Annotated in this window: 54 protein-coding genes and 1 pseudogene (1 of these 55 running past the window's edge); 23 read left to right on the top strand and 32 right to left on the bottom strand. The window is 62.0% G+C overall.

Annotated elements, in window-relative coordinates; translation table 11 throughout:
- Positions 1-1,559: 1,559 nt before the first annotated feature.
- The 6 genes from AC5RVN_RS15740 to AC5RVN_RS15715 form a co-directional block, all read right to left on the bottom strand.
- Positions 1,560-3,080 (bottom strand): tyrosine-protein kinase domain-containing protein, encoded by a 1,521-nt coding sequence (locus tag AC5RVN_RS15740; RefSeq protein WP_494138551.1) that lies wholly within the window; start codon positions 3,078-3,080, stop codon positions 1,560-1,562.
- A gap of 780 nt (positions 3,081-3,860) precedes the next feature.
- On the bottom strand, positions 3,861-4,928 hold the full coding sequence (locus AC5RVN_RS15735) for an O-antigen ligase family protein (RefSeq protein WP_494138550.1): 1,068 nt from the start codon (positions 4,926-4,928) through the stop codon (positions 3,861-3,863).
- A gap of 169 nt (positions 4,929-5,097) precedes the next feature.
- Positions 5,098-6,156 (bottom strand): glycosyltransferase family 4 protein, encoded by a 1,059-nt coding sequence (locus AC5RVN_RS15730; RefSeq protein ID WP_494138549.1) that lies wholly within the window; start codon positions 6,154-6,156, stop codon positions 5,098-5,100.
- Positions 6,153-7,406 carry an oligosaccharide flippase family protein gene (locus AC5RVN_RS15725; protein ID WP_494138548.1) on the bottom strand — a complete coding sequence of 418 codons (1,254 nt, stop codon included), beginning with the start codon at positions 7,404-7,406 and terminating at the stop codon, positions 6,153-6,155. Before AC5RVN_RS15725 ends, AC5RVN_RS15730 begins: the two co-directional genes overlap by 4 nt.
- A gap of 95 nt (positions 7,407-7,501) precedes the next feature.
- Positions 7,502-8,638, bottom strand: a complete 1,137-nt coding sequence (locus AC5RVN_RS15720) for a glycosyltransferase family 4 protein (protein ID WP_494138547.1) — start codon at positions 8,636-8,638, stop codon at positions 7,502-7,504.
- The gene (locus tag AC5RVN_RS15715) at positions 8,635-9,387 is read right to left on the bottom strand and encodes a WecB/TagA/CpsF family glycosyltransferase (protein WP_494138546.1); all 753 of its coding nucleotides are present in this window, start codon (positions 9,385-9,387) and stop codon (positions 8,635-8,637) included. Before AC5RVN_RS15715 ends, AC5RVN_RS15720 begins: the two co-directional genes overlap by 4 nt.
- A gap of 281 nt (positions 9,388-9,668) precedes the next feature.
- Between AC5RVN_RS15715 and gmd the strand changes: the two genes are divergently transcribed.
- The 6 genes from gmd (at position 9,669) to AC5RVN_RS15685 (ending at position 16,591) form a co-directional block, all read left to right on the top strand.
- Positions 9,669-10,709, top strand: a complete 1,041-nt coding sequence (gene gmd, locus AC5RVN_RS15710; protein WP_494138545.1) for a GDP-mannose 4,6-dehydratase — start codon at positions 9,669-9,671, stop codon at positions 10,707-10,709.
- Entirely contained in the window at positions 10,700-11,686 is a 987-nt protein-coding gene (locus AC5RVN_RS15705) for a GDP-L-fucose synthase family protein (protein WP_494138544.1), read from the top strand. Before gmd ends, AC5RVN_RS15705 begins: the two co-directional genes overlap by 10 nt.
- A 48-nt stretch (positions 11,687-11,734) precedes the next feature.
- Positions 11,735-13,171: a sugar transferase gene (locus AC5RVN_RS15700; RefSeq protein ID WP_494138543.1), complete on the top strand. Its 1,437-nt coding sequence runs from the start codon at positions 11,735-11,737 to the stop codon at positions 13,169-13,171.
- 47 nt (positions 13,172-13,218) lie between these two features.
- On the top strand, positions 13,219-15,087 hold the full coding sequence (locus tag AC5RVN_RS15695) for a DUF4012 domain-containing protein (protein ID WP_494138542.1): 1,869 nt from the start codon (positions 13,219-13,221) through the stop codon (positions 15,085-15,087).
- A gap of 179 nt (positions 15,088-15,266) precedes the next feature.
- Positions 15,267-15,860 carry an LPXTG cell wall anchor domain-containing protein gene (locus AC5RVN_RS15690; RefSeq protein ID WP_494138541.1) on the top strand — a complete coding sequence of 198 codons (594 nt, stop codon included), beginning with the start codon at positions 15,267-15,269 and terminating at the stop codon, positions 15,858-15,860.
- 284 nt (positions 15,861-16,144) lie between these two features.
- Positions 16,145-16,591: a VanZ family protein gene (locus tag AC5RVN_RS15685; protein ID WP_494138540.1), complete on the top strand. Its 447-nt coding sequence runs from the start codon at positions 16,145-16,147 to the stop codon at positions 16,589-16,591.
- Positions 16,592-16,609: 18 nt separating this feature from the next.
- On the opposite strand, the gene galU is transcribed toward AC5RVN_RS15685, so the two are convergent.
- Positions 16,610-17,500, bottom strand: a complete 891-nt coding sequence (galU, locus tag AC5RVN_RS15680; protein ID WP_494138539.1) for a UTP--glucose-1-phosphate uridylyltransferase GalU — start codon at positions 17,498-17,500, stop codon at positions 16,610-16,612.
- Between the two features lie 173 nt (positions 17,501-17,673).
- Between galU and AC5RVN_RS15675 the strand changes: the two genes are divergently transcribed.
- The gene (locus AC5RVN_RS15675; RefSeq protein WP_494138538.1) at positions 17,674-18,000 is read left to right on the top strand and encodes a hypothetical protein; all 327 of its coding nucleotides are present in this window, start codon (positions 17,674-17,676) and stop codon (positions 17,998-18,000) included.
- 3 nt (positions 18,001-18,003) lie between these two features.
- Here AC5RVN_RS15675 and AC5RVN_RS15670 read toward each other — a convergent pair whose 3' ends face one another.
- The 7 genes from AC5RVN_RS15670 to AC5RVN_RS15640 form a co-directional block, all read right to left on the bottom strand.
- Complete coding sequence (locus AC5RVN_RS15670; protein WP_494138537.1) at positions 18,004-18,786, bottom strand: enoyl-CoA hydratase/isomerase family protein; 783 nt, start codon at positions 18,784-18,786, stop codon at positions 18,004-18,006.
- Between the two features lie 102 nt (positions 18,787-18,888).
- Positions 18,889-20,130 (bottom strand): 1,2-phenylacetyl-CoA epoxidase subunit PaaE, encoded by a 1,242-nt coding sequence (gene paaE / locus AC5RVN_RS15665; protein ID WP_494138536.1) that lies wholly within the window; start codon positions 20,128-20,130, stop codon positions 18,889-18,891.
- Between the two features lie 9 nt (positions 20,131-20,139).
- Complete coding sequence (gene paaD / locus AC5RVN_RS15660) at positions 20,140-20,664, bottom strand: 1,2-phenylacetyl-CoA epoxidase subunit PaaD (RefSeq protein ID WP_494138575.1); 525 nt, start codon at positions 20,662-20,664, stop codon at positions 20,140-20,142.
- A gap of 11 nt (positions 20,665-20,675) precedes the next feature.
- The gene (paaC, locus tag AC5RVN_RS15655; protein WP_494138535.1) at positions 20,676-21,614 is read right to left on the bottom strand and encodes a 1,2-phenylacetyl-CoA epoxidase subunit PaaC; all 939 of its coding nucleotides are present in this window, start codon (positions 21,612-21,614) and stop codon (positions 20,676-20,678) included.
- Positions 21,611-22,078: a 1,2-phenylacetyl-CoA epoxidase subunit PaaB gene (gene paaB, locus AC5RVN_RS15650; RefSeq protein WP_494138534.1), complete on the bottom strand. Its 468-nt coding sequence runs from the start codon at positions 22,076-22,078 to the stop codon at positions 21,611-21,613. The genes paaC and paaB overlap by 4 nt, the downstream gene beginning before the upstream one ends.
- Positions 22,075-23,091: a 1,2-phenylacetyl-CoA epoxidase subunit PaaA gene (gene paaA / locus AC5RVN_RS15645; protein ID WP_494138533.1), complete on the bottom strand. Its 1,017-nt coding sequence runs from the start codon at positions 23,089-23,091 to the stop codon at positions 22,075-22,077. Before paaA ends, paaB begins: the two co-directional genes overlap by 4 nt.
- A gap of 199 nt (positions 23,092-23,290) precedes the next feature.
- Complete coding sequence (locus AC5RVN_RS15640; protein ID WP_494138532.1) at positions 23,291-23,707, bottom strand: MmcQ/YjbR family DNA-binding protein; 417 nt, start codon at positions 23,705-23,707, stop codon at positions 23,291-23,293.
- A gap of 412 nt (positions 23,708-24,119) precedes the next feature.
- On the opposite strand from AC5RVN_RS15640, the gene AC5RVN_RS15635 reads away from it, so the two are divergent.
- Together AC5RVN_RS15635 and AC5RVN_RS15630 are read left to right on the top strand one after the other, a co-directional pair.
- Complete coding sequence (locus AC5RVN_RS15635; RefSeq protein WP_494138531.1) at positions 24,120-24,320, top strand: DUF2795 domain-containing protein; 201 nt, start codon at positions 24,120-24,122, stop codon at positions 24,318-24,320.
- A gap of 29 nt (positions 24,321-24,349) precedes the next feature.
- Positions 24,350-24,502: a hypothetical protein gene (locus AC5RVN_RS15630; RefSeq protein WP_494138530.1), complete on the top strand. Its 153-nt coding sequence runs from the start codon at positions 24,350-24,352 to the stop codon at positions 24,500-24,502.
- Positions 24,503-24,548: 46 nt separating this feature from the next.
- On the opposite strand, the gene AC5RVN_RS15625 is transcribed toward AC5RVN_RS15630, so the two are convergent.
- Positions 24,549-25,265 (bottom strand): DUF4386 domain-containing protein, encoded by a 717-nt coding sequence (locus AC5RVN_RS15625; protein ID WP_494138529.1) that lies wholly within the window; start codon positions 25,263-25,265, stop codon positions 24,549-24,551.
- A gap of 115 nt (positions 25,266-25,380) precedes the next feature.
- Between AC5RVN_RS15625 and AC5RVN_RS15620 the strand changes: the two genes are divergently transcribed.
- The gene (locus AC5RVN_RS15620; protein WP_494138528.1) at positions 25,381-26,109 is read left to right on the top strand and encodes a TetR/AcrR family transcriptional regulator; all 729 of its coding nucleotides are present in this window, start codon (positions 25,381-25,383) and stop codon (positions 26,107-26,109) included.
- Positions 26,110-26,170: 61 nt separating this feature from the next.
- Here the strand turns inward: AC5RVN_RS15620 and AC5RVN_RS15615 are convergent, their stop codons facing one another.
- On the bottom strand, positions 26,171-27,493 hold the full coding sequence (locus AC5RVN_RS15615; RefSeq protein ID WP_494138527.1) for a BTAD domain-containing putative transcriptional regulator: 1,323 nt from the start codon (positions 27,491-27,493) through the stop codon (positions 26,171-26,173).
- 426 nt (positions 27,494-27,919) lie between these two features.
- On the opposite strand from AC5RVN_RS15615, the gene AC5RVN_RS15610 reads away from it, so the two are divergent.
- The 5 genes from AC5RVN_RS15610 (at position 27,920) to AC5RVN_RS15590 (ending at position 34,576) form a co-directional block, all read left to right on the top strand.
- The gene (locus AC5RVN_RS15610; RefSeq protein ID WP_494138526.1) at positions 27,920-28,546 is read left to right on the top strand and encodes a hypothetical protein; all 627 of its coding nucleotides are present in this window, start codon (positions 27,920-27,922) and stop codon (positions 28,544-28,546) included.
- A 109-nt stretch (positions 28,547-28,655) separates the two neighbouring features.
- Positions 28,656-31,037, top strand: a complete 2,382-nt coding sequence (locus tag AC5RVN_RS15605; protein WP_494138525.1) for a S26 family signal peptidase — start codon at positions 28,656-28,658, stop codon at positions 31,035-31,037.
- Positions 31,038-31,192: 155 nt separating this feature from the next.
- Positions 31,193-33,343: a copper-translocating P-type ATPase gene (locus tag AC5RVN_RS15600; RefSeq protein WP_494138524.1), complete on the top strand. Its 2,151-nt coding sequence runs from the start codon at positions 31,193-31,195 to the stop codon at positions 33,341-33,343.
- Positions 33,344-33,437: 94 nt separating this feature from the next.
- Positions 33,438-34,085, top strand: a complete 648-nt coding sequence (locus AC5RVN_RS15595) for a DUF305 domain-containing protein (protein ID WP_494138523.1) — start codon at positions 33,438-33,440, stop codon at positions 34,083-34,085.
- A gap of 107 nt (positions 34,086-34,192) precedes the next feature.
- On the top strand, positions 34,193-34,576 hold the full coding sequence (locus AC5RVN_RS15590) for a DUF7793 family protein (protein WP_494138522.1): 384 nt from the start codon (positions 34,193-34,195) through the stop codon (positions 34,574-34,576).
- Between the two features lie 25 nt (positions 34,577-34,601).
- Here AC5RVN_RS15590 and AC5RVN_RS15585 read toward each other — a convergent pair whose 3' ends face one another.
- From AC5RVN_RS15585 to AC5RVN_RS15575, 3 genes are all read right to left on the bottom strand, one after another.
- Positions 34,602-35,537, bottom strand: coding sequence for a CPBP family intramembrane glutamic endopeptidase (locus tag AC5RVN_RS15585; protein ID WP_494138521.1), 936 nt, complete (start codon positions 35,535-35,537; stop codon positions 34,602-34,604).
- Positions 35,538-35,555: 18 nt separating this feature from the next.
- Positions 35,556-36,473 carry a CPBP family intramembrane glutamic endopeptidase gene (locus tag AC5RVN_RS15580; RefSeq protein ID WP_494138520.1) on the bottom strand — a complete coding sequence of 306 codons (918 nt, stop codon included), beginning with the start codon at positions 36,471-36,473 and terminating at the stop codon, positions 35,556-35,558.
- A 212-nt stretch (positions 36,474-36,685) separates the two neighbouring features.
- The gene (locus AC5RVN_RS15575) at positions 36,686-37,474 is read right to left on the bottom strand and encodes a YsnF/AvaK domain-containing protein (protein WP_494138519.1); all 789 of its coding nucleotides are present in this window, start codon (positions 37,472-37,474) and stop codon (positions 36,686-36,688) included.
- A 301-nt stretch (positions 37,475-37,775) separates the two neighbouring features.
- Here AC5RVN_RS15575 and AC5RVN_RS15570 point away from each other — a divergent pair, with 301 nt between their 5' ends.
- From AC5RVN_RS15570 to AC5RVN_RS15560, 3 genes are all read left to right on the top strand, one after another.
- A complete protein-coding gene (locus tag AC5RVN_RS15570) occupies positions 37,776-39,050 on the top strand; it encodes a glycosyl hydrolase (protein WP_494138518.1) in 1,275 nt (424 codons plus the stop codon).
- A gap of 493 nt (positions 39,051-39,543) precedes the next feature.
- Complete coding sequence (locus AC5RVN_RS15565; protein WP_494138517.1) at positions 39,544-40,722, top strand: PP2C family protein-serine/threonine phosphatase; 1,179 nt, start codon at positions 39,544-39,546, stop codon at positions 40,720-40,722.
- 84 nt (positions 40,723-40,806) lie between these two features.
- Positions 40,807-41,109, top strand: coding sequence for a DUF7793 family protein (locus AC5RVN_RS15560; protein WP_494041590.1), 303 nt, complete (start codon positions 40,807-40,809; stop codon positions 41,107-41,109).
- A 298-nt stretch (positions 41,110-41,407) separates the two neighbouring features.
- Here the strand turns inward: AC5RVN_RS15560 and AC5RVN_RS15555 are convergent, their stop codons facing one another.
- Positions 41,408-42,208 (bottom strand): hypothetical protein, encoded by an 801-nt coding sequence (locus tag AC5RVN_RS15555; RefSeq protein WP_494138516.1) that lies wholly within the window; start codon positions 42,206-42,208, stop codon positions 41,408-41,410.
- A gap of 207 nt (positions 42,209-42,415) precedes the next feature.
- Here AC5RVN_RS15555 and AC5RVN_RS15550 point away from each other — a divergent pair, with 207 nt between their 5' ends.
- The 3 genes and pseudogenes from AC5RVN_RS15550 (at position 42,416) to AC5RVN_RS15540 (ending at position 44,312) form a co-directional block, all read left to right on the top strand.
- The gene (locus tag AC5RVN_RS15550; RefSeq protein WP_494138515.1) at positions 42,416-43,024 is read left to right on the top strand and encodes a flavodoxin family protein; all 609 of its coding nucleotides are present in this window, start codon (positions 42,416-42,418) and stop codon (positions 43,022-43,024) included.
- A 170-nt stretch (positions 43,025-43,194) separates the two neighbouring features.
- Positions 43,195-43,476 carry a hypothetical protein gene (locus tag AC5RVN_RS15545; RefSeq protein WP_494041587.1) on the top strand — a complete coding sequence of 94 codons (282 nt, stop codon included), beginning with the start codon at positions 43,195-43,197 and terminating at the stop codon, positions 43,474-43,476.
- Between the two features lie 90 nt (positions 43,477-43,566).
- Positions 43,567-44,312: pseudogene (locus AC5RVN_RS15540) on the top strand (ABC transporter permease).
- 26 nt (positions 44,313-44,338) lie between these two features.
- On the opposite strand, the gene AC5RVN_RS15535 reads toward AC5RVN_RS15540, so the two are convergent.
- From AC5RVN_RS15535 to AC5RVN_RS15515, 5 genes are all read right to left on the bottom strand, one after another.
- Positions 44,339-45,307 (bottom strand): alpha/beta fold hydrolase, encoded by a 969-nt coding sequence (locus tag AC5RVN_RS15535; protein WP_494138514.1) that lies wholly within the window; start codon positions 45,305-45,307, stop codon positions 44,339-44,341.
- A gap of 32 nt (positions 45,308-45,339) precedes the next feature.
- Positions 45,340-46,647 carry an FAD-dependent oxidoreductase gene (locus AC5RVN_RS15530; RefSeq protein WP_494138513.1) on the bottom strand — a complete coding sequence of 436 codons (1,308 nt, stop codon included), beginning with the start codon at positions 46,645-46,647 and terminating at the stop codon, positions 45,340-45,342.
- A gap of 187 nt (positions 46,648-46,834) precedes the next feature.
- The gene (gene trxB, locus AC5RVN_RS15525; RefSeq protein ID WP_494138512.1) at positions 46,835-47,842 is read right to left on the bottom strand and encodes a thioredoxin-disulfide reductase; all 1,008 of its coding nucleotides are present in this window, start codon (positions 47,840-47,842) and stop codon (positions 46,835-46,837) included.
- A gap of 28 nt (positions 47,843-47,870) precedes the next feature.
- Positions 47,871-48,293 carry an arsenate reductase ArsC gene (locus AC5RVN_RS15520; protein ID WP_494138511.1) on the bottom strand — a complete coding sequence of 141 codons (423 nt, stop codon included), beginning with the start codon at positions 48,291-48,293 and terminating at the stop codon, positions 47,871-47,873.
- Between the two features lie 133 nt (positions 48,294-48,426).
- Entirely contained in the window at positions 48,427-49,098 is a 672-nt protein-coding gene (locus AC5RVN_RS15515; protein WP_494138510.1) for an arsenate reductase/protein-tyrosine-phosphatase family protein, read from the bottom strand.
- Positions 49,099-49,144: 46 nt separating this feature from the next.
- Between AC5RVN_RS15515 and AC5RVN_RS15510 the strand changes: the two genes are divergently transcribed.
- Positions 49,145-49,885: an aquaporin gene (locus AC5RVN_RS15510; RefSeq protein ID WP_494138509.1), complete on the top strand. Its 741-nt coding sequence runs from the start codon at positions 49,145-49,147 to the stop codon at positions 49,883-49,885.
- A 70-nt stretch (positions 49,886-49,955) separates the two neighbouring features.
- Positions 49,956-50,297, top strand: coding sequence for a YnfA family protein (locus tag AC5RVN_RS15505; protein ID WP_494041579.1), 342 nt, complete (start codon positions 49,956-49,958; stop codon positions 50,295-50,297).
- On the opposite strand, the gene AC5RVN_RS15500 is transcribed toward AC5RVN_RS15505, so the two are convergent.
- The 7 genes in view from AC5RVN_RS15500 to AC5RVN_RS15470 are tightly spaced (at most 54 nt apart) and all read right to left on the bottom strand, a layout consistent with a single transcriptional unit that may run on beyond the window.
- Positions 50,294-51,472 (bottom strand): carboxylate-amine ligase, encoded by a 1,179-nt coding sequence (locus tag AC5RVN_RS15500; RefSeq protein WP_494138508.1) that lies wholly within the window; start codon positions 51,470-51,472, stop codon positions 50,294-50,296. The genes AC5RVN_RS15505 and AC5RVN_RS15500 overlap by 4 nt on opposite strands.
- Positions 51,453-53,057, bottom strand: coding sequence for a M20/M25/M40 family metallo-hydrolase (locus tag AC5RVN_RS15495; RefSeq protein ID WP_494105270.1), 1,605 nt, complete (start codon positions 53,055-53,057; stop codon positions 51,453-51,455). The genes AC5RVN_RS15500 and AC5RVN_RS15495 overlap by 20 nt, the downstream gene beginning before the upstream one ends.
- Before the next feature lie 3 nt (positions 53,058-53,060).
- A complete protein-coding gene (locus AC5RVN_RS15490) occupies positions 53,061-53,399 on the bottom strand; it encodes a DUF8129 domain-containing protein (protein ID WP_494105271.1) in 339 nt (112 codons plus the stop codon).
- Between the two features lie 54 nt (positions 53,400-53,453).
- Positions 53,454-54,587, bottom strand: coding sequence for a glycosyltransferase (locus AC5RVN_RS15485; protein WP_494138507.1), 1,134 nt, complete (start codon positions 54,585-54,587; stop codon positions 53,454-53,456).
- Positions 54,577-55,896, bottom strand: coding sequence for a family 1 glycosylhydrolase (locus tag AC5RVN_RS15480; RefSeq protein ID WP_494138506.1), 1,320 nt, complete (start codon positions 55,894-55,896; stop codon positions 54,577-54,579). The genes AC5RVN_RS15485 and AC5RVN_RS15480 overlap by 11 nt, the downstream gene beginning before the upstream one ends.
- Positions 55,893-56,207, bottom strand: coding sequence for a DUF6752 domain-containing protein (locus AC5RVN_RS15475; RefSeq protein ID WP_494041573.1), 315 nt, complete (start codon positions 56,205-56,207; stop codon positions 55,893-55,895). Before AC5RVN_RS15475 ends, AC5RVN_RS15480 begins: the two co-directional genes overlap by 4 nt.
- Positions 56,204-56,420 carry the 3' end of a LicD family protein gene (locus AC5RVN_RS15470; RefSeq protein WP_494138505.1) on the bottom strand. The gene runs 1,430 nt beyond the window's last position, so 217 of the gene's 1,647 nt are visible here — the last part of the coding sequence; its start codon lies off the right edge, out of view; its stop codon occupies positions 56,204-56,206. Before AC5RVN_RS15470 ends, AC5RVN_RS15475 begins: the two co-directional genes overlap by 4 nt.

The raw sequence follows: 56,420 nt of genomic DNA, 5'->3' as shown, positions 1-56,420 counted from the left end.
AGCAAAGGTTACCCGATCAAGCCCTCACGCGACCACTAAGCCCGGGACGCAAGGGCAGGTTGAGAGGTCACATGATTTGGTTCTGCTGGTCCTCGTAGTCATTCCATTCGCACTCAAGGCTGCAGTACCTGTACCCCCCCGCGCTACGGAATGTAGCCTCTTCAGCGCGGCAGTAGTCACATCCATTTTGCCTGCGGCATAGTGCAGTAAAGAACTCCCGGAATATCCTCATCACCTATGAATAGGCGGCTCATATCAACTTCGGCACAAAGGACAATCAAGATTTTCGAAGGATCAAAGCCCTATCGAGTCAGCACCATCAGAACCATGGTTACGACGCAACAGTCAACTCTCGTATCGGGTGCAGCAGGGGCAAAGGCGAAAAGGCGCGCGTTCCAATCCCGAGAACCGCTATAGCGCCCATCCACTTCCTTGGGCGGGCGCCCTTTTCTGTTGGCTGTTCCCGTGGCACGAATTGAAGAGCGAACAAAGTTCACCTTTGACGGCAGCACGTACAAGCCGCCAACACAGAGCCGCAGTTGGTCGTTGGTAGCGTCAGCACGTTCGAGTATGGCTCCGAACCCCTGGTCATCGCAAAGGGTCCCCCAGTGGGGCGGGGGGACAGTCCCGATCCACGGGTACGAGACGCACTACACCTAGGAATGGGTGGCCGTCGTCTGGAACGATGACACCTTCCAGCACTTCGATTGCTGGGTGTGAGCGGCAGACGTGCGTCGCCCCGGCGAGGATGAGTGGCAGGGCAACGACGACCCGTTTTGAGCTTACAATTCCATGGGCGATCGATGGGCAAAACACCCCAGCACAACATGATCAAATTCAGTCATAGCGCGACAAGCGGAACCTGCATAAAGCGCCTGTAAACAGCCGTTCTAGCCCGTAATGAGGGGGCAGTAACGGCGTTGGAGTGGATGGGATAACCGATACGCCGGGTTCTGACCTAATCGGCGTCCTTGCCCCGGACGGTCCGCTATGCCGGCACTTCGTCGTTGGTGGTGAAACTGGTTCAGTGTCTTGAAAGCTGAACGGCTCGTAGCCCTGCTGTGATGGATGTTCTCTACGCATTCATCAACTCAGGAGCTACGAGCCCTGATCAAGGCTTCTTCCCCGCGCCCTGATGCTGCCACCGCCATTTCAAACCTGCCCGGCTACCGAGTCACCGGCACCGAGGTCCGTGCCTTTGGCCAGAACATATAATCAGTTGCTCATCAGATTGTCCGCGGACGGCCGAAGCGGCACTTCAGCCATCTTCATGTCAGCGGAGGGCGATTGCGTTGAGACGGGTACGGCGCATTCTACTAAAGGGAGCGAAAATTCGAGATGTCTCCTTTGAAGACTTCGTGTTCGAACTGGTCCGGTTTCGGACAGCCTACTAATCATTCGTGTGTTACCACCGCTACAAACCGGTAGTCGCTTGCCTTTTAGAGCTAGTTTCTGAGAGCGTACAGAGATCACGCCTGAATCCTACGGCTATGCTTTCTAGCGCGAAATCCACTCCAGCAACGGCCAACTGCTCCACTGAGGAAGTGACCAAAGGAGACTTAGGAGCGCCGCTCCGCGGACAGAAATGTTGTGGCCTGACGATCGCCTTCTGCTGACAACTTTCGAACAAAACCTTCGGAGTCTGCTGGCGGTACATGGAACCGAGATGAACGGAGTCTTGGGCCATGCACATTGGGCTCTCCTCCCTGTGATTTGTGCGAGCCTTGCTCTCCTTCACTGCTGTAATAGCCATATGCGTATGCATCTGGCCCCTTGGCAGGTAGCCTGTTTAGTATTACCCCAAGAACGTTCGAGCCGACCATTTCTAGGGCACTCAGGGACTTTTCAAGATCCACGTAACGTAGTTTTTGAGACCCGACGACGATAACGACTCCTCCCACGTGCTGTGAAAGAACGGCGGCATCAGTAACAGGAAGTAGCGGAGGCGCATCAATGACGACTGCATCAAAGGCAAGCTCCAGGCGTTCCACTAACTGCCGCATCTCAGTAGATCCCAGCAGTTCGCTCGGATTCGGAGGGATTTGCCCCGACGTCAAAACAAAAAGATTTTCATTTCCCCAAGGTTGCAACAAGTCGTCGACGTCGGCAAGGCCAACGAGGGCGGTAGTCAGGCCGGCGTTTCGCTCAAGCCCCAAGTACTCGTTGACCATGGGACGCCTGAGGTCAGCATCAATAAGGCACACCGACTGACCAGCTTGGGCTAGTGCAATAGCAAGGTTTGTGGCTGTGGTGCTCTTACCTTCCCCGGGCAATGACGAGGTAACCAAAACCGACCGTGCTTGACCCGAAACGTTGGCGAACTGCAAGTTCGTTCGTATTTGACGAAATGCTTCAGCACGGGGGCTTTGAGGCGCGGTTTGAGTCAGCAGCGGCTTTCGAATAGCGTCCTGGTCAAACTGAATGCCTCCAAGGAGAGGCAAAGTGGTTACCTGCCGTAGGTCTTCTTCGCCTCGAATTCTGTTATCGAGTTTCGTTCTGAGCACAGCGGCAAGAACACCGAAGGCTAGACCGGCCAATAGTCCGACAAGAAGGTTTAGGTTGGTATTAGGGGCAGAAGGAGTTGCGGGCGCGGTGGCCGGTTTGATTATCGAAAGACTCACGGGCGAGTTTCCACCCGTTTTGGGCTTCTCCAAAGTATCTACTGCCTCTACCAAACTGCTGGCGACAGCCTGGGCTATAGCAGCAGCTTGAACTGGGGAGTTGTCGGCTACAGAGATGCCAATAAGCACAGTATTAAGGTCGGTGGTTGCTTCCACTCGCTGTGCGAGCTGGTCAGCAGACACAGGAAGGCCGAGTGCGTCGATGACAGGCTGCAGTACTACCGGCGACTCGACCGTCTTTACGTAGGACTGCACGCGTGCTTGGCTGAAAATATTGCCCTGCTGTAGCTCTTGTACAGAACCCGAATTTTGTATAGCAACAAAAAGTTGCGTGTCCGCCCTATACGTCGGCTTGGTCAGCATCGATAGGGCGCCACCAGCAAGAAGCCCTACAAGGGCCGAAGCCACGACCAAAATCCAATGACGCCGGAGCAGACGCAAGTAGTCGCGCAGGTCCAAGTCGGTCCCCCCTAATTCACTTAGATTCCCGTAGCCCAGAAGCACCTATAAAATCACCCGGCCCACGTTTAGGAACCATTCTACCTTCCCGCTGCCCCCTCATTTGCCGACGACGCCAATCGCGTAACTACAGCCCAAGAGGATGACTCCGGATCTCCAGTGACTGAGCCGCATGTGGTGGTAACACTGGTAGTTCGTAGTCCCTACCGACGATGGGTACGGGTCTCTTTTCCGGGGAATGCCGCGTAACCGGTCAACACAAAGCCCGCGGAGCGACGAATCGTTGAGCTTACGTTGAGCTTTACAGCCTGACGCCTGCGCCAGTTGGGCTTCACTGCCTCTTCCTCCCCCGATGAGCATGTTGCAGTTCTAGCGCTAACGGCAATCGCCCTAAGGCTGAATAATGGCACCAATGGAAAGATAAGTAAAAGTAGTAAAACAAACCTAGCCGTTCCGCTGCAGCAAACTATCCTTTGCAGATGTCACCGCGGCCCAGCCTTTTTAGGTTCGCCCCTAGAGCCACCGGACACGCAAATCAATTCGACTTCAACCTAATCGGACTTGCCGACGCCCACGTTCCACGCTGAATTCGTGCCCAACACTGCCTTAGCTCATCAGCATCCCAAACACCCAGCTCTAATCCCTTGTGTTGGAGCGCGACCAAGCCTGCCAGGAGCTAGGTCGGCTTGGAGTAGCATACTTCGGGTTAGGGAGTGACAAGGGGGCGGCTTGACATTCCAGTTGCTACTACTGGACACCACGACCACTCGAAGCTAGAACTCATGCCTCAGCAGTGGTACTGAGCTCGGCAGCAGCTTTGTTTTGTCGTGCCACACTCGCACCTATAATTACGGCTAAAGGAATCATCAGAAAAACGTAAATGATTACGTTGTCCAGAAAAGAGCTAGCTATTACGAAAGCGAGCGCGAGCATGGCCGCGACGTGCACGCGCATGTCATCCACGTTCTTCGCCTTACGCAGGGCTCTTCCTGCTCCTATCAGAAAAAGGAAAAGGGCGGACACCCAGAGCCCTAGTCCAACCACTCCAAAATCGACGAGCAAACGCAAATAATCGTTATGAGGCTGTGTTATATATCCAAATGCTTGAGAAATTATATATTCCGAACGACCGGCACCAGCCCCAGAAACACGATTGCCGGCATTAATTTCAGCTACCATCACTTGCCAGAGAGCATCTCTGCCAGAAGTTCCGATGTCTACTCCCCCGATCGCGACGCCGTCATTCACCAGAAACCTATCTCGAAGTGGCGGATATTGCGTCATTACTATGAATGCCAACGTCCCCATTACTACGATTCGAGCCATCAATCGAGAAACCAATTTGTCCCCCGCGCATCTAATGCGCGGAACAGCCAGTGCCAACGCTGCGAATACTATATAGGCGCGCGACAAAGAAATAAATATGACGGCCAGGAAGAACAACAGGAAAAGCGTTCTCATCTTGGATTCAGGCATCACAACGCAAGAAATCAAGCCGATTGCTGCGATTGCCGGAAGGGCGCCTGTACCTATGAATCGCTCGCCAACGCTCCATGTGGTAAGTCCAATCACGAGGGTCGGCGCCGTTCCGAGGAAAGCAAAGATCCTGAGTCTCACTAAAAGACGATGTGGCTCGAACCGTCCCGCCACAACAGAACTTAGTAGTACGACGGAAGCAAATGCACCGTAAATCGATAGGTTCTGCAGGCCCTCGCGCGTCAAGCCGCTCAGTACTGATACACCTATAGCCCACACAAGGAACGCCTGAAGAATAACAACAGGGCCACTCATGCCCCGGGCATCGCGACCACGTCCCACGAAAAGGAATGCTGGAACAAAAAAAAGCACGATGACAGCGAACAGGGCTGCAGTGGGCCCTTGTAGCCCAAGCAATCTTAGAGGCTCTGCCAGAAGAATCCAGAGCAACGGGAGTGCTACAGGCCAGGGAATCTTTCCGGTTACCGGTGCCTTGGTTCGGACGAGACTGGATACTGCTGTCTCTGACTGACGTGAGTGATTAGGCAGCATAGCGCTCGATATTTTGCATCAAGCTGTCAAATTGGCGACTCCAAGCTAGTTCTTTTTGCACGTACCTCCGGGCGTTCCTACCCACTTCAGCATTGCCGGTGACGTCAACAATAGCTTTAGCAGCAGAAATATGGTCAGAGAAATCAATAACTGAGGAAGCCGATGCTGCAGATAGCTTACTCGAGAGGTGAATCGAACTACTGACCAAGGACGGAACACCTAAGCCGAGCGCCTCAAGCAGGGCGATTCCTTGACTCTCCCATCTGGAGGGGAAGAGGAAACCAGCAGATTCGGAAAGAAAACGAATTTTTTCCTCGCCAAGCACAGGTCCGCCCACAGACACATAAGCGCCGAGTTTGAGGGATTCAACCATGCGTAGAACCTCACTCTTACCACCCTTGTAGTCCACTCCCCGAAGGCGAAGAGGGAGCCGGAACTCGCGTGGGACGGCGGCGTAAGCAAGAAGCATATTATCGATGCCCTTATGCTGGACGCTATATCTTCCAAACCATGCCAGGTAGTCTCCCCTTCCCTCCCATTTAGCTGACGGAAGGCCAATTCCAGTCGCCACGCTGAAAGTTCTGGCATCGGTGGCAATTTTCTTGACATAAGCGTTCTCTGAGTCGTAGAACGTCTGGACTGCGGCCGCGTCTTTGAGCATTCGACGCTCCATCTGCTGTCTGATGGACACTGGTGGCTTGAGGTTCGACAGTATCGATGGTTCGTACACTCCGTGCGGCACGGCGATATATGGAACACCGACGTATTTAGCCTGGCGTGCGGCCGCAATATTGCTTGTCACCCAACCCTCATGGAGAAACAAAATATCCCCCGAACGCAGACGACTGCTCAATAGGGGGATCTGAAGCTGTCGACCCCGGCCGACATGCGGAACATTTGCACTGGGCAGGGACCACTGCTCCTCGGAGCCGGCGTGTAGAGCTATGCTGTCCACGCCTGCGTCAAGCGCTGCCTTTTGCCACCCTGCTATTGCGTTGGTAACCCCTGAAGGCCTGTAAATGTCGCGGTAATAATGAACGATCCTCAACGGGCTACTCCTTCGCGGCTTGCCTCAGTTGGGCTTACCGAAGTCGATCTCCAAATTAACAATCTGATAATCAGCAGAACCGCGCGTACTGCCTGAGCGACGAGCGCCCCTATGGCTGCGCCCAAAGCACCGCCCCATAGCGCACCAGCACTGATGCCAGCAACCACCATAAGAGCTCCCACCACTTCGATAACTGCCACCGGTCGAGTTAAATTGACGGCTTGGAGCAGAGCACCCAGCGGAAATCCCACTGCCCCGACGAGCGTGCCAACCAAGACTAAGCAAAGCAGCAAACCGGTACCAAAGTAGGCGGGTCCGTAAATCCAAGCCATGACCGGATCGAGCCAGGGCCGCATCCCAGCAAGTCCCACTACGCCGATACACACACCGCAAACCAAGATCAATGCGAACCGCAGCACCCTAGTCATGCCTGCCTTAGCTACGCCAGGAATAATTGCTAATGCAACCGCACTCGCGACCAGATAGACCGGAATGGTTAGCTTCATAGCGGCCGCAAATGCACCGCTAGCTGCCAAGCCCGCAAAGAGGCTCACTAAAAAGACATCGGCATTCCGCACCTGCGAGGCAAGCCAAGCGACACCAAACGCCCTTGATTCCGCAAGTACCACTCTCGAGGGAATGCCCGTCGCCTTCCCGCGCAAGGATTTCGGCAGGCTCAGGTAGGCATGGAGTTGCCCGATCAATCCACCAAGGCAAAGTGAAATAACTAAAGCGACGACCGGGTCACCTTTGTAAAAAAGGGCTGTTGCAAACAGGGAGAGGGGCAGGGTACGGCGAAGAATTATGGACACCGCAGGTGTCAAAGTCCGTTGTTCTGCCGAATGAACGCTGAGGTAAGCCTCAGTGCATTTTTCAAAAGCGATCCAGACGCCGATAAAACTAAGGTAGATCGGGGCATTTGAAGCGTTAGTGGCAACGACAAATGTCGCGGTTAACACCATGGCCAAAACTATCGTGGTGATATTACCAACACGTATCGCACGAATGACTCTTTCGGGGTCGCGATCAAAGGCCCAAGTCCGCACAATATACGCCGTGATACCTAGATCCGCGAGCACGGAGGCGATGGCACCCAATCCCAGAAGGGCATTCGTAAGCCCAAAGAGGGTTTGATCGACCGTTCGTGCTAGCAGCACCAGTAAGATCGCCTGCAAGCAACTACCCAAACCTCGGGCCAGAACTGTCATTACGACCTGGCGGCGCACTATTGCGCCTTCCATAGAAAGCATCTATGGCTAAGTCCTGTTAGCCGTTGCCGCGCCCAAAAACGCTCTAGTAACTGCCCGTTTGGCTTACGACCATTGTTGCTTCTTACAGTTGACACTTAACCCTTTGCTCCAGCCACTGTAGAGTCATATATCTTGGTAATAGACGCAACCCATTGGCTCTCGGTAAAACCTTGGTCGAAGTGCTTACGTGCGTTGCGACTGAAGATTCTTCGGTTGCTGTCTACTGCCACAAGGGCCTGGGGCATGTCGCCCCACTCATCGAATACCTTGCCCACATCGCTCGAAGTAATGTCATCGGCCGCACTATTACCTGTTTTCGCCACAACCGGAATTCCTGCAGCCAACGCCTCGGCGTAAACAGTCGGAAATTGCTCCGCGCAGACACTCGGTATAACAAGACCATGCTTACCCGGTAACAAACCGAGAACTTCCTCACGTGACACAGAGCCATGCCAAGAAATCTGGTTCTTAGCAAGCTTCGCAACTTCCGACGCCAGAGGCCCATCACCATAAATGTCCAGACCTGTGCCACTGGGCCACGAATTTAGCAAGGGTAGGATCCCTTTTTCGTCCGAAAGCCGACCGACGAAAGCCCATCTGCCATCCGACTGTACCGATTCTATAGGGCTAGTCTCCACAAAGTTCGGCACCGTGAAAACTGAAGACGCGGCGAAACCAAAATCAACGTATTGCTTCCGTGAACGTTCCGACAGGAACACGACCGCGTCGCTTCGCGAGAGCAATGCGTCGTTATTGACGCCGCCAGCGTTCTTGATTGCCAAAGGAATGGAAGCGACCCGCGAGCTCCGGTAACAGCCGTGGACAATTGCAGAAAACTGAGTTCCCCTAGGACAATCTGTGCATGTCTGGCCGTCTCTGAATAGCGTTCCCGCAGCACAAACAGGTCTGTAATTATGCACAGTAGCCACGACAGGGCCACGCCATTTCTTCAACCACTTAGACGAGAAATTCGGGAAAAGGTTGTGCACGTGAACCACGTCGGGCGCAAATTTCTGGAGCTCCTCAATGGGACTAATCCCGTTGCCGCTGGCAACGTTCCATGCCGCCCGCAGCGCGTAGTTGCCACTAGTCGACAGGTTATCCGTGTGTACAGCCACAATTGCGACTTCATGTCCCGCACGTCGCAGTGCGTCTACCTGCATTCGCACCACGGTGTTTTCGCCACTAGGAGCCTTGGCGGAGTAAAAGCTGTGGACGATGGCGATCCTCATTTTTGAGTTGCGCCTTTGGCTACCGCACGTACGAATACGAAGTTGCCAATTAGGTAACGTCGCCAGAGCCGGCGAGGTTCAGAGGCAAAGCGGTAGAGCCACTCGAAGCCAAGGTGGCCCACCCACCTTGGCGCCTCCTTCTTAGTTCCCGCAGAGAAGTCGAATGCAGCACCGACCGCGATGGCGTATAAGCCCTTGTCTCGTGCCAGCCGTCGAGCTTCCAGGTCCTGTTTTGGGGTTCCTAGTCCGACCCAGACGATATCAGCGTCGGCATTCAGGATTTGCGTGTCCTGGTACTCGATGTCCAGCTCGGTTAGAGGGCGAAAGGGAGGGCTGTGTTTGCCCACTACCATGGCTCCGGGATACCGGCGCTGAAGCGCTGCTTCGAGCCTATCTAGTGTTTCGGGTGTGGAACCGAGTAGAAAGTGCGTAACCCCGTGTTGACGCCCCAAGTCGATAACCGATTCAAACAGAGCCGGACCCCTCACTTGGTTGAGCGGAGCGGACGACAGCTTCGTCACCCAGGCCAGCGGCTTACCATCCGGCAAATTGTGCGATGCTTCTTCGAGGCAACGCCTATAAGAAGCATCACTTTCGGTTAAAGCAATGCTGTAGGCATTAATGAGATGGATGTCCTGCCCATCGTGTTGACGCTGGGATGCTGCTTCGCATATGAGCTTTGCCACATCAGTTGGCGTAGTCACCGTCAGGGGCAGGCCAGCAATCTGCCGTTTTTTCAGTTGATGCATGTAAGTTCGAGGCTCCCGGGCTTAGCTAGATTTTTTGGGGGCTGTACGCCTAACAAAAGCGACAACTACTGGCCCAGCAGACCCGATTCCCCCACATCATAATGAACTGACTGCACGGGTAGTCGCAACTCCGAAAGTCGCCACGCCACGACTTAGAGAGTGGTGGCTAGTCGCCCTAACACCGAAACAATGCTTCCAGCACACCAGGAGCGGGCTAAGATGTAGCGCGATATAGGTTGACAACTTCTCAGCGCCGTAAACTTGTGCGCGAGATTCACAGTATGGGGGCAGGATTGACGACCAAGCGCGCGCTTATCACCGGCATAACAGGGCAAGACGGTTCTTATCTAGCTGAGCTTCTACTCAAGAAAGGCTACGAGGTCCACGGCCTGATTCGACGGGCTTCTACTTTCAACACCGCTAGAGTCGACCATCTTTATGTTGATCCTCACGATCCCAACGCAAAGCTCTTTCTGCACTATGGAGACCTCAGCGACGGAGCCAGGCTTGTAACTCTATTGGCGTCGATACGGCCTGATGAGGTGTACAATCTTGCCGCCCAGTCACACGTTCGCGTGTCCTTTGACGAGCCCGAGCACACAGCCGACACGACTGGAGTTGGAACTATCCGACTCCTGGAAGCTGTCAGGATGTCGGGAATTCAGACGCGGTTTTACCAAGCCTCGTCCTCCGAAATGTTTGGAGCCACGCCGCCCCCTCAAAGCGAGGAAACGCCGTTTTACCCCAGGTCTCCATATGGTGCAGCTAAAGTTTACAGCTATTGGGTCACGAAGAATTACAGGGAAGCCTATGGCATGTTCGCCGTCAATGGCATCCTGTTCAACCACGAGTCCCCTCGCCGCGGGGAAACGTTTGTTACACGGAAAATTACACGGGCTGTAGCTGCCATCAAGGCTGGCAAGCAGGATGTCCTCTTCATGGGCAACCTGGATGCAGTTCGAGACTGGGGTTACGCAGCGGAATACGTAGAAGGCATGTGGCGAATGCTTCAGGCCGACGAACCGGACGATTTTGTACTCGCCACCGGCGGGAACTATACAGTTCGTGATTTCCTACAAATTTCATTTGATCACGCGGGCTTGAACTGGGAGGAACACGTGCGATTCGACGAGCGCTACCTCCGTCCGACTGAAGTAGATGCGCTCGTGGGTGATGCGTCCAAAGCTCAGGAAAAGCTTGGCTGGAAGGCCTCGGTTCACACGCCCGAACTTGCTCGAATAATGGTGGATGCGGATATTGAGGCCTTGACTCACTCGGGTAACCACTGGATCGATTCCGTTAATCTCGAAAGTTGGAAGTAGCAGTGGCCAACGTAGTTTCCTACGTTCCTGGCAAGCTGGACCGTTCCTCACCATTTTATGTTGCAGGCCACCGGGGGCTAGTCGGCTCAGCCGTATGGCGGAAGCTGGAGTCAGAGGGGTTCACCGGACTCATTGGGCGGACATCCGACGAACTCGATTTGAAAGAACGGGACGCTGTCTTCGCTTTTTTTGCGGACATGAGGCCACGTTACGTAGTGCTCGCTGCGGCCAAGGTGGGTGGAATCTGGGCAAACAACTCCTACCCATTGGACTTCCTGAGCGACAATCTAAGGATCCAGCTCAACGTGCTGGACGCTGCAAGAGAATTTGGTGCTGAGCGCGTCCTTTTCCTCGGGTCATCGTGCATATACCCAAAGTTTGCGCAGCAGCCAATTAGGGAGGAATCTCTTCTCACCGGTCATTTGGAACCCACTAATGATGCTTACGCAATAGCTAAAATTGCCGGCATCTTGCAGGTACAAGCCGTTCGGCGCCAATACGGTCTTCCGTGGATATCAGCAATGCCAACCAATCTATACGGTCCTGGTGACAACTTTTCGCCTGAAAATTCCCACGTACTTCCGGCCCTCATCCGACGGTATGACGAGGCAGCGCGAGCTGGGCTCTCCAGCGTGACGAATTGGGGCTCGGGTTCTCCTAGACGGGAATTCCTACACGTGGACGACATGGCCGACGCTTGCCTGCACCTACTCGAGAATTACGATGGGCCCTCGCAGGTCAATGTAGGGACAGGAACCGACGTCACTATAAAAGAACTCGCGTCCATGGTGGCCACAACTGTCGGGTTCAAAGGTGACATTGAGTGGGACGCTTCAAAACCGGACGGGACGCCACGGAAGCTGCTTGATGTTTCTAAACTAAAAAATTCGGGATGGAGCCCTTCCATCGGGCTAAACGAGGGGATCCGAAGCACTGTCAGCTGGTATCAGGAAAACATGATGAGTCTGCGGCAGTAGCCGAGCAATTGACCACCTGCTTCGTGTGAAACTAAATTTGGGAGTCCGTTGAGTCGAAATGCGAGTTGGCGGAAGCGTTCCTCCCGCCTTCTGGGACTTGTTGATGCCTTCGTCGTATCTTGGGCAGTTGTTGGAGCCTTCATAGTCAGATTCGGATTTGATCCCGGGTTCGTCGTTTCGGGACAAGAATTCACCTACCTATGGCTTTCTATCGCGTTGGCAATAGTCTGGTGGCTCATGCTGGGTGCTTGGAACAGCAGGCAGAGTAGAATTCTTGGAGCCGGCCCTGACGAATACAAGAGAGTAGCGGCCGCATCATTGTGGTTGTTCGGACTCGTGGCAATTGTCTCGTATGTTCTCCGTATCGACACGGCGCGAGGGTACGTTGGAATTGCCCTTCCTACTGGCCTTGCTGGCCTGCTTCTGGCTCGGTGGCTGCTTCGACAACACCTCAACGTATCCCGGCAGAACGGCGACAGCATGTCTCGGCTCCTGCTGCTAGGAGGGCATAGCGCTGTAGCACATCTTGCGTCCTCCCTTGAGCGGGCGAGAGAAGCAGGGTACTCCCCAGTTGCCGCATACACACCAGGGGCTCACGGCGGGCCTTCTGTCGAGCCGGATTCTGGGCTGCCCGTGCTTGGGCATGAACCAAACACGGCTTCTATCTTGAGGGCAATCGATACATGCCGAGCCGATGCTGTAGCTGTTTCCGCGGGTGTCCAGTTGCATCCCCAAACGCTTCGACACCTGGGCTGGGAATTGGCTGCGCGAAACATCGGACTCATCATGGCCCCTGCGCTGACGGACATTGCAGGACCACGGATACACACACAACAGGTTGCCGGACTACCCCTTATACATGTCACGACACCCACGCTCGAGGGCGGGCAAAGAGTAGCGAAGCGCCTTTTTGACATAGTCGTCTCCACTTTGATGCTAGTCGGTGCCATGCCCCTCATGGCCCTAATTGCGGTTTGGATCAAGCTAGACAGCAGGGGTGCTATTTTATTCCGACAAGAACGTGTGGGAATTGAAGGCGCTCATTTCGCAATGCTTAAGTTTCGATCGATGGTTGTTGACGCTGAGCAACAGCTCGCAGGACTAATGCATGAGAACGAGGGAAACGAAGTTTTATTCAAGTTGAGAAATGACCCTAGAGTCACGAGAGCTGGCAGGGTGTTGAGAAAATTCAGTCTGGACGAGCTCCCACAGCTCATTAACATTCTCTTGGGATCCATGAGTCTCGTCGGGCCTCGGCCGCCTCTGCCTAGCGAGGTGGAAGCCTACGAAAATGATGTCCGTCGACGCTTGCTTGTAAAGCCAGGACTGACCGGACTTTGGCAGGTGAGCGGTAGGTCAAATCTGTCGTGGCAGGATTCAGTTCGGCTAGACCTCTATTACGTTGAGAACTGGTCCCTGGCCGGTGACTTGGTCATCCTCTTAAGGACCGCTAGGGCGGTATTTCAAAGCAACGGGGCGTACTAGCCAGTGCTTTGGTTCGAAATGCTCCACTTGGGGGAAGGACGATGACTATGGCCGATTCTGGGCGCTACAGTGCAAGCAACACTCATGAAGTTAGCAAAATTGATGTGAAGAACAGCAAAAAGCGGCAGCGACGTACACTGATCTTCGCGGGAACACTGGCAGGAACAGTAGTTCTTTGCCTCGGCTGGACGGCCTGGCTGAATTCGGCGTCCGTGAAAATTAAGTCGGAGCTTGAAGCAGCCAGCGAGCTTGTCCCTGCTCTGAAAGTAAACATCTCGGCAGCGGACCAGGCGGGTGCCCTTTCTACAGTTAGCAGGATCCGCACGCATACTCTTACCGCCTCAGAAGCAGTAGACCATCCCTTGTGGACTTTGGCCTCGACTATCCCCTTCCTAGGAGCAAACGTCGGCGCAGTTGCCGAAATAGCCCGATCGGCTGACGATGTTGTAAACCTCGGTTTGTACCCCCTTGCGGAAGCGTACGGGTCCCTGGACTGGGACAAATTGCTCCCAAGTAGCTCGGCAGTTAACCTTGAGCCTCTAGAGTCGGCTTCTCCCGCTGTCAGCAGTGCTTCCAACGCGGTCAGGATGTCCGCCGATCGTTTAACTAAGATTGACGCGGCAAAACTCCTGCCTCAGGTAGCTGATCCGCTCAGAAAGATGCGAGGGGATCTTCAGGAGGTGACCGACACCTTGGACGCCGCGGCTGATGCTTCTCGAATCGCTCCTTCAATGATGGGTTCGAATGCCCGGCGTAGCTATCTCCTCATGATTCAGAACAACGCCGAGGTGCGCGCCTCAGGAGGCATCCCCGGAGCCCTGGCCGTGGTCACTCTTGACAAAGGCAGTATGACGTTGACAGCACAAAGTAGCGCGGGCGATGTAGGAGTGATGGTTCCGGCTGTACCATCGGACCCCTCGCAGCAACACATCTACTCTGTGCGCCTAGGCAAGTTCATGCAGGATGTCAACCTCACGCCGGACTTTCCAACAGCTGCTTCAACAGCCCAAGCCATATGGGAACGGAAGACAGGTCAACGCGTAGACGGCGTGCTTTCCATTGATCCAGTTGCACTAAGCTACATTCTCCAGGCAACGGGTCCAGTTAGCCTGGATGGACCTGAAAATGACCTTATCGGTGGACTAGGTATGCCCACCCAGCTGAATGGCGAGAACGTCGTACAGACGCTGTTGTCGGATGTCTACGCAAGGGTCAAGCAGCCACAGCTGCAAGATGCCTACTTCGCCGCAGTCGCCCAGAAGATCTTTATTGCATTGTCGGAGGGCGCAGGTGATGGGAAAGGCCTGATTGAGGGTATTTTACGTGGAAGCGAAGAGGGTCGTGTGCTTATCTGGTCCGCGGTGGCAACTGAACAATCAGTTCTTTCGAACTACCCAGTCAGCGGTTCAGTAACTGGGCGGAGTGTCGCTCCTGCCGAGTTCGGTGTCTACTTCAACGACGGAACCGGCGCGAAGATGGACTACTACATGAAAAGGACAGTCCAACTGGTTAGAGAGTGCCCGATAGAAGGCTATGAACAAACGACAGTACGGGTGACAAGCACCAATACTGCGCCCTCGGACGCAGCCACGTCTCTGCCAGCCTACGTAACCGGCGATGGCGCGTTTGGCGTACCCGCGGGGTCAGTCCAAACTAACATCGTGGCTTATGGACCAGTTCAAGCGCATGTCGAATTGACTAGACTTGACGGCCAGAAAACGGACTTCGCACCTTACATCCATTCTGACCGTCCTGTCGGTGTCTATACCGTCCGCTTGGCCCCAGGCGAAAGCAGGGTCTTGGAGTTTACTTTCGGCAAGATCGTTCAACACGTTGAACCGAACGTCGTTGTCACACCAACTATTCAGCCCCTCAACGAAGTGACTTTGCCCACAATTTCTGCAACATGCGGCTAGCGTCCGTGGGCTGAGCATTAACGCCAAGTAAACAAAGTAGTTTTGCGTTGCTCACAGTACTGCTCAGATGGTAGCTTCTTTTTGGGATACATATCCGTAGGTCTGCACAGGGTCTCGTGCGGAGGGAAATCTTCCTAATTTCGGGTACACCAAAACTTAGACGTCTCCGGGGGGACAATATGAAGAAAACATTTGCAACACTCGCGCTTGCTGGCTCAATAGCGCTCATTGGATCAGCGCCGGCGGTAGCGCAGGGCATTAACTACACGCCCCTCCCGCCTCAGGCTGCCGTCTCAGACGGCGTGGTGGGCCCGGGGGAGACATTCGTATTTCGAGGCCAAGGCCTTCGCGCTGGTGAAACGCTTACTATCCGCGTTACGCCCGGCAACCCTCCAGCGGCATCCGGGGCCAACATTGCTGGTGGTCGTTCAGTAGCGGCGCGAATCAGTGTAGTCGCCGAAGCGCAGACTCTGAAGGCTACTGCGGATGCTCAGGGCGCCTTCTCGCTGCCGATCACGATTCGCGAGGCAGGTACCTACAGCATTACTGCTACAGGTGACACATCTGGCGTGACTGTTGGTCCCGTCACCGTTACGGTTGCTGCCGCTGTAGTGCCCGCTGGATCGACGACCGGCAACACCGGTGATCTTGCAGCAACTGGCGCAGATTCCGGACTGGTCCTCTGGACCCTGGTTGGTGCAGGCGCCCTGGCCGCCGGTGCAACTTCAGTAGTTGTTGTCCGCCGCCGCGCCAAGTCTGAGGTCACTGCGTAACGCCATAACCTGATAGCCACCGAAGAGGGTGGGTGTACTCCAGATCGGAGAACACCCACCTTCTTCACTTAACGGTTCACCACAGGGGCCGGCCAAGCTGTCGTCAGGGGTTGTGGTATCTATTTGACGTAGGGGGAGACATTGGCAGCGAACACCGCGGCAGTACGACCTTTCCATACCCCGCCCCGGCTCCCCCGCCCTCCCCTACGTTCTGCTGGCCCTGCTGGCGGTCACCGCCCTTGCCACCGCAGCGCTAGCCCTTCTTTGAACCGCCTAAGCGCCGCGTGAAACAGCTCGAGAACTATCAGCTGTGGCGATTGGTCCTGATTGGCATGCTGTTTCCCCTGGCATTGATTGCATTTTGGCCGAGCCCCGTAGACCAGCCGGTACAAGGCCAACTTGCAGCTATCCTGAAATTCCTCCACAACCATGGCCTGCCCGGCTGGATCAATTACAGATTCATCGAAGCATCCGCGAACGTCGCTCTTTTTATCCCCATCGGAATTGTAAGCAAGCTTGCTTTTACCAAAAATCTGTGGTGGCAAGTAGGAATATTTGGTCTTCTGATCTCCTGCAGCATGGAACTGGGCCAACTCCTGTTTCTACACAACCGCTTTCCGAGTTGGCTAGACCTTATGACAAACCTGTCAGGCGCGGTCATTGGTTCCCTACTCGCCGCGCTGGCGCTCCAAAAACTAGAGGCCCGCCGCCTTCCGGCGACGGACCGCTAGAAATTGGTGAAGGGCAAGTTAGCCTACAAAGCCCTTCATCCAGGTCTTCAGGTCCTCGCCGAACTCAACGCGCTCGGACGCCAGGGTGATGACGGCCTTCAAGTAGCTGAGCTTGTCACCGGTGTCGAAGCGTCGGCCCTTAAAGACCACCCCGTACACCCCGGAGCCTTCCCCCTCGCCGGCGGCCAGGGTCTGCAATGCATCCGTCAGTTGGATTTCGTTGCCGCGGCCCGGCGCGGTGTTCTCCAGCACATCGAACACGGACGGGTGCAGCACGTAACGGCCGATGACCGCCAGGTTGGACGGCGCCTCACCCACGGCAGGCTTCTCAACCAGGCTATTGACACGCACGTAATCCTCGCCGTCGACCGCGGTGATGTCTGCGCAGCCGTAAGCGCTGATCTGGGACGGATCCACTTCGATCAGGGCGATGACGGAACCGCCGGTCTTTTGCTGCACCTCCATCATGGTCTCAAGCAGGGTCTCAGCCTCATCAATAAGGTCGTCACCCAGGAGGACGGCGAACGGCTCATTGCCCACATGCTGCTTGGCGCACAGCACCGCGTGGCCCAGGCCCTTGGCCTCACCCTGGCGGACGTAGTGGATGGGACCGAGCTCTGAAGCGTAGTGGATGGCTTCCAGCCGGTCTTTGTCGCCCTTCTCCTCCAGCACGCGCTCCAGGCCCGGTGCACGGTCGAAGTGGTCCTCCAGCGCGCGCTTGCTGCGGCCCGTAATCATCAGGATGTCGTCGAGTCCGGATTTGACGGCCTCTTCCACCACGTACTGGATTGCCGGGCGGTCTACCACCGGCAACATTTCCTTCGGCATTGCCTTGGTGGCGGGCAGGAAGCGAGTTCCCAGTCCAGCAGCAGGAATGACGGCTTTGGTTATAGCTTTCCCCTTAGTCATAGCTGAACCTTACAAATCGCCAACTACCCATGGCAATTTTCCGGCACCCTGAAACTCAAGATGTCCTCAAGAGCGCAGGGCGCGGGAGGGCTAAAACTACTATGATTCATTTACTCTGCATTGTGGCCTACGCCTCATTGTTACCTGCATCGATCAGCCCGGGGGGCTTGCTTATGGAACTGACGTCCGAGATGGCACAAAAGATCAACCGGGCTGCCCAGGTGATGAGTGGCTTGACGAGGGCGGCGTCCCAGGACTGCGGCTGGGTGCGAACCAACAATGATCTTCACGCTGAACTCCTTGAGCTGCAGAATGAGCTGAGGGACTACGCCTCGGGCGTCCTCGGCTCCAGTGACGTGAGCGAGCACCTGATGGAAGCACACATGGTGGGAAACCAATTGCGCGAGCTGTTCCAGCCTCTCACGGTGCCAGATCTCCCCGCTTCCACCGACGAAAGTTCAGAGGGCCTTGATCCCTACGCGGAACCCGTACCGTCCTGATCCTTAGCTGCCGGTAAAGCGCGGCTCGCGCTTATCCTGGAATGCCCGGAATCCCTCCGCGTAATCCTCGGTCTTGCAGAGCCGCGCCTGCTCGGCGTTCTCCTCAACCATGGCTTCCCACAGGCCAAGGCGCTGGTCACGGATGTGCGCCACCAGCTCCTTGCTGGTAACAAACGCACCGGTGGCGCCCGTAGCCACCCGGCCCACAATCCCCCGCGTGTTCTCCAGCAGCTCATCCGCCGGCATGGCCCGGCTGAACAGCCCCTGCGCCACCGCCTCGGTACCGCTCATCAGCTCCGCGGTGTAGATCAGGTCCAGGGTCCGGTGCATGCCAAGCCGCTCGGTGAAGTACCAGTGCCCGCCCGAATCCAGCGTGGCACCCAGTTTGGCGAACGGTGAACCGAACTTGGCGTTCTCCGCCACGTACACCACGTCAGTGGCCAGCAGCAGCCCCAGCCCCACACCCAGGCACGCTCCGTGGGCGGCCGCGAAGGTGGGAGCCGGGAAGGCAGCCATCTTTTTCAGCAGCGGCTCCACCAGCCCGCCCAGGTACGCGGCGGCGTCGTCGCTCTCCGGTGACACGTTCTGGATGTCCCGGCCCGCGCAGAAGGCCCTGCCCTCTCCCCGCAGCAGCAGCGCCCGCACCTCCCCGCGGGAGGCGGCGGCAGCAGCGTCGTCGTACGCCTGGGAAAGGTCCGCGAGCGCCTGCTCATCCAGGGAGTTCAGCTTGTGCGGTGCGTCCAGGACCACTTCGGCGACGTTGTTGCTGATGGAGAGGGAAATCATGCGGGCTCCTTGGTTCGTCCACGTCCCCACCCGCACCCTAATCTCGCAAGCTCGGCCAGGGAACCCTGCGGGCGTGTACCCGGACTCAATTGTTTGTAGAAATTAGACGTCGAAGTCGACGGTGACTTCCTTGCTGGTGGGGTGGCTTTGGCAGGTCAGCACGTACCCCTTGTCCAGCTCATCCTGCTCGAGGGCGTAGTTTTCGTCCATGGTCACGCTGCCGGTGACCACCTTGGCCCGACACGTGCCGCACACTCCCCCGGCGCACGCGAACGGCACATCCGGGCGGACCCGCAGCGCGGCGTTGAGAATGGACTCGCGGGCGTGCGTGGGGCTGGCCACCTCCCCCTGCAGGCCGTCCAGCTTGAACGTGATCTTGTACGTCTCCTTGGATTCGTCCACCACCACGGGACGGCCCGCGTGCCCCTCCGGCCGGTCCGGCTTGCCGGAGGTGAACAGCTCGAACCGGATGTTTTCCGGCTTTACGCCGCGCTCGGCCAGGGTGTCCCGGCACAGCTGCACCAGCTCGAACGGCCCGCACAGGAACCACTCGTCCACGTCGTCCGCGTGGATGGCCGTGCCCAGCAGCTGCTGGAGCTTCTCGGCGTCGATCCTTCCGCTGAGCAGCGGCGCGATCCGCTGCTCGCGGGACAGCACGTGGTGGATGGCCAGCCGCTGCGGGTACTTGTCCTTCAGGTCCGCCAGCTCCTCCAGGAACATCACGTCCATGGCGGCCTTGTTGGCGTAGATCAGGTCGAACCGCGACTCCGGGTTTTTGGCCAGCAGTGTCCGGGCGATCGCGATCACCGGCGTAATGCCGCTGCCCGCGGCGATGGCCACAAAGCTCGCCTCCCCGTGGGCGGCGACGTCCCCCGCCAGCTCCTCCGGGTTGTTCATGGAGTTCATCCGGTTCTGCTCCACGGCCTTGCCGTCCCGGCCGTGCTTGGACACAAACGCGCCCATAGGGCTCATGACGTCCAAGGTGTCCCCCGCCTTCAGCTCGGCGTTGGCCCACGTGGAGAACAGCCCGCCCAGGTCCTTCTTCACCGCCACCCGGATCTCACTGCTCCCGTCCGCGAAGCTGCGCGGCTCCGCGCAGATGGAGTAGCTGCGGCGCACCTCGTGCAGCTCGCCGGTCTCATCCGGCAGCTTGGTGCGCAGAGCCACGTACTGGCCGGGCAAGTAGTCGAACTGGCCGGCGAGCTCCGCCGGGACGTGGAAAGCCACCTCGATGGCGTCCTCGGTGAGCCGGCGCACCTCCTTCACGGCCAGGGTGTGGAAGGACGGACGACGGCGGCCGGTGGCCTGCGCCGTCTCTGCGGCGGTCTGGCGGACAACAGGCATGGGGCTTCCTTACAGCACTTTGAAGTAGTCGAACGGTTCCTTGCAGTCCTGGCACACATACAGCGCCTTGCAGGAGGTGGAGCCGAAGCGGGTGAGTTCCTTGGTGTGCAGGCTGGCGCACTGCGGGCACTTGACAGCCATTTGCAGGCGGATGGGGCCGGCGTGCCGTGCTGCGTTGGACATGCCCGACGGCGGGGCGATGCCGTACTCCTGCAGCTTCGCTTTCCCTGCCTCCGTCATCCAGTCCGTGGTCCAGGCGGGGGCGAGCACCAGGTCCACCTGGACGTCCGTGTAGCCCTCCTTTTTGAATGCGGCCTGCAGATCGTCGCGGATGGCGTCCATGGCCGGGCAGCCGGAATAGGTGGGGGTGATGGTGACGATGACTCTTTTGTCGGCTGCCACCTGCACGTTCCGCAGGATGCCCAGGTCCTCGATGGTGAGCACCGGAATTTCCGGATCACATACGGTGGCGGCGATGTCCCACGCCTTCTGCCGCGGCGTGCGCGTCCGGGTTTCGAAGTCCGAAATGTACATGGCCTGGGTGGTCACCACTTCGCTCCGGGGTACTCGCGGGCGAGGACCTGCATCTCCGCGAGGAGGTAGCCCAGGTGCTCCGAGTGCCTGCCGTGCCGTCCGCCGCCCGGGGCAGCCGGGACGTCCGGCACCTCGACTTCGGCTTCGTGAAGGACTTCGCCGGTGAGCCGGTCAAAGTCCTCCCGCAGGCTGGACGGCGCGACGGCGGCCCCCGCCTCGGCGAGCCGCTGCGTCAGGTCATCGTCCTGGAACAGTTCGTTGACGTACGGCCACATCAGGCGCAGGCCGTGAATCATCCGTCGGCGCGACTCGTCCGTGCCGCCGGCGAGGCGGAGGATCCACTGCGCGCTGTGGTCGCGGTGGTAGTCCACTTCCTTAACGGCCTTGGCAGCGATGGCGGCCAGGGTGGCGTCCGTGGATGCGGTGAGCCGGCGGTAGAGCTCGAACTGGTAGTAGCTAACGATGAACTGCCGGGCGATGGTCACTGCGAAGTCGCCGTTGGGCTGCTCGAACAGCTGGACACTGCGGAACTCGTGCTCGCGGCGGAAGTACGCGAGATCATCCTCGGACTTAGCCGTGCCGTCTTCGTTGGACAGTGCACCGCCGGCGTAACTGAGGAAACTCCGGGCGTGGCCCAACTGGTCCAGGGCGATGTTGCCCAGGGCCACGTCCTCCTCCAACTCTGGGGCGCGGGAAATCCAGTGGCCCAAACGCTGGGCGAGGATCAGGGCGTCATCACCCAGCCGCAGGGCGTACTCGGCAACATCCTCTGACGGTTTGGCCAGGCCGGTATGGACCTCGAGGGCAATGTCCTCCGGGCGCAGGGCATTGCCGGGGGTGATTCTGGTGGCGCTGGCGTTGCTGTCGCCACTTCCCGACGGGGCCTGGACGCCGGTGGAGATGTCGCCGTGGCCTGATGTTTCTTGAATGTTCGATGCGGGGGTGCTCACAGGTGCTTTACCCCTTCGCTTTTGGTGTAGTACGTGGCGTGCCGGTAGTCCTTGCCCTGCGGCGACTCAAAGAACGAGCCCTTGGCATCCGGATCGCTCGCGGCGATGGCTTCAGCCGGGACAACCCAGATGGAGACGCCCTCGTTGCGGCGGGTGTAAAGATCACGGGCGTTGCGCAGTGCCATGGCGGCATCCGGAGCGTGCAGGGACCCGGCGTGGACATGGCTGAGACCGCGGCTGGACCGGACGAAAACCTCCCACAGGCCCCAGGCGCCGCGGCCCTGGGTGCTTTCTGCGGCAGCATATTCACGTTCCGTGGCCGATACCGGTACCGGTGCTGCAGGGGCCGGAGCCGCTGCCGCGGTGTCGACCGTGCTGTCCGGGCCGGCCGGAACCTTGGCCGCGTTGGTGTTGATGTCTGTGGCCGAGCTGGCAGGGACTTCCTGGTTGCCGTGGGGGCTCATGCTGCGTATTCCTTCGTCTTCAACGACTCCCTAACCTGCTGCTTTACTGCGTAAGCGACGGCTGCCTCGCGGACCCAGGCGCCGTCGTCGTGCGCTTCCCTCCGGCGCTCCAAACGCTGGGCGTTGCAGGGGCCGCGGCCGGCGAGGACTTCCTGGAACTCGTGCCAGTCCAGCGGGCCGTGCTCCCACTTTTTGGTGTCCTCGTTGAAGCGGATCTGGTCATCCGGGAGGGTGAGGCCCAGGACCCGGACCTGTTCCACCATCATGCCCACGAAGCGGCTGCGGAGTTCGTCGTTGCTGAAGCGCTTGATGTTCCAGGCCATGGACTGCTTGGAGTTGGGCGAATCGTCATCCGGCGGGCCGAACATCATCAAGGCCGGGGCGTACCAGCGGTTCACGGCGTCCTGGGCCATCTGCTTCTGCTCGGGGGTGCCGTTGGAGAGTTCGAGGAGGATTTCGAAACCCTGGCGCTGGTGGAAGGACTCTTCCTTGCAGATGCGGACCATGGCGCGGCCGTAGGGGCCGTAGGAGGCGCGGCACAACGGGACCTGGTTGCAGATGGCGGCGCCGTCCACCAGCCAGCCGATGGCACCCATGTCCGCCCAGGTGAGGGCCGGGTAGTTGAAGATGCTGGAGTAGCGGGCCTTGCCGGCGATGAGGTCGTCCATCATCTTGTCCCTGGTCTGGCCAAGGGTTTCGGCGGCGGAGTAGAGGTAGAGCCCATGGCCGGCCTCGTCCTGGACCTTGGCCATGAGGATGGCCTTGCGCTTCAGGCTGGGGGCTCGGCTGATCCAGTTGGCCTCGGGCTGCATGCCGATAATCTCGGAGTGGGCGTGTTGGGAAATCTGGCGGAGCAGGGTCTTGCGGTAGGCAGCCGGCATCCAGTCCCTGGGCTCGATGCGGGAGTCCTCAGCCATGACACGGTCGAAGTGAGCCTGGGCTTCCGCCTCCTGGGCCGCCTGTTCCTCCGGGGATAGCTCAGCTGGCACTGACTGCAGGTTCTGCGCTGCCATGGTTGCTCCTATGCAAAGGCCTTCTGGGACGTGCGGAATTATTTACCGACCGTTCGTTCAGGATATCCAGAAGCGTTCGGCACCGTCAAGCACGCACCTCCCCCTCCCCCCTGCGACGCTCTCTCACTTGATGCACCCTTTTCCCGGACGCTCTATCAGCTCCTGCCGCCTTCCTCGAACGCTCGCTCACTTAACGCCCTCAGCGGCCGGCGAAGAACTCAGCCACCAGTTTCTTGGGCGCGCGGGCAGCCCATGCTTCGACGATGATCTCGGCCAGTTCGTCGCTCCCAATTTCGCCCAACCGCGACTCCTGCACCAGGACTGCGTTGTAGCCGTCGAAGTGAGGAATGGTGAAGAAAGGAACGGACGGGTCCTCGACCAGTGCTGCCTTGGCGGCGTCATCCGGGACGACGATGACGAGCAGGTCACGGTATAGCTCGCCGGTTTCCGGGTCCACGGCGGTTTTATGTGGGGCCCGGTACAGCACGAAACCTCGTCCTTTCGGTCCGCGTGGAACTTTGTACGTTGGGCGGTCACCCCAGGAAGTCCCGAGTTCAACTTCCGGCAGGCCCCTGCAGATGGCATCAATGTCTTCGGGTACGGCCATGCGTTCCATGGCGACAAGGTAGCCCCGCGGATGATGAGGGGCAATACCGGCAGGTGGGGCACAGTGATTCCGGTTCCGCTCCCTCGGACGTTGCCGTGCTGGCCTATAGCCGCAACGGGGCTTTCGTGGATGTCCTGACCGGTCTGCCCGTCACTAAACCGGGACTTCCTCGTCCAAACATGGTTGAAACCCACGCGGCAGTTTCCCGAGTGGCAGGCCCCGCGCGTCACCACATGTCCGGAGAAGAGGTTGCCTACACTTCCTGCCGCATGGGTTGGGGCACGATCTCTACCGGGCGCAGGACAAGAAAGCAGTCTTCTTTTCTAAGACGTACCGGCCTACGATGAACATCTGCCCGGCCTCTCTTCCCCGGGCAGTAGCGCAGAGACAAGATCCGGACAGCAGAAAGGAAACTGGCACGATGGCCGAAACTCCCAACCCCATCCAGATTCAGAAGTTCCTCGGCGGCGTGGAATATCCCGCCAGCCGTGACGCCTTGTTGTCCAAAGCAAAGGACTCTGGTGCTGACAGCAACGTCATCCAGGCCCTTGAAGCGATCCCGGACCAGGAGTATGACAGCCCAACTGCCGTCAGCTCAGCGGTTTCCGACAGTAACTCATAGATGGCCTGACCCGAAGCAGGTATTCCGGCATGGGACTACTCATCACACTGCTTATCATTTGGTTCGTCCTGTCAATCCTGGGCCTCATTATCGAGGGCCTGCTGTGGCTGGCCTTCATCGGCCTGCTGCTGATCGCCGCCACGGCCGTATGGGGCTGGATAAAGCAAAGAGCCCGCGCCTAGCCGGTGATGCCGGCAGCCCTCACCGCCCGGCCTCGCCCCACGCGTCTTAGGCATCGGCTGTGGCGAGCTTCGCCACCGCGTCGGGGTTGAAGCCCTTCACGACCAGACGGATGCCCATTCCGAACTCCCATACGGTCAGGCACAGCGCACCGAGTCCGGCCAGCGGCGACACCGGGCCCCAGAAGCCAAAGAGCGTGCCCACTGCTCCCGCGATCAGCAGCGGCGCCCCGATCAACCCGAACACCGGCAGCACCCGTGGCAGCAGCCGGGACTTGTACATGAGCGAACCGAGCAGCAGCGCGTTGAACGCGGGCATCAGGCCCTGGCCGAGCAGCGTAGTCCAGACATGCTGGGCCAGCAGCGCCTGACCGGTAATAAGCCCGTCCTCTCCAACGCCGGCCTGGCGCAAGGTGACGATGGACATCAGCGCCACAACGCCGGCGAAGATGGCCCCCGCTTCCAGAATCCGCGCAGCCACGAACCCGAGCGCGAGCCCTTCATTCTGTCGCTTCACCACCGGATACAGCGCCGCACCGGTCCCGATGCAGGCCAGGGCAACAACCACCTCCAGGAGCCCGCCGACAATAACAAGGGTGTCGGGACCGGGACCGGTGATGTATCCGGGATCGGTTTTCACCTGGCCATAGAGGAAGAGGGTGGGGATAGACACGAACGTGAGGAGGTAAAGCACGCCGGCAGCCAGCGAGGTCTTCCGGTGAGAAACCATAGGACGGAGCTTTGTGCCCGATTCCGAACTGGCCATGATGCGTCTCCCTTACTGTGAAAGGTGTACGACGTACACTTCTACTGATTGCGACTTTAGGTGTACCGCGTACACTTGTCAACGGCTTATCCTCAAACTCCGCGGAAGGAGCCCGATGACGCAGGCGAAAACAGCTGAGCGCGTGCGGCTGAACCGTGAGCGGGTTCTGCTCGCCGCCGTAGCACTCGCGGACGTCATCGGCGTCGAGGCGCTCAGCATGCGCAGACTCGCCCAGGAGCTTCACGTCGTTCCCATGGCCCTGTACAAGCACGTCTCGGACAAGGAAGACCTTCTGGACGGGATGGTGGAGGTTATCATCGGTGAAATTGACCCGCCCGAAACCCACGCGGACTTGAAGACTGCGATCCGAAACCGGGTACTGTCCGCCCGCCGAACGCTCCAGCGGCACGCATGGGCGAGGCCGGCGATCGAGACCCGCACCAAACCCACCACGGCTGTCCTTGACTACCAGGAGTCCTTCGCCGGACTGTTCCTCGCCGGCGGTTTGTCCCCTGACCTCACCCACCATGCCATGCATGCCCTCGGCGGGCGGATGTGGGGATTCACCCAGGAACTGTTTGACTCCTCAGCGGCCGAGAAAACCGAGTCGGCGCCGCAGCCCGCCCCTGAAGTGCAGGCGGAGATGTTTGCACAAATGGCGCAGCGGTACCCCAACATCGCTGCCATCGCCACCGCCACTCCACACGACCCCGACTCCGTAGTAGGCCACGGGTGCGATGACCAGTTCGAGTTTGAGTTCGCCCTGGACCTGCTCCTGGAGGGTTTTGACAGGCTCCACCGTGAGGGCTGGACCTCAACGAAGGCTAAGCTGCGCCGCACGTAGGGGCGGCTTGGCAGCCAAGCACCAGCCGCCGTCGTCCGCAAACCACCCGGCGCGGCAAGGATTAGGCCGCGGCGCCCCACGTAGCCACCAGCGCCGGACTCACGATCATGTTTCCAACGTGGGCGTGCCTCAGTGTGTCCAGCATGACTCCGAGTGCGCCGTCTTTCGGGAGGAAGCCGCAGATCCCGATGCGGGCGGCCTCACACAGCGCTTCCTGCGACGGGTTGCCCGTCAGCATCACGATCCGGGTTTCCGGCGCTTCCGCGAGGATGCGCTGGGCAGCTGTGAGCCCGCTGCCGTCAGAAAGGTGAAGGTCCATGATGACGACGTCGGGCCTGGCGTCCCGGAACATGGCCACCGCTGATGCCACGGACTTCGCCGCTCCCACGCTTTCCAGGTCCGGCTCGCGGTCCAGCGCCCCGGCCAACAGGTCTGAGAACGTGGTGTGGTCATCGACAATCAGGATCCGCAGGCGACCCGTATCCCGTTCAAGCACCGCAGGGGCCTGAGGCCGGGTGCTGGCGACCACCGACAGGGTGCCACGGATGCCTGACGGCGCTGATGTTGCCGCCGTGCTTTTGAGGAGCCGTGCCTGCGCTTCCCGGAGCGCCGGCCCCGGGGCGCAGCCCAGTTCCTCATCGATGATCCTGCGGCAACGGTCGTAGGCCCGCAGGGCTTCAGTAGTTTCGCCGTTCTGTTCGAGCCCCTGGATCAGCGCTGTCCAGGCCCGTTCGTTGAGGGGATCTTCCTTGACGGCGGCACTGCTCCAGGCGATGGCCTTTCCTGCTTCGCCCACGGAGAGGGCGGTTTCTGCGGCCATGACCCGGGCAAGGCCAACTTGCGCTGCGTGGGCAGCCCGCTCCTCCTCTGCCCAGGCCGGCAGCAGCTCATCCCCGAGCAGCGGCTCGGACGCGAGGTCAAGTGCCTCTGTCATCATGGAGAGCGCCACGCGCGGCTCCGCCTGGCCGGCCATTTTGGTCAGCGTCTCGAACCGGTCCAGATCCAGTTCCACCAGGGACCGGTCGATGGCATAGCCGCCGGTGACTGTTTTCAAGGGACCTGTCCGACCACTTCCGGGCTGCAGGTGGCGCCGGAGCACGCTGACGTAGCTTTCCAGTGTGGGCAGCGCGGCGGCGGGGTGGTTGCCGCCCCACAGCAGGTCCATCAGCCGGGTCTTGGAGACCGCAGAGCCGAAGTTCATCAGGAGAATTTCCAGCACCTGGCGGGGTTTGGGTCCGCCCAGGTGGTTGGCGCTGAGCTCCACGTCGCCGCGGCGAATGGTCAGCGGGCCGAAAACGGAAATCTGAAGAGCCGGCGTCTGCGGCAGGACTTCAAGCACAAGGCCTTCATGGCCGGTGTCATTTGCCAGTTCCAAAGTAATCACGAGAGGTTCCCCCAAAAGCAGTTCGGTGGTGCAATGGTTCCCATTGAAGCGACGGGACATTTGGTGAACCACAGTGGTGGGTACTCGCTTCTTACTTGGGCTGTTTCCGCCCGGTACTTGGTTCGCTGGGCCTGTACCCGGGCTGTAAATCGGCGAACCTCTGCTGTAAACAACGGAAAGTTGCCGCAAGGGCGCAGCTACTCCTGAAACCGCGGTGAAAACAGAAGGGGTCGGCGAAGTTGGGAAAGCCCTAGGTAGCACCTCTCTTCCGTCCCGCAACAAGCTCGTGACAACTACTGTCAAGTAGCATTAAATTCCCGTACATTGAAGTTGACAGCGCTTGGGGGGCTTGCGGACACCTGGGAGGGTCCGCCTGGTTAACCAGGCATAAACCCAATTCATCAGTTCCAGGACAAGGTCTCAGTCATGAAAAATCCCTCTGCTCGCGCCCGTAAAATCGCCGTGTTCGGCGCTGCCCCCCTGGCCGTCCTCATTGCCGGCGGCATGGTCTGGCAAGGATCCCAGGCCGCCTTCACGGCATCTACCAGGAACTCCGGCAGCTCATGGAGCACCGGCAATGTGACGCTCACCGACGACGATCTCGGCGCCGCCGCCTTCACCGTGGAAAACATCGTCCCCGGCCAGACGGGCCAAAAGTGCATTGTAGTCACGTCCAACTCCAACGTCCCGGGCGAGGTCAGGGCCTACACCCAGAACCTCGTTACCTCCAAGGGCCTGGAAAACCGGATCTACTTTGACCTCGAGCAGGGCACGGGCGGTTCGTTCAATGACTGCACCGGATTCACTCCCGTTGCCAACACCGTCCCCGAACTGCCCCTCTCCACACTGGCCTCGGTCAACCGGGATTTCGCCACCGGCGGTGCACCATGGCAGACCGCCGGAACCCCCGGCGAAACGCAGAGCTACCGCGGAACCTGGCGTTTTGACACCACCGGCATGAGCCAGGAGGACGTCAACGCACTGCAGGGTGCCCGCGTGGGCATCGACTTGGTCTGGGAGCTGCAGTCGGACGAGTCCCCCACGCAGCCGTAGCCGGAAGGCAGCGGCAAACCTGACTTCGTGAACCGGGGAGGAACCCGGGTCCGCCCGGGTACCCTCCTGGTGGGGACCCCTGTTTTCCGCTGACGGCTGGGCGCTTTTGGTGGCGTCCACGCTCTCGCGGCTGTATCTGGGCGTGCTGTTGAGCCTTGCCCTGATTGCGGCGCTGCCCGTCCTGCTGGGCTGGCATGGCACTGTGGTCCAGAGCGGGTCCATGGAGCCGCACATCAGCGCCGGCGACGCAGTCATCGCGGCCCCGTTCGGCGCCGAGCAGAAGGTGCCGGTGGGCGGCGTGGTTGAGTTCACCAGCCCTGCCTCCGCCGAGCCCGGTGGAGCAGAGAAAATCCGTCTCCACCGGATCGTGGCGGAGAACAGGGACGGCACCTTCGTGACGGCCGGAGACGCCAATGCCGAGGCGGACAGCACGCCGCTGGACCGCGGCCAGATCACCGGCCAGGCCCGGCTCCTGATCCCCTCGGTGGGGCTTCCCGGTCTCTGGCTGAAGAGCGGCAACCTCCCGGCCCTGGCATGGTGGAGTGTTTTGACACTGCTCGCCATCGCTCTTGCCGTATTCGGCACCCGTGCATGGGACGAGGAGGACCACGAGGACAGGGGCGGGGACGACGGCGGCACTCCCTCGCCCGCCTCGGCTCCCCCAGCTGCCCGTTCGCGGCGCAGGAAGGCAAGCGCCGCCGTCGGCATGGTGGCGGCCCTGGCCGTGCTGGTGACGGCGACGTCCACCGCCTTCTCCTCCGCGGCATTCACCGCTAGCACCGCGAGCACCGCCAACACGTTCGGTACGGCAGCCGACTGGACGCCGCCGTCGGTCAGCCTAGCCGGCCCGGGAGCCACGGTACGGGGTGCGGTCACACTGACCGCTGAGGCGAGCGACGCCGAGACCGGCATCCGCAACGTGGCCATCCAGCTGCTGCCTCCCAACGGGGCATGGACCACGCTGTGCACGGCGGCGGTAACACCCTATTCGTGCCCGTGGAACACGCAAAATTCACCCGATGGCGCATATGGCCTGCGGGCCGTGGCCACGGACAATGCCGGGCTCACCAGCACCTCGCCCACCGTCCAGACCACGGTGGCGAATACATTCTCGGTGGCCCTGAACAATCCCGGCGAAGTAGTGACCGGCACCGTGAACCTCTCCACCACCCTTCACAGCCCGGGCAGCACGACCTACACCGTCCGCGTCGAGTATTCCGTTGCGGGGGCCAACAGGTGGAACACCCTGTGCCTGAACCTGCTCGCCCCGTACAACTGCACCTGGGGCACTGGCACGTTTGCCAACGAGTTCTACGACCTCCGGGCCGTCGCCGTCTCGGGATCCACGTCCACCTTTTCGGAGACCATTCCGGATGTCCTGGTGGACAACGCGGCGCCCGCGGTGACCATGACCGATCCGGGCACACCGCTGCGGGGCGTCAGGACGTTTGCTGCCTCCGCCGCAGATGCATACTCCGGCGTTGAACAGGTGCAGATCCAGTACGCCCGCACGGGCACCAGTACCTGGTCATTGCTTTGCACAGTCACCGAACCGCCCTATTCCTGCCGGTTCGACACCACCGTCCTGGCCAACGCCTCCTACAGTTTCCGTGCCATTGCCACGGATGCAGCAGGCATCAGTACGACGTCGGCCGCGGTCACCAACAGGGTGGTGGACAATACCGTGGCCTCCGTGTCGGTGGAGGATCCGGGGGCTTACCTGACCGGTACCGCAACCCTCACCGCCGCAGCCAACTCGACAGCCGGCGTCGGCAGCATCAGGATCCAAACGGCACCGGCAGGGACGTCCACCTGGACCACGCGCTGCACCCTGGCTGCGGCTCCGTACTCATGCACTTGGGACACCCGGCAGGTGCCCGACGGGTTGTACGATTTCCGCGCCATCCTCATTGACGGCGCCAACAGGGAAACCATTTCCGCCACCGTTGCGGGACGGCGTGTGGACAACAGTCCCCTGCGCGGCGCTGACGTCCAGGCGGTTAACGGCACCGGAGCGGCGGCCAGGCCGGACGCTGGCGACACCGTGAGCTTCACCTACAGCCAGCAGGTAAGCCTTCCGTCGGTCACCCCGGGGTGGACCGGCGCTCCCCTCCCCGTAACCGTCCGCCTGCGCGACGGCAACGTCCAGGGCCTCGGCACGGGCAACAGCGGAGACACGCTGGACATCCAGCGGCCCGGCAGCACGGTGAACCTGGGAAGTGTGAACACCCGGGGCAATTTCGTGAAGAACCGCAAAACCGTCACGTTCAACGCCACCATGACGGCCACCACGGTTACCACGGCGGGTGTGCCGAGGACAGTCGTGACTGTGACCCTTGGCAGCGTGGCGAGCGGGACTGCCAGCATCCGGACCTCCACTACCCCTGCAGCCATGGTGTGGACACCGACGTCGTCCGTAACCAGCACCAGCGGTACAGCGAGCTCCATCGCACCGGCAACGGAGACGGGCATTGTGGAGGGCGACTTTTAGTTTCTGGCTGACACAACCTATTGACGCTTATACCCCTAGGGGGTATATTTCTAGGTGTTGTCAGTGAAGTGGTATGTCCCGGCCGTGCGTTCAACCGGCCTTCACAGCCGTTCAACCCCAGCGCCCATCACCTCTTAGTGGAAATGGAAACTGACATGGAACACCACACCCAGCACCACCAACATGTGCATGCAGGCGGGACTGCCACCACACCGCAAAGGTCCCCCGCCGCCGCGCTCTCCAGCCACATGACCGGCTCCCCCGCAGGCCACGGACACAGCCGCGTCCACGACGACGATGACCACGCCGTTCACACCGCAGGCCAACACGCAGGCCACAGCACAGCGATGTTCAAGAACAGGTTCTGGCTGAGCCTGGCCCTGTCCCTGCCGGTGGTTTACTTCAGCCCGATGGTGGGGCACATCCTCGGCTACACGGCCCCAGCCTTCCCGGGCTCAGCCTGGATCCCGCCCCTCCTGGGCAGCGTGATCTTCCTGCACGGCGGCCAGCCGTTCCTCAAGGGCGGATGGCAGGAATTGAAAACCCGCCGGCCCGGGATGATGCTGCTGATCGGTATGGCCATCACGGTGGCGTTCGCCGCGTCCTGGATCACTACCCTGGGCATCGGCGGGTTTGACCTGGACTTTTGGTGGGAACTCGCGCTCCTGGTGGCCATCATGCTGCTGGGCCACTGGATTGAGATGCGGGCCCTCGGCTCGGCACAGGGCGCACTGGATGCCCTCGCCGCGCTCCTCCCCGACGAGGCCGAACGCATCACCGCCACCGGCACCGAAACCGTCCCGGTCTCCGAGCTGCGCGCAGGCGACACCGTCCTGGTCCGCTCCGGCGGCAGGATGCCAGCGGACGGGACAGTGGTGAGCGGGCAGGCGGAAGTCGACGAATCCATGATCACCGGTGAATCCAAAACCGTTCCCCGCGGCCCCGGGGACCCCGTGGTGGCCGGGACAGTCGCCACTGACAACAGCGTCCGCGTCCAAATCACCGCGGTGGGTGACGACACTGCCCTGGCCGGGATCCAACGCCTCGTGGCCGAAGCGCAGGCGTCCTCGTCCAAAGCCCAGGCCCTGGCGGACCGGGCAGCGGCCTTCCTGTTTTACTTCGCTGCCGGCGCCGGTGTCATCACCTTCATCGCATGGACCCTGCTCGGCAGCGTCCCCAAGGCGGTCACCCGGACCGTCACGGTGCTGGTGATCGCCTGCCCGCACGCACTGGGCCTGGCCATCCCGCTGGTCATCGCCATCTCCACCGAGCAGGCCGCCCGCGCCGGCGTGCTGATCAAGAACCGGATGGCCCTGGAACGCATGCGCACCATTGATGTTGTCCTTTTCGACAAGACCGGCACGCTCACCACGGGCGAATTGCAGCTCAAGGACATCGCCACCGTGCCCGGCGGGGACGCCGACGCGCTGCTGGCACTTGCTGCCGCGGTTGAGTCAGACAGCGAGCATCCCGTGGCCCGGGCCATCCTCCGCGCTGCGCAGGAGCGGAATCTGGCGGTGCCCGCTGCCGCCGCGTTCTCCGCGCTGACGGGACGCGGCGCCCGTGCCGGCGTGGACGGACGCACCCTGCACATAGGCGGGCCCGCGCTCCTGCGTGAGCTCGCCGTCGTCGAACCTCCCGCCATGGCCGCGGTGACCCGCGGGTGGATGGAGCGCGGCGCGGCTGTCCTGCACGTGCTCGACGGCGGACGCACTCTGGGGGCGGTCAGCCTGGAGGATGCAGTGCGGCCCGAGTCGCGGCAGGCGGTGGCGGCCTTGCAGAACCGCGGCGTCAAGGTGGCCATGATCACCGGTGATGCCCGCCAGGTGGCCAAGGCGATCGCCGAGGACCTGGGCATCGATGAGGTGTTCGCCGAGGTCCTGCCGGCGGACAAGGACAAGAAAGTTGCCGAACTGCAGGCCCGCGGCATGAAAGTGGCCATGGTGGGCGACGGCGTCAACGATTCACCCGCGCTGGCCCGCGCCGAGGTTGGCATCGCCATCGGTGCCGGCACGGATGTAGCCATGGAATCCGCCGGCGTTGTCCTGGCCGGGAACGATCCACGGGCCGTCCTGTCCATGGTGGACCTGTCCCGCGCCAGCTACCGGAAGATGTGGCAAAACCTCGTTTGGGCCACCGGGTACAACGTCCTGGCAGTTCCCCTGGCAGCGGGCGTCCTGGCATTCGCCGGGGTGGTTCTGTCACCAGCTGCCGGGGCCGTGCTGATGTCTGCGTCCACGATTGTGGTGGCACTGAACGCCCAACTGCTGCGGCGGGTCAAGCTCAATCCCGCCCAGGTGTATTGACCCGGCAGCGTTAACCAGCAGGCCAACGCGCCGGTACCCTGATAACCATTTGCCCCTGCGGGAGGCAGAAAGAACCGGAAGGACCTTGATCACCATGAAGAAGACGCTGACGATTTCAACTGTTGCCATCGCCGGGGCAATCGCCCTTGCCGGTTGCTCCGCCGGTTCCGGAGCGGGCGGTTCGGACACCACCAGCATGCCGGGCATGCACCACGGCAGCTCCGGATCACCGTCCGGTTCGGCACCGGCATCAAGCGAGGCCCCCGCAGCGGCGGCCGGGTTCAATGATGCGGACACCATGTTCGCGCAGATGATGATCCCGCACCACGCCCAGGCGGTGGAGATGAGCGATCTTATCCTTGCCAAGGAAGGCATTCCGGCGCCGGTGACGGACCTGGCCACCAGGATCAAGGCCGCCCAGGGCCCCGAGATCGAGAAGATGACCGGTTGGCTTCAAAGCTGGGGCCAGCCCACCCAGATGCCCACGCATAAGGCATCTGGGCACAGCATGTCGGGGATGATGGGCGAGGATGACATGGCAAAGCTCGAGGCCGCCCAGGGCACCGAGGCGGCCAGGCTGTTCCTGACCCAGATGATCGCCCACCATGAAGGTGCCGTCACGATGGCCAGGACCGAAACCACCGACGGCAAGAACAGCGACGCGGTCCAGCTCAGCAAGGACATCGCCAGCTCGCAGGAAGCCGAAATTCAGGAGATGAAGGACCTGCTGGCTGCCCTCTAGCCGGCAAGTACGGAAGTCGGCCAGAGGCCTGCAGGTTGTTGGAAGTACGCTTTGACCGTGATGGGCGGTAGCAAGCTTCGCACGAGCGCCGACTGGAGGGGTGCGTCATGGAGACGAAAATGATCGACGGCGGGAAGGGGACTTTGGCGCTCGGCCCGGAGGGGGTCCTCCACTTGGTTTGGTCCCCCAAAGCCATCCTAGGAGAAGCGGATATTAACGCTGCCATGGCCGAGGTTAATGACATCTGCCATGGCCGGAGCCGCCCCCTGCTGGTGGAGATGACCAGCGTCGAAACAGTCAGCCACGCAGCCCGTGCCGCTTTCTCGACTCCCAGTGCGGCTTCGCGCATTGCGCTGCTCGGCTCCAATCCGGTGGACCGCGTGATTGCCGGCTTTCGCGGTCCTGGCAGCCATCCGTGTCCCACCCGGTTCTTCACGAACAGGACCGAGGCTTTGCACTGGCTTCTCGAGGAACCCATCTCCACGCCTTGAGCACGGCGGGTGGTTGCAGGAATTCTCAGGCTTGGCCCCGGGAGCCAGTTTCAGCCTGAATCATGCCTCCTGGAAAAGAGAGGCCCAATCGCCCCCGGGTCAGGACCGTCACGACCGCCATCAAAACACCGAACGCCAACGCCGAGATCAGGTAGTACATGGTGGCTGTCGGCCCGTCCCCGGATCCGTCGAACAGTCGAATTACCAGTCCCCCTGTAGCATTCTGGGCTCCGTGGAGAAGCATCACGATGAGGACGCTGCCGCTGGTGGAGTTGTAAGCCCAGGCCAGGACGAAGCCGTTGACCACTGTGGCCAGCAGATGGGCGAGGGTCTCGGCCGGGTTTTGCACAAACAAGGCGTTTGGAAGGTGCCAGAGTGCCCAGATCACTGACACGACCAGCGCGGCAAGCAAGGGATGGAAACGCCGATTGGCAGCTGGCTGGGCGTAGCCGCGCCATCCAGGTTCCTCAGCCAGACCGGTGAAAACGGCAATGCTCAAAATACCCAATGGCAACTGCGTGTAGAGCAGCGGCCAGTTCTGCCCCAGGGCTGCAACTGTTGCCCCCGGGTGGAACGCCCAGGTGGCGGCTACCCCGAGAAGCGGGACAGCGAGAAAAACGAACGCGTACCACAAGGGATGGACCCGCCACCGGACGAGGCTCCCCGCCAGCCAGGCCAGGCCACGCCTACCCTGGCTGAGGGCCAGGACCACCACGGCAGCAAGCAACGGGGCCGCGGAGGCCACCTGGTTCATGACGGCAACCAGCCCGCCTTCGGGGTCCAAGGTGCCGGCCTCAGTTCCGAAGAATCCTCCGACCAACAAAGGCCAGGCAATCCCATACGCCATCACCGTATAGGCCAGCAACCCATGACGGGCTGTCCAGTGGCGGAGCCGGCCGGTCCCGGCGCCTGTCCGCTCCGGAGCATCAGGCCAGGGGGTTGAACGAAATTGAGGAACCATCGGCTTTTCTCTTTTCGATCAACGGGCGTAACGAGGTCCGTCGCTGTCGCCGGTGGTGTTGGCGCTTGAGCCCTTTGTGGGGCGCCGGACTGTGCGGGCGTCCTGGCCTCCTTCAGCCGGTGCAGCCCGCAGGCGCCAAGCCCGGGAGGCGGCGGCCACCACTCCCAGCAGGACGATCACAGCGGCAATCTGCTGCCACTCGCCGTCGAACACGTCCAGCTTCGTGGAGGCAGAGGCGTTGAAGGAGGCGTGCAGCAGCCCCACTATGAGCAGGCTGTAGCCCGTTCCCAGGTAGGCGATCCCCATGAGCAGGCGGAAGAACGGTGCGAAAAGGAAAAGGACCGCCCAGGAGACCGCGACGTCGGACCATAGAGTGCCGGTGAAGCCCCGCTCGGCGAAGGCGAACGGCAGATGGATGAGTGCGAACGGGATGGCCGTCAGCAGGGCAGCAATTACGGGTCCATGCCGGTCCATGAGCCGGTGCTGCACCACCCCGGTCCAGGCGAGCTCCTCCCAGATGTTGCCCAGGAGGGCACCAAAGATCACAGTGTTCAGCAGGTAATTGCCCGTCAATGGCCACCAGCCGTCGGCCGGCGGGTGGATCGTCCCGGTGACCGCAGCGATGAGCGCAGTCAGCGCAGGAAGTGCCAGCAGCGCTGCCACGTACCACCCCGCCCCCACCCTCCAGCGGAATGCCCTGCGGAAGAGCTCACGCACGGCGGGCCGGCCATCCGCGGCCGCGGTGACCAGGACTGCCGTTCCCAGCAGGATCAGGAGTTCGGCAAGGATTCCCGGCAGGATGTTCCCCAGCAGCAGGAGGGACAGGATCTGCACGGTCCAGGACAACGAAATGGCAATGACCACGAAGGCTGCCACCGGGCGCCGTTTGATGACTGACAGGACAATGCCAGGGGAATCAGGCGAATTCATCAGCATGACCGCCGTTTGAAGTTTCCGGTGAGGAAAGGCACCGCAGCGCTTGCCGCCACGTGCCTAAGAAGCGCTGAGCCGCTGACGTGGGAACAGCTACTATTCTCTGCCCTTGGAAGACCGGGAACAAGAGTCCGGCACGCACAAAAAGCACGGCCCGTCCTCAGGGGAGGACGGGCCGTGCGTGGGGAATCGGGTGGGATTCCGGTGATGTGTTCTTAGCGGCGGGTGATGCCGTCGTCGTCTAGTTCGATGTTTTCCTTGCGGACTTCCTCGGTGACGGTGTGCTCGCTGGTGACCGTTTCCTTGTCCAGGCGCACGCGCTCGACCGGGACGGTTTCCTTCTCCACCACCGGGCGTTCCTCGTGAAGGATGACTTCGTGCTCTTCTTCGCTGATGGCCGGGCCGTCCAGGGCAGCGCCGCGGTTGGCCTCGGTGATCGGTTCGCGTTCGATCCGGACCTCTTCACGCTGGACCGGGACGGTCGTGGTGACGTTCTCGGTGACCACGTACTTGCGCAGCCGTGCCCGGCCGGCTTCTTCCTTGCGGGTGCCGACGTGGAGCTGTTCCTCCGAGCGGGTCATCGCCTCATCGGTGGTGGGACCGGAGGTGTCGTGGCCGACGGTTCCGCGGCCCACGGTGTCCTCTGCGGTGCCGGCGGCGTACCCGTCACCGGTGAACCCGTGGCCGGTGCCCAGACCGTAGTAGGTGTAGAGCTGGTCTTCCTCGGCCGGTTCCAGGTGCCCGTCCGGGGCGACCCGGGGGGCGTCCTTGACCTTGTCCTTGGTGTGGGCGACGACAATATCGTTGCCGTCCTGGGTAGCGGCCTCCAGCGGGGCGAAGGACTCGTGCGTGCCAAAAAGCCCGGTCTTGACCGTGACCCAGGTGGGCTCGGCAGTCTGGTCATCCACGTAAATCTGGCCGATGGAGCCGATCTTGCTTCCATCGGAACCTACGACGTGTCCGCCGGCAGTGGTCAGTGCAGAAAGGTTCTCAGTGCTGATCATGTGTATCTCCTTCTTGGTACTAACTTGATGCTGCGTGAGGACAAAACTGGAAGCATTAGTAAGCATGCTTTCTACCTAAATAGTAAGCACACTTCCTATCCGTCATGCAAGCCGCGCGCCTGGAATTGGTCCGTCTGACGTGCCTTCAAGGGGCCAGCCGGGCTTGCAGAATCCTCTGCAAATCCTGCGCTGATACGGCGGGGCTGACGGCGCGGAATGCCTAAAACTTGAAGGGAAGGGGGTGGATCGTGCCCTCATGCTCCCTGACTCCGTTCGGGGACGGAACTGTTTTTGGAGTGGAATGAAAACGCTACGCTTTGTGGCAGGCGTCCTGGCGCTTGTGGCCTGGACGATGACGGGTACGGCCCCGGCCGTGCAGGCCGCAAGTGCCTCGATAAGTCTCAGCCCCACGTCTGGGCCAGCCGGAACTTCGGTGACGGTCACGGGGACCGGCTTCCCAAAGAAAGCTGCAGGAACAGTCACCGGCGGCACCGCCGCCGTTGCTTTTACGGCCAGCGCTTCGGGCTACTTCAAAGTTGACCTGGTGATCCCGGTGACGAACGATCCCGCCGTCGTAATCCAGGCAGCTTCGGGCAGGACCACAGCCGCGGCCAGCTTCACCGTCACGTACAGCTCACCGTCCACCACCACGGAAGACAGCCAGGAAGCTCCCGCTCCGGTACCTGCACCGGCACCTGCACCAGAAGCCGAGGCCCCCACCAGGGCGCTCCTGCGCTTCGGGGCCGGCGTCCCCGGCGGCCCGATGGCGGGCGCGGAACTGGACGAGGTAGCTGCCCTGGCCGGTGAAGCGCCGTCCATCATCCTCTCTTACAAGGACTTCAACCAGGCCCCGCCGCTTGCCGAACTCGAGGCGGTCAGGGCCCGGGGAGCAGTAACGCTGCTGACCTGGGAACCCTGGGCGTGGGGCGGCGGCACGGACCAGCCAGCCTATTCACTTGACCGGATCGCCGCCGGTGATTTTGATGCCCACCTTCTCAGCTGGGGCCGGTCCCTGGCTGCCTGGGGGCAGCCGGTCATGCTGCGGTTCGGGCACGAGATGAACGGTGACTGGTACCCCTGGGCCGAAGGCATCAACGGCAATGCCACCGGCGACTACGTGGCCGCCTGGCGCCACGTCCACGACGTCGTCGAATCGACTGGTGCCTCGAATATCACCTGGGTCTGGAACCCGAACGTCCCGTACTGGGGATCCACACCGCTGGCCGGGTTGTACCCCGGCTCCGCCTACGTGGACGCCGTCGCCCTGGACGGCTACAACTGGGGCACCTCGGCAACATGGAGCACCTGGCAGACGCCCTCCCAACTCTTCGGCCAGGGTATCTCCGAGCTCCGCTCCCTGGCACCGGGCAAGGAAATCCTGATTGCTGAAACATCTTCCGCCGAGCAGGGCGGCTCCAAAGCCGACTGGAACACCTCGCTGATCAGTTATTTGGCGGCCCAGGGTGACGTCACCGCCATCACCTGGTTCCATTTCAACAAGGAAGCGGACTGGCGCATCAACAGCAGCAGCTCGTCAGCGCAGGCACTGAAAAACGCGCTGGCGGCACGGCACTAACAGCTTCGGCACCCATACCAAACAACCAATTGCCCGGCAGTGGACTGCAGATTCCACTGCCGGGCCATCGGTGTCCAAACGCAGCACCCATCCTTTCTTGCGAGCACTACGAACGTCTTACGGCAAAGCGCACCCGCAAATTAGGAACTTAGATGCATCTGACACCCGATCACCCCTTCTACCCCCTGTCGTCCCGATTCGAAGTTGTGGACGGGTATTGGATTCCGCGAAACATGGTGGAAAGCAGCTCTTCCACTTCAGTCCACTGCACCAATAACGTCATCATCAGAAGGCGGCCCCGGGTTGGAGAGACGGTACCGGCCGCACCCAAACCGGCTCCTATTGAGGACTGACTCCGGTTCCTGGGTGGCGGCAGCCATGCGGCCACGCTGTCAGCGAAAGCTTTACCGCCAGTTAGGCGTCGCCCGGCTCATGCAATTTAGGATGACATAGGTGGGTATGTCGGTATCCGGCAAAAGGAGGCAGATAGCCAATGGGTGAGCAGACTTCAGAAGCAGCAGCGGAAGAGGAGGAGAACCGGCTGGCGTCGTTGGCGGCGACAGAACTTCTCGACAGTCCTGCTGAAGAGGGCTTCGACCGGATCACCCGGCTGGCTCAGCAACTTTTTGGAGTCAGCACAGCAACTGTCGCCCTGGTTGCGGATGACCGCCAGTATCTCAAATCCCTGGCCGGGAGCCTGGAACGAGTAATCCCCCGGGCGGATGCATTTTGTACCCATACCATCAGGACCCCCAATACCCTGGTTATCGAAGATGCACGCCAGGACGATCGGTTCCGGAGCAACCCGCTGGTTCTGGGCCAGCCCAACATCCGCTTCTACGCCGGGCAGCCGCTGCAGGGACCCGGCGGCTGGAACATCGGAACGCTCTGCCTCATCGACCAGGAGCCACGGACTTTCACCCCTGAGCAGGAGCAGATACTTCGCGATCTCGCCGCCATCGTCCAGCGCGAAATCAACGTCCGCGCCGATATGAAGAACGCAGCAAAGATCCAGCGCGCCCACGCGCCTGCCGCTCCTCCCGCCCTGCCCGGTTACGAACTCCACGCACTAACCCGGCCCGCCGGCGACCTGGCCGGGGACTTTTACGACTGGCAGATTGAGGACAAGTTGCTGCGGTTCACCGTGGCGGACGTGATGGGAAAGGGAACAGGCCCGGCCATTTTGGCTGCCACCGTCCAATCCCGGTTGCGCTCCACCGGCCCTGTCGAGCCAGGCGAGGCCCTGACCGCGGTTTCAAGCCAGCTGCACGACGAACTGGCTCTCGATGACGTGTTCGTTACTGCGTTTCATGCCGACCTCGACGTCGAAACAGGAATTGTCCGCTATTCCGACGCCGGGCACGGCATCGCCCACCACACGACGGCCGAGGGGAAGGTCTCCCAACTTACGGCTGGTGGCCCTCCCCTCGGAATCATTCCCGGTTGCCGCTGGGGCACAGAAACCCGCCGCCTCGAGCCAGGCGACTCCCTCATCATCCCCAGCGACGGCATCCTGGAACTCGCCAACGACGACGTCGAACAACTGCAGACGGAACTACTGGCACTCACCGCCCCCGGCACCGACACGAAAGGGGCCATCAGGGCGTTGATCAACTCTCCACTGCACCCCACGGATGACCTCACCCTCCTTGTCATCAAGCGCCTTAGGTAGTATTGGAACGCAGGAGGCGCTGTGAAAGAACATGGGTGTGAAGGAACCACTGGCACTGTGGAGCTGTGCGGGCGGGTCCTCTGTTTGACATTCGCACCCGGTGCCGTAGTCACGGAAAGCGACGCGAAAGCATTAATGGAACGGGCTGCTGTCCTTAGTGCAGGACGCACCCTTCCGCTGCTGGTGGAGATGACCGGCATGACGTGGATTGGCCAGCGGGCCCAGGACGCCTTCGCCGCACCCTGGCCGCTCGCTCGTGCAGCAATTGTTGGCGCATCCCCGGTAGACGAAGCCATCGCCAGCTTCTACATGGCCCGGCACAAACCCGCACACCTCACCCGCTACTTCACCTCAAGGGATGAGGCGATGAGGTGGCTGACCGCCTAAGGCTGCGACGGCGTGCTGCATGGATCTGAAGGTGGCCCCGGTCGCCGCACAGCGCAGAGCCTCCGGGGGCTTTCACACCCCCGGAGGCTGTGCTTAAAAATCCGAGCCGGGCTGCCCGGCTTCGGCAGCGGCTAAAAGCGGTTCCGCGGCGGCCGGGTCTGGCCTGCGCGGAGCTGCTTGGCCTTGCGGGCGTTCAGCACCCGGCTGATGATCCCGGGGAGAAAAGCGATGAGCAGTTTTTTCATGGCACTGGTCCTTCGATTGATGGTTCCGTTGTCTTGCTGGTGACTTCAAACAGTTAGGGCTGGCGCTCTGCGCCGCGGATCTCGTTGTAGGGGTCATCCAAGTCCCTCAGCGGAACTCCGCCTGCTTCAGTGCCGGAGTAGGCGGGGCGGGCTGGTTCGCCGTAGATGGTTTCACCGTAGTTTGCCGGCGCCGTCCCGTGGTTCTGGTAGACCGACTCTTCGCCCCAAGCCGGAGCAGTGGTTGTTGCTGCAGCGGGTGCCTGTGCAGGCTGCGGCGGGATGGCAGGTTCCGGCGCCGGGGCAGGCTGCAGGCCCCGTAACAGACGGCCCGCAAGGACGCCTGCGCCGGCGGCCAGAAGCAGGAACATACCGGGCTTGCGGCGGGCGAAGGACTGGACGTCCTCCAGCAGCGCCCCGGGCTCCTTGTTTTCCACCCAGGATGCAACGGAGGTTGCGCGCCCGGCAGCCTGCCGGACCAGGTCGCCGGCGATGCCCGGTTGATCAGGAGCATCAGCCATCGCCTGGAGCTGGCGGGAAATGGTCCGAATGCCGTCAGCAGCCTTCTGCTGCTGCGCGCCGGCCTGGTTCCCCAGTCCCGACTTTGCCTCGTGCAGGAGACCCTTTGCGCTGGACTTTGCCTCCGACGCGACGTTTCCGGCCTCAAGTTTGGCGGTCTGGGCCACATTGTGGGCCGCACCTGCCGCCTGCCCGGCGATCTTCGACGTCTCCCCCTTGGCTGCATCCTTCTTGGTGACGTAGGTTTCGGGCTCTGCCGATGGATCCGTCGGTGCTGCGTTTCCGTACTGGTCGAGATCGCTTCGGGCAGAAGCCTCAGGCCACTGGTTTTCCGTCATCATCACTCGCTTCCATTGGTTGGCAGCTGGACTTTCAAAGCCAGCCTGGTGAATTAGTAAGTAAGGTTACTAACTAAATAGTAAGCACACTTGTTATCTTTCGCGCAAGGCGTCCTGGCCGGAAGGGCATTTCGGGCCATCCGTCCTCCCGTTCGCCACGAACCCTAGACTGGCACCACGGAAGACTCGATGACAGAAGGATGAACCATGGCCGACCTCAGCGCATTTGCCCTTATCTGCTCCCTTACACCTTCGCCCGCCCCGTCCAGCAGCGAACTCATGGCCCGCCATGTGCTGGATGAACTTGCAGGCCATGGGGTGGGAGGAGCCTCACTGCGGGTTGTCGATCACAACGTGATGCCCGGCGTCCAAACCGACATGGGCGACGGCGACGAGTGGCCCGGAATTCGCGCGAGGATCCTCGCGGCCGACATCCTGGTCCTCGCCACCCCCATCTGGATGGGGCACCCGAGCAGCATCGCCCAGCGGGTCATTGAACGGCTCGATGCCGAGCTGGCCGAAACGGATGAGGCCGGGCGGCCAATCATGTACGGAAAAGTTGCGATTGTGGCCGTGGTGGGCAACGAAGACGGCGCCCACAAGACCGTGGCGGACACGCAGCAGGCACTGAACGACGTCGGCTTCACCGTCCCTGCCCAAGGCGCCACCTACTGGGTGGGAGAGGCCATGCAGACGGTGGACTACAAGGACCTCGACAGCGTCCCCGAAAAAACTGCTGCGGCAACGGCGGGAGCCGCCCGCAACGCCGTGCACCTGGCCCGCGTACTCACCCAGGCCCCCTATCCGGCAGGGTGAGGCACCCTGCCGTGCCTGCGCCGCCGTCGGCAGGTCATTCCGCTGTGAACGATGCTTGAAACTTTTTCGGTATCCGACCCATCCTTCGCGCACGTGGCTCCGAAGCACTTCGGCTGGACATGCACCACTCACACGCTCGTCACGCTCCACGACCCGAAGGAACGCCATTCATGAGCATCCCGAACTACACCCGCTTCCTTTCCGAATGCTTTGTGCAGGACTCGGAAAAGCAGCCTGCCCTTCGGGAGGATGATATTTACGGGCTCTACATCAGCTGGTGCCTGCTCAACGCCGAGCGGCCGGGCCCTACCAACTCCTTATGGACCGCCATGCACCAGCACGGACATTCGAAGCTGGAGCGCAACACTGGTCGGCACGAATGGCCCGGACTGGCCATGAAGGGCCCGGCAGCCGTGGATTACATCCTCTCGAGCCAGCCGAGCCTGGTCTAATTCCCCTTGCCAACCGCCGCGGTATCAGCCACAAAGTCATGACTGCATCTCCCCGCTGAAGACGCCCTGCTTCACGGCTAGGCTGAACTGATGGACTCCCTCGCTGCCTTGGCACCCACCTTTGCGGCCGTGTCCATCCTGATGCTGATAACCGTCGCGGTGCTCCGGGGCGCGCGGACGCCCTCGTTCCTTGCACCGGCCGTTGCCATTCTGCGGGGAGCCGCCCAGTTGGCGCTCATCAGTGTGGTTCTGGGTGGCATCATCAGCGATCCGCTCTGGGTGGCGGCGGCGCTGCTGGTGATGTTCTCCGTGGCTGCTGTGACGGCAACGCGGCGGTTGGCCTGGTCATGGCGGCGCTTTGCCATGGTGTCAGCAACCATGGCCATCGGCATTTTGGTAACTCTCGCCGTCGTCTTTGCTACAGGCGCCGTGGCCCTCGAGCCGCGCTACGTCCTTGCGGTAGGCGGGATAGTGATCGGCAACTGCATGACCATCGCGGTGCTTGCCGGACACCGCTTCCAAGAGGCGGTCCACGAGCAGTGGGACCAGGTGGAAGGCTGGCTCGCCCTCGGCGCCACGGCACGGCGCGCCACTCTCACTCAGGCCCGCTACTCTGTTCATGCCGCCCTGATCCCCTCGACGGACCAGACCAAAACCACCGGCCTGGTGACCCTGCCGGGCGCGTTCGTGGGGGCAATCTTCGGCGGCGCCTCCCCCTGGAGGCCGGACGGTTCCAGGTGGTGGTCCTGGCGTCCATCATGGCGGCCGGCGCCATCACCGCCGTCGCGCTTGTCCGTTCGCTGGCTGCCGTGCGCGTGCGTCCCGACCCGCTGTAGCCGCTGCAGCTCCAAGCCTGACTGGGTCAGCCCGCGCTCACAAAGGCCCGGATCTCCTCTGCAATACGCCTCGACTGGGTCCAGTGCAGGTAGTGAGGGCCTTCCAAAGTGACGATCTTGTGGCGTGTAACGTTGTTCAGCAAGTTTTCGGCGGCGGTCGTTTTCCTGGGTGTTGAGCCGGACCCGTCATCGGCAAGGAGGGCCAGCACCGGCAGGTCAGCGGGATAAGTCATTCCCCTCAGGGCCGCCGCGTTGTTCGCTATCCGGGCCGTTTCATCCGTTACTGCCGGGTTGCCGTAGTTCCAGCTGGTCATCATCCGCATGCGCTGCAGCTCGTCATCGGTGTAGGCATCACTGGCGGGGTCCACAAAGTCCGGGGCGACGGCGGACACTGCACGCACTATGCCAGTAACGGCCAAGGCCTTCTGCCAGTTGAGGCCCGACTCCGGCCCTGGCACTGGCCCGTCTCCCGGTTTGGGTACTGTTGCATCGATTCCGACGACGGCGGCCACCTCGGCGGGATACCGGTTGGCGTAGTCGAGCATGTAGAAACCGGCGATGGAGTGACCGGTCAGGATGTAGGGCTGCCGAACCTCAAGCTTTGCCAGTACGCCGTGAAGTTCGGTGCTGATGTTCTCGTTGGTCCGCGGAGGGGCCTCCAGATCGCTGTAGCCGTAACCGAACCCCTCGACGACGATCGCGTCGAAGCCGTGCAGCTCGCGGACCAGAGGCGCGAAGTCGAGGCCGGGCGCCGGGGTTCCCAGGCCGCTGAGCAGAACGATCGGTGGGCCGGTCCCCTGCCCGTTCCGGTACACGTTCAGCGCGCCGCTGCTCACGGCGACGCGCTGGCCGTAGGCAGTGATGCTCGACTTCTCTGTTGACTCCATGATCAGGTTGACCACCGTGGACACAAGTATCAGTCCCAGCACAATGAGCACCGCGATGCCGGCCCGACGCAGCCCGCGCTGTGGCTTCTTCCGTGGCCCCTGCCCCATGTCCTCCGATGTTCCCTTCAATAAGAGGTCAGTTAAGAGCCGGAGCGGCCGTGGGCCAGGCCGGTGGGGATGCCGACCAGCACCGGTTCTGCGCCGGTGGAGCAGACGCCCGTCCTGGGGAGCTCCAGCTGCACGGTCTCCGCGGCCTCCCTGTCACCTGCCAGGGCAGCAGCGACGGAACAGACCTGTTCGTAGCCGGTGGCCAGCAGGAAGGTCGGCGCCCGGCCATATGACTTCATACCCACAATGTAAAAGTCCTTGTCCGGGTGCGCCAGCAGCTTCGCGCCGTGGGGCCGGACCGTACCGCAGGAGTGGAACTCAGGATCAATCAGGGGGCCCAGCTCCACCGGCGCCTCAACGGCAGGGTCCAAGTTGAGCCGGATTTCGCGCAGGATGTCCAGGTCCGGGCGGAAGCCGGTGCAGGGAATGACGACGTCGGCCTCGAGGCTGCGGCCATCGACCGCCTTAACGGTCACGTGCGCGCCGAGGGACGTCAGTGAATTGATGCCGAATCCGGTGTGGAGTTCGATTTTTCCGGTCTCCACGAGCCGCCGGACACGGCCGCCGAGCTGGCCCCGTGCCGGCAGTCCGTCCGCGTCCCCGCCGCCGTAGGCCTTCTCGGCGGAAGGACCGCGGACGGCCCAGAGGGTGCGGGTGCCCGCTTCCTCTTTGGCGAGGTCAGTAAGGCTGATCAGGGTGTTGGCGGCGGAGTGGCCGGCGCCCACCACCAGCACACGGCGGCCGGCAAAGGCCGCCCGGTCCCGGCCGACGACGTCGGGCAGGGGCGCGGAGATCCGGTCCGCCGCGGTGCCCTCGCCAATGGCAGGCAGCCCGGAAGCACCAAGCGGGTTTCGCCGGGACCACGTGCCGGAGGCGTCGATCACTGCCGCTACAACGTGGTCGCGGGTTTCGCCGTCCGTGTGCTGCACCCTCACCAAAAACGGCGTGGTCCCCCGGTTCCTGGTGTGGGTTTTATCCATGCCCTGCCTGCTGACGGCCACAACGTGGGCGCCGGTGTGCAGCCGGGCGGCGATCTGCGGCAGCGCGGCCAGCGGTGCGAGGTAGTTGTCGATAAGTTCACCGCCGTACGGAAGTGCGGTGGGGCGGGGTGATTGCCAGCCGGCAGCCTCGAGCAAACGCACGGCAGCGGCGTCGAGGTTGAACCGCCAAGGTGAGAACAGCCGGATGTGACGCCACTGCTCGATAGCGGCACCCGCCGTCGTGCCCGACTCGAAGACCACCGGCACCAGGCCGCGCTCCAGCAAGTGGGCCGCGGCGGCCAGCCCGACGGGCCCGGCGCCGATCACGGCAACGGGCAGGCCGCTCGCGGTCGCATCCATGCTGTCCTCTTTTTTCATTACTTAAGCGGTGGGCGCCCAGCCAGGCAGCGTGAAGTGTCCCTATGAGGCCTGAAGCCCTGCTGCCTGGCCGGGCGGAAGGGGTCAGCAACAGTCCTGATCGTCGCAGCAACCGGAGTCACCGCAGCATCCTGTCGTCATTCCGCTCACCTCCTCCCCTGGTCAGGATTTAGGCGTGGGTTGGTTCCTCGACGAGTGCGGTGGCAATGCTGTCCGCGTCCTCTAAAGCAGCGAGGTAGCGTTCGGCGTCGAGGGCGGCAGCGCATCCGGTACCGGCAGCCGTGATCGCCTGGCGGTAACGGTGGTCCACGGCGTCACCGCAGGCGAAAACGCCGGAGAGGTTGGTGACGGTGGTGGGTGAGTCCACCTTGATGTAGCCGTCCTCGTCCAGCTCTACCTGTCCAGTGAGCAGCTCCGTCCGCGGCACATGCCCGATGGCCACGAAGATCCCGGTGGCGTCCTGGTGGCGGGACTCCCCCGTGCGCGTATCAGTCAGCGTCACACCGGAGACCTTCCCGTCGCCGTGGATTGCCGTAACGGCAGAGTTCCACGCGAAAATGATCTTTGGGTTGTCCTTGGCCCGCTGCGCCATAATCCGGGAGGCGCGCAGCTCGCCCTTGCGGACGACGACGGTCACGGACTTGCCGAACCGGGTCAGGAACATGGCCTCTTCCATCGCCGAATCGCCGCCGCCGACCACGATGATGTCCTGCTCGCGGAAGAAGAACCCGTCGCAGGTGGCGCACCAGGAAACACCATGGCCGCTGAACTTCTTCTCCTCCGGAAGCCCGAGCTCCTTATAGGCCGAACCGGTAGCCAGGATGACCGCCGGAGCCTCATAAGCCTCGCCGCCGCCGGTGACCACGCGCTTGAGGTGACCCTTCAGCGCAACATCAGTGACGTCGTCGAACACCACCTTCGCGCCGAACTTCTCCGCCTGCTCCTGCAGCCCGTCCATCAGCTCCGGCCCCTGGATACCGCCCGGGAAACCCGGGAAGTTCTCCACCTCCGTGGTGTTCATCAATGCACCGCCCGCAGTGACGGACCCGGCCAGCACCAGCGGCTCAAGGCCGGCGCGCGCGGCATAGATTGCTGCCGTGTACCCGGCGGGCCCGGAACCGATAATGATCAGTTGCTCGGCCTTGGCCGGTCCGCTTGTGATGTTGTTGCTGCTCATGGATGTCTCTCCTGGTGTCCGGAACGGGCTATTTGGCGGCGGGGATAAGGGACTCGATCAGGCCCTCGATGCGGGTTTTGATCTGGTCACGGATGGGCCGGACGGAATCGACGCCCTTGCCTGCCGGGTCTTCCAGAACCCAGTCCTCGTAGCGCTTGCCCGGGAAGTACGGGCACTCGTCGCCGCAGCCCATGGTGATGACGACGTCCGACTCCTTCACGGCCTCGGTGGTCAGGACCTTCGGCACCTCGGCGGACATGTCGATGCCCAGTTCTGCCATCGCTTCGACGGCGGCGGGGTTGATCTTGTCCGCCGGCTGGGACCCGGCGGAGCGGACTTCAATCTCGCCCTTGCCGAGGCTGGTGAGGAAGGCGGCGGCCATCTGGGAGCGCCCGGCGTTGTGGACGCAGACAAACAGGACGGAGGGCTTCTTGGCGGTTTCGGTACTCATAGTTTGCTCCTGGGGGTTAGGGGACGCTGGGTTTATCGCCGCGACCGCACCTCCCGCATCATATATTGAAGTTGATCGATGCAGGAAGTATGGGACAGTGCATTGATGGTTGTCAATATGGTGCGGCAAACGTTCAGGCCGCGAGCATCCGCGGCGCGAGGTCGCTGATGCGGTGGGAAAGGTCGTTGAAGGCGTATTCAAAGGCTTCCTCTGTGTTGGTCCGAAGGGGATCCGGGACCGACCAGTGGACGCCGCCGAGGCCGGAAAGCTCCTCATGGGCGTTATCGCAGACGGTGATGACAAAGTCGCCGCCGGTCACCGGGCCCAGCTTCCGGGGCCGGACCTCCGGAAGATCCACGCCGTGGCGGCGGGCGACGTCGATGGCTCCTTGCGCGATACGGTCCGCCGGGTGCGTTCCGGCAGAGATTGACGGGATGTCGCTTGCCTGCTGCCAGAGGGCGGCCGCCAGTTGGGAACGGGCGCTGTTGCGCGTGCACACAAATAGAACGCGCCCTGCATCGTGTTCAGCGCCGGGCGCCAGACCTTCGAGCGCTCCGGCAGCCAGGCGGATGTAGCTGCGGCGCTTGTCGGCCTCGGAGCGGTGCCGGGTTGCCAGCCCCGCTCCTTCCAGGGCGCGCAGGTGATGGGACAGCAGGTTGGACGGCATCCCGAGTTCGGCCTGCAGTTCCGTGGGGGAAAAGTCCCCGAGGGTGAGCAGATCAACGATCCGCAGCCGCGCAGGGTCAGCGAGGGCAGCATGCTTGGCCACCCGCGAGTGGAAAGTGTCAGCAAGCTCAGTTTTCATTGCCTCAATTTTGACTGAGATAATTTCGTGGGTCAAGCTTGAAGCTATGACTACCAACCAGCCACCGCTGTGGCGCCGCGCCGTCGCTGAGCTTCTGGGCACCAGCCTGCTCGTCATGATCGTCGTCGGTTCCGGGATTATGGCCCAGCAGCTCTCACCTCACGACGTCGGCCTGCAGCTGTTGCAGAACAGCACCGCGACGGTGCTGGGCCTGACCGTCCTGATCCTTCTGTTCGGGCCCGTCAGCGGAGCGCACTTCAACCCTGTGGTCTCCCTCGTGGACTGGCTCCTGGGGCGGCGCAGCGGGACGGGCCTCACCCTGCCGGAGGTGGGCACCTATGTTGCGGCCCAAACACTCGGCGCGGTCAGCGGCAGCGTGATCGCGAACACCATGTTCGAGGTAGGGACTTCCCTTTCCGGGAAGGACCGCGCCACCGGCGGCCATCTGCTCAGCGAAGTTGTGGCCACCGCCGGCCTTATCCTGCTGATCTTCGCCCTTGCCGCCACCCAGCGGGGCGCCCTTGCCGCACCGGCGGTAGGCGCCTATATCGGGGCCGCGTACTGGTTCACGTCCTCGACGTCGTTCGCCAACCCGGCAGTAACCATCGGCCGCATCTTCAGCGACACGTTCGCCGGCATCGCACCGGCATCGGTACCCGCTTTCATCATCGCCCAGCTCATCGGCGCGGCAGCGGGTGTGGGCCTCCTGCTCCTCCTGTTCCCCCTCGCGGCACAAGCTGCGGACCGCGTGGTCCTGCCGCACGGGGCCGACGAAGCCAGCTCCTGAATCGGCGGCACTGGGGCCCTGCGCACCGTGGCCGCCCTGAGCAGCCGGATAGAGCTGCGAAAATAGCCCTGTGACCATCGCGAAAACAATTCTGCTGTTTATCCTTGCCGCCGCCGCTGAAATCGGCGGCGCCTGGCTGGTCTGGCAGTCGGTCAGGGAAGGCAAGGAGTGGTGGTGGGCCGGCCTGGGCGTTATCGCACTGGGCATCTACGGTTTCGCTGCTACCCTGCAGCCTGATGCACACTTCGGCCGGATCCTCGCCGCCTACGGGGGCGTGTTCGTGGCGGGCTCCCTTGTCTGGGGCATCGTCTTTGACGGCTTCCGGCCGGACAAATGGGACATCGCAGGTTCCGCCATCTGCCTGCTCGGAGTCGCCGTGATCATGTTCGCCCCGCGCAACACTGCTCTCTAGTCCTCCTTGGCTGGGACCCGGACAGTGCAGTCGGCCGCGTCCCGTACAACGTCCTCCAGGTCCCCGGTGCGGTGCAGGACCTCAAGCTGCCGGGCTGCGCCCGTGCCGGCGTTGAGCAGATCGTCCATCAGCTCCTCCACCCGTTCCAGGTCCCCGATGTCTTCCAGGGCCTTGCGTACGTGGTTCATCAGGGCATTAACGACGGCGAGAGCGGGCGCCGGCCGGCTTGTCACCGGATCGAGGAGCTCTCCGCGCAGCCCCCACCTGCTCGCCTTCCAGCCCGCCAGCCGCAGCAGCGCAGTGGGAACCACCGCCGGCTCGACGCCCTGCCGCCACTCCCGCGCCGCCGTCTCCACCAGTCCGCGGGCGATGCCGGCCAGCAGCACGGTGTTCTCCGGCCGGAGGCAGACATCCGCAAGCCGTAGCTCCACGGTGGGGTAGTGCCGGGAAAGCCGGGCGTCAAAATAAATCATCCCCTCGTCCAGCGCGACGCCGGTGCCCACCATGTCCTGCACCAGCTGATAGTAGGCCTCCGGGGTACGGAGGACTCCAAGCGGACCGGCGGACGGCCACCGGTTCCACACCTGGGAGCGGTAACTGGCGTAGCCGGTGTCTTCGCCGTGCCAGAACGGGGAGTTGGCGCTCAGGGCGATCAGCACCGGCAGCCAGTTCCGGATCCGGTCCAGCACCGCCACGCCCTCCTCCGCCGACTCCACGGAGACATGGATGTGGCAGCCGCACGTGAGCTGCTCACGGGCGGTAAGCCCATACTCCTTCGCCATGGCTTTGAACCGCCGGAGCTGCACGGGATGGGGATCTGCCGGAAGTGGCGAGGTGGCCAGCGCTGCCACCCTGACCCCCACGTCCTCAGCCGCCTGGTGCGCGATGGCCCGCCCGGCAACAATGTCCGCTTCCAGGGCAGCCAACGTCGATTGGGGCGGGGTGACCACCTCGATCATCTCCTGCTGGAACTCGGCCGTGAGGACAGGACCGTTGCGGGACTCCAGCGGGCGGACGTACAGGTCCAGAAGGGCGCCCGCTACCGGAACCGCATCCCCGCTGCCGGGGTCCACCAGGAGCAGCTCCTCCTCCACCCCGAATGTCCGCGTGCCGGGGCCCCGGCCGTTCGCGCCGGCCGCCCCCGCTGGGGTGCCGTTAATGCCTGAGGTGTCCATCGCCGTCGTCCTTTGTCAGTTCCATGCCCGCCAGCTCATCCCAGAAGCAGGCCAGCGTCACCGCGCCGTTCACCAGGACCTCAAGGTTGGCGCTTTCATCACTGTCGTGCCAATGGTCCTCCACCAGGCCGGTCCCGAAGAACACCACCGGAGCGTCCAATAACCTGCTCAGCAGTGTGGCCGGCCCGCCGCCGGCGTTTCCCATCCTGCCCACCTCTGATGAGCGGAAGCCTGCAGCCATGGCCCGCTCCAGCGCCGGGACAGCGGGGTGCTCGGGCGTCCAGTACGGTTCCTGGGCTGTCGCCAGGTCAACGCTCAGCGTGTGGCCGTAGTTGTCCCCCACCGTGTCCTGGACCCATTGCCGGAGCTGCTCAGCCACCTTCTCCACCCGCTGGCCCTGTACTGTCCGCAGGCTCAGGTCCACGGACGCCACAGACGGGACGGCGGCGCTGGAAATTCCGGCCGGATCACCTGCGATCATTGCCGTGATTTCCACCGCCGGGCGGAGCCACAAGCGTTCCGGTACCGAGTAACCCGCTTCGCCCGTGACGCTCCCCATCTTTGAACGCTCAAGCCAGTCCTCGTCCGTGAACGGCAGGCGTGCGAGCGCTTCCCGGTACTCCTCCGGCACCGGCGCCACGTCGTCGTAGAACCCCGGGATGGCAATCCGGCCATCCTTGTCATGGAAGGCGGCAAGGAGCCGGCTCAGTTCGAAAGCCGGATTGGGGACGGCACCGGAAACGGCGCCGCTGTGCACGTCCACCTCAGGACCGGTGATTTCCAGATGTGCGCTGAGCATCCCGCGCAGGCTCAGGCACAGCGCCGGATAATCCTCCCGGAAGAGCAGGGTGTCCGAGAACACCACAAGGTCCGCCTTGAACCGGTCCGCCTGCTCCTCGAGCAGCTCAGCCAGGTGCGGCGAGCCGCCCTCCTCCTCCCCCTCGACAAGGAACTTCAGGTTAAGGGCCGGCGCCGGGGACTGCAGGAGCGTTGGGGTTTGGGGTGCGTTAAGTGAGAGAGCGTCCGGGTTTTGGGGGTCATAAGTGGGAGAGCGTGTGGACTGCTGGTGCAGGTGCGCGCGCAGCCCCCACAGGTGGGCCAGAACCTGGCCCTTGGCATCCGAACTGCCCCGCCCGTACAGCCTGCCGTCGCGAACCACCGGCTCGAACGGGGCAGTCTGGTCCCACTGCCCGGGCTTGGCCACCCGTACATCGTGATGGCTGTAAACCAGGACCGTGGGTGCGCCGGGTGCCTCACACCATTCTGCGTACACGGCGTGGGACTCCCCGGTGGGGAAAACCTCCACCACCGGGAAGCCGACGTGACGGAACTCGCCGGCGAGCCAGTTGGCGGAGCGGAGCAGGTCCTGCACGTGCCCGGGGTCACCCAGCACGCCGGGCACGCGCACCCACTCAGCCAACTGGCCCTCCAACTCGGCCCGGCGGGACCTGACGAACGCGTGAAGGTCCTCGCCGCTTTGGTTTTCCGGGCCGCCGTTATCCCCGCCGGCATCATCCGGGGCGGGGCGCTCCGGGCCGTCGTGGTCGGGACCGTCGTGGTCCTCGACTCCGTGATGCTGCTCCACGGCTCACCGGGGCTGGGCAGGGTTGGTGGGATCACCTTGCGACGGCGGATTGATGGGCGGTCCGGGAACACTGGCGGTCTGCGGCGTGTCCGGCGTGCCGGTGTTGACCTCCGGGGTGCTGGGCGACTGCGGGCCGCGGGGCACCGTACCGCCCTGCAGGTCATGAAGCCTTTTTTCGAGGATCTGCATGATGGGCAGGCGGTTCCCGTGGGCCTCCTCGTAGGTGATCAGCTGCGCCACTTGCGCCTCTTCCAGGCCGGAGATGCGCGACGGCAGAGTTCCCACCGGCAGGTGGTCGTAGTCCGGCAGCGGCAGTTCCCTGTGCAGGGGTACTTCGTTCATCGTTGTTCAGCTCCTTCTCTTACAGGTCAACTTGTGGGGGTTGGCAGAAGACAATCAGGCTGTGGCCTCGGCGTCAACCGGTTCCGGTTCCTGCAGTCCTGCGGCAAAAACGGACTCCGCCATCCGGGCGGCAATCGCGTTCCAGTGGTACTTCTTCAGCAGCTCACGGGTGTTGGGCTTGGGTCCGCGGGAGGGGTCCCGCTGGCCGAGCGTCCGGCACAGGGCAGCAAAGCCGGCGCCGTCGTTGCGCAGGTGCACCACGCCGGGGAAGTCTGCCACCACGTCCGGAACCCGCGTGGAAACCACCGGGAGTCCGGCCGCGAGGTACTCCAAAGTTTTGGTGGGACTGATGGAGCGTGTGGCCTCGTTCGGCGCGAACGGCATCAGGGCCACATCGAGGCCGGCCATCGCTGCCGGCAGGTCCGCATAGCTGGTGTACCCCTCATAGCTGATGTTGGGCGCCTGCGGCAGGGTGGCCGGGTCGATCTTGGCCACTGGCCCGTACATCCTGATGTCCCATTCCGGCAGTGCCCGGGCGAGGTCGGCGATGAGGTCCAGGTCCAGCCGTTCGTCCAGCACTCCCACGTACCCCGCCACCGGACGCTGCCCGGGAACCCGGGGTGCCGCCGTCGGGGTCCGGTAGTGCTCCGGCTCCACGCCGCTGGGAAAGAGCAGTGTGTCCGCGCGGCCCTGCCGCACCATCGACCTGTGCAGCGAGCGGCCGCCGGCAAAGACGACGTCGGCCCTGCGGAGCGCCTGCCGCTGCCTCACTACCAGCTCCGGCGGGGCATCCTTGAAGGCGGCGAGATCGTCCATGACGTCATACACGAGCGTGGTGGGGTTAAGCGCGAGGGCCAGTTCCAGCGACAGCGGGGTGTACATCCACACCACACGCTCGCCGGCTGGCGGGCCCACCAGCCCGGGCAACTGCTCGATGTAGTCCGGGAGGACGTCGTCGAAAAAGCCCACGTGGTGGCCCTGCTCCGGAATCTCCAGCCAGGCGCGGTTCAGCCCGTCCACTTTCGTGTGGTTCATGCGGTTGGGCCCGCCGAAATCGGGCGCGGGCGTGAGCGGCTCCTCCACGTACCAGGTGGAACAGCGGGAGCCCAGCCGGGACACGAGGTGCTGGGGACGCTGCCATACCCAGTCCCAGCGAAGATGCGACAAGACGATCAGTTCACTCTGCATTGACTATCCTCAATTCCATCTTGGTCTGCGTATTGGGCAGGCTGTTTCCCTGATCCGCATCAGGGGCAGCTGTCCAGTTCCAGTGCGACATTTGTTGCTCGTAACCGCGCAGCCATGTGGCGACGGGTTCGCCCAGCGTGAAGGCCGGGAGCTCACTTGACGGCGTGCCGGCGGCGGCTTTCGCGTATGACTCCGACATGGCTGACGGCTGGCGGGCCAGCTCATCGTCCAGCCAATACACGCCCACAGGGTCGATGGAGCCGTCGCTGCGGTACAGGAGCGTGTTCCAGTCCGTGGAGTCGATCACCGGGAACCAGCACAGGCCTTCAAGGGGAACTCCCATCTGCTGCGCCCGTTCGCACTGCTCCAGCACGTACTTGAACCAGGTGGCACGATCAGATGTGCGGCCGCGGATGTTGGTCTCTGTCAGCAGGCACGGCAGCCGGTAGCGGTCCCAGTACAGGTAGATCTGCTGGGCGAGCGGCAGGGGATACGGAGTGTTGGGCGAGCCGCCGATGTCATCGAAGTGCCACTGGCAGTGCGCGTAATAGTCCAGCCCCAATACATCGACCCGTCCCGGCTCCAGGTCCTGCAGCCTCTCTCCCCCGGCTTCGCTTAGCAGGTCCGCCACGGGGCCGTCCGGGTCGTAGCCCTTGCCGAGGAAACTGTCCAGCACCAGGAACCGGCGTTCGTTGGCCATGGCAGCGTAGGCGCTTCCGCCGGAGCCCTCACCTGTGTGGTGTTCACAGGTGTCCACCCATACATGCTTGGCGCCGGGCAGCAGGTCCGCATACGCGCGGCTCGCTTCTGCCACGGCCGGCAGCACGTTGAGGATCTGGCTCACGAAGTTGTCCATGCCCTTCTGGTAGGGCGGCCAGATGCCCTCATGCCCGGTGAGGAACAGGGTGGAGAAGGGCTCATTGAAGAGTGTGTATTCCTCCACCCAAGGGTAGCGCCGGGCAAACTCCTCCGTGTACCGCAGGTAGGCGGAATGGAAGCGGGGATCCGCAAAGCCCCCTTCCATCCACCGGGGATAGCTGGTGTGGTGCACCAGGTCCACGATGGGCTGGAAACCGTGGTCGCGCAGATAGTGCAGCACCCTGTCCGTGTCCTGCCAGCTGAAGACGCCTTCCTCGGCTTCCACCCGGTGCCAGCGCACCGGATACCGCAGCCTTTGAACTCCGCAGCTGGCCAGCAGTTCGAGGTCCTGCTTCCACTGGACGTCGTGGGCAGTGGACTCGAAGATGTCCTTGTCATGGCGCGGGAGGTACGTACTTTCAAAGGCGCCGATAATTTCGAGTGCGCTCATAAACCGGCGCCTTCGCCTTGGAAAGCAGGAGCCTGCGCGCCGCCCGGCCGGGTGCCGGCGCGGTCAAAGGTACCGGCCCCAGCGGCGGGGCGGCCAGGGTTGGCGGCCAGGTGCTCGTAGACGAGGTCCAGCAGCTCCGCAGCCCTTCGGTTTAACCGCCGGGACTCGTCAAGGTCCCGGTCCAGCCGGAGAACCTCGGCGCGCAGCTCAGCAATATCTGTTGCGGCGATGGCCAGCCGCAAATTTACCTCTTCCAGCGGGTCGGCCAGGGGCTCGTGCTCGTGGATGGCGTCAATCAGTGGATCATTCATGGCAAGGCCCTCACTTTCACTCGTCGGGTGGGAAGGGCGCCATCGTCCAGGCCCCCTGGTTTTGGTGGAACATCCTCTGCCTGCAGCCCCAGTTCAGCGAGGCTGCCTTTCAGGTCGTCAACATCGATGGGCCCGTAGAAGCGGCAATCCGGGAAGGCCGGCCGCGGCTCCGCCACCTGTACTTCCAGGAACGCTGCCGCAGTTTGGCCCTGG

The sequence above is a fragment of the Arthrobacter sp. sptzw32 genome, from assembly GCF_059089735.1.
This window is presented reverse-complemented; position numbering and strand designations above follow the sequence as displayed.

Excerpts from the sequence above, each read along its gene's own strand:
- AC5RVN_RS15545 (WP_494041587.1), top strand. The coding sequence starts at position 43,195 with ATGAGCATCCCGAACTACACCCGCTTCCTTTCCGAATGCTTTGTGCAG.
- AC5RVN_RS15515 (WP_494138510.1), bottom strand. The coding sequence starts at position 49,098 with ATGAAAACTGAGCTTGCTGACACTTTCCACTCGCGGGTGGCCAAGCAT.
- AC5RVN_RS15590 (WP_494138522.1), top strand. The coding sequence starts at position 34,193 with ATGGAGACGAAAATGATCGACGGCGGGAAGGGGACTTTGGCGCTCGGC.
- AC5RVN_RS15585 (WP_494138521.1), bottom strand. The coding sequence starts at position 35,537 with ATGGTTCCTCAATTTCGTTCAACCCCCTGGCCTGATGCTCCGGAGCGG.
- AC5RVN_RS15610 (WP_494138526.1), top strand. The coding sequence starts at position 27,920 with ATGAAAAATCCCTCTGCTCGCGCCCGTAAAATCGCCGTGTTCGGCGCT.
- AC5RVN_RS15530 (WP_494138513.1), bottom strand. The coding sequence starts at position 46,647 with ATGGATGCGACCGCGAGCGGCCTGCCCGTTGCCGTGATCGGCGCCGGG.
- AC5RVN_RS15625 (WP_494138529.1), bottom strand. The coding sequence starts at position 25,265 with ATGGCCAGTTCGGAATCGGGCACAAAGCTCCGTCCTATGGTTTCTCAC.
- AC5RVN_RS15690 (WP_494138541.1), top strand. The coding sequence starts at position 15,267 with ATGAAGAAAACATTTGCAACACTCGCGCTTGCTGGCTCAATAGCGCTC.
- AC5RVN_RS15580 (WP_494138520.1), bottom strand. The coding sequence starts at position 36,473 with ATGCTGATGAATTCGCCTGATTCCCCTGGCATTGTCCTGTCAGTCATC.
- AC5RVN_RS15600 (WP_494138524.1), top strand. The coding sequence starts at position 31,193 with ATGGAACACCACACCCAGCACCACCAACATGTGCATGCAGGCGGGACT.
- AC5RVN_RS15715 (WP_494138546.1), bottom strand. The coding sequence starts at position 9,387 with ATGCATCAACTGAAAAAACGGCAGATTGCTGGCCTGCCCCTGACGGTG.
- paaA (WP_494138533.1), bottom strand. The coding sequence starts at position 23,091 with ATGGCAGCGCAGAACCTGCAGTCAGTGCCAGCTGAGCTATCCCCGGAG.
- trxB (WP_494138512.1), bottom strand. The coding sequence starts at position 47,842 with ATGAGCAGCAACAACATCACAAGCGGACCGGCCAAGGCCGAGCAACTG.
- AC5RVN_RS15565 (WP_494138517.1), top strand. The coding sequence starts at position 39,544 with ATGGGTGAGCAGACTTCAGAAGCAGCAGCGGAAGAGGAGGAGAACCGG.
- AC5RVN_RS15475 (WP_494041573.1), bottom strand. The coding sequence starts at position 56,207 with ATGAATGATCCACTGATTGACGCCATCCACGAGCACGAGCCCCTGGCC.
- AC5RVN_RS15720 (WP_494138547.1), bottom strand. The coding sequence starts at position 8,638 with ATGAGGATCGCCATCGTCCACAGCTTTTACTCCGCCAAGGCTCCTAGT.
- AC5RVN_RS15635 (WP_494138531.1), top strand. The coding sequence starts at position 24,120 with ATGGCCGAAACTCCCAACCCCATCCAGATTCAGAAGTTCCTCGGCGGC.
- AC5RVN_RS15670 (WP_494138537.1), bottom strand. The coding sequence starts at position 18,786 with ATGATTTCCCTCTCCATCAGCAACAACGTCGCCGAAGTGGTCCTGGAC.
- AC5RVN_RS15480 (WP_494138506.1), bottom strand. The coding sequence starts at position 55,896 with ATGAGCGCACTCGAAATTATCGGCGCCTTTGAAAGTACGTACCTCCCG.
- AC5RVN_RS15490 (WP_494105271.1), bottom strand. The coding sequence starts at position 53,399 with ATGAACGAAGTACCCCTGCACAGGGAACTGCCGCTGCCGGACTACGAC.
- AC5RVN_RS15555 (WP_494138516.1), bottom strand. The coding sequence starts at position 42,208 with ATGACGGAAAACCAGTGGCCTGAGGCTTCTGCCCGAAGCGATCTCGAC.
- AC5RVN_RS15500 (WP_494138508.1), bottom strand. The coding sequence starts at position 51,472 with ATGGACACCTCAGGCATTAACGGCACCCCAGCGGGGGCGGCCGGCGCG.
- paaB (WP_494138534.1), bottom strand. The coding sequence starts at position 22,078 with ATGAGCCCCCACGGCAACCAGGAAGTCCCTGCCAGCTCGGCCACAGAC.
- AC5RVN_RS15520 (WP_494138511.1), bottom strand. The coding sequence starts at position 48,293 with ATGAGTACCGAAACCGCCAAGAAGCCCTCCGTCCTGTTTGTCTGCGTC.
- AC5RVN_RS15695 (WP_494138542.1), top strand. The coding sequence starts at position 13,219 with ATGGCCGATTCTGGGCGCTACAGTGCAAGCAACACTCATGAAGTTAGC.
- paaE (WP_494138536.1), bottom strand. The coding sequence starts at position 20,130 with ATGCCTGTTGTCCGCCAGACCGCCGCAGAGACGGCGCAGGCCACCGGC.
- galU (WP_494138539.1), bottom strand. The coding sequence starts at position 17,500 with ATGACTAAGGGGAAAGCTATAACCAAAGCCGTCATTCCTGCTGCTGGA.
- AC5RVN_RS15630 (WP_494138530.1), top strand. The coding sequence starts at position 24,350 with ATGGGACTACTCATCACACTGCTTATCATTTGGTTCGTCCTGTCAATC.
- AC5RVN_RS15575 (WP_494138519.1), bottom strand. The coding sequence starts at position 37,474 with ATGATCAGCACTGAGAACCTTTCTGCACTGACCACTGCCGGCGGACAC.
- AC5RVN_RS15510 (WP_494138509.1), top strand. The coding sequence starts at position 49,145 with ATGACTACCAACCAGCCACCGCTGTGGCGCCGCGCCGTCGCTGAGCTT.
- AC5RVN_RS15595 (WP_494138523.1), top strand. The coding sequence starts at position 33,438 with ATGAAGAAGACGCTGACGATTTCAACTGTTGCCATCGCCGGGGCAATC.
- AC5RVN_RS15725 (WP_494138548.1), bottom strand. The coding sequence starts at position 7,406 with ATGCTTTCTATGGAAGGCGCAATAGTGCGCCGCCAGGTCGTAATGACA.
- AC5RVN_RS15640 (WP_494138532.1), bottom strand. The coding sequence starts at position 23,707 with ATGGAACGCATGGCCGTACCCGAAGACATTGATGCCATCTGCAGGGGC.
- paaD (WP_494138575.1), bottom strand. The coding sequence starts at position 20,664 with ATGTACATTTCGGACTTCGAAACCCGGACGCGCACGCCGCGGCAGAAG.
- AC5RVN_RS15550 (WP_494138515.1), top strand. The coding sequence starts at position 42,416 with ATGGCCGACCTCAGCGCATTTGCCCTTATCTGCTCCCTTACACCTTCG.
- AC5RVN_RS15620 (WP_494138528.1), top strand. The coding sequence starts at position 25,381 with ATGACGCAGGCGAAAACAGCTGAGCGCGTGCGGCTGAACCGTGAGCGG.
- AC5RVN_RS15485 (WP_494138507.1), bottom strand. The coding sequence starts at position 54,587 with ATGCAGAGTGAACTGATCGTCTTGTCGCATCTTCGCTGGGACTGGGTA.
- gmd (WP_494138545.1), top strand. The coding sequence starts at position 9,669 with ATGGGGGCAGGATTGACGACCAAGCGCGCGCTTATCACCGGCATAACA.
- AC5RVN_RS15570 (WP_494138518.1), top strand. The coding sequence starts at position 37,776 with ATGAAAACGCTACGCTTTGTGGCAGGCGTCCTGGCGCTTGTGGCCTGG.
- AC5RVN_RS15675 (WP_494138538.1), top strand. The coding sequence starts at position 17,674 with ATGGAACTGACGTCCGAGATGGCACAAAAGATCAACCGGGCTGCCCAG.
- AC5RVN_RS15535 (WP_494138514.1), bottom strand. The coding sequence starts at position 45,307 with ATGGGGCAGGGGCCACGGAAGAAGCCACAGCGCGGGCTGCGTCGGGCC.